We start from the raw sequence: 42,039 nt of genomic DNA, 5'->3' as shown, positions 1-42,039 counted from the left end.
GCCGGATGAGTTTTACTTTAAACACCTGCCCGCAACACCCAAGGCAGCTTAAACAGAATCGCAAGATATTTCACTTAAAACTTCAAAGATTCTGTCCAACTAAACGGGGCCACCTCTGTCAGCATAGGTTTGAAATGGTGATGTGACATACTCAATCTGACTATAAGCTTTTTCAAACAAGCCCCATGCCATTGGCAATAATTCGAACTCTTTTTTCTGCATCGTCAACGCCCCATTCAGCATTGAGTCAATTTCAACTCTAAGTCTAGTAACTTCTAGGTTATGTTGATGTTTTAAAGCAGCCAGTCTCTCAGCAAATTTTGTATCTAGCCAACTTTTACCTAAATACTGAAATAGTAAAAACGATATTACAGCACCGCCACCACCAGCTGCTATCAGTTGAAAAATCCATGACAAACCATCATTAACCATTCTATTCCCTTAGTTCTCCAGAAGTGGCAATTTCAAAAAAGGATACTATCAAAAACTTACTGCTCGAAAATAGGGCTTACGAGCTACATCTAATAGCAATTAATTCTTTTTTTGTTAATGCAATCTATATTTTGATTGTCTGTTTTTAAATGCTGGCTCTGTTCCTTCTAGTATTTCTACTACTTTATTTTTAATTTCTTCGCGCTCAATAGCACCAGATTCATATTCAAATTTACCCTCGAGCTTATTGCAAGACGCAAAAATTATTTGCTCAGCATCGCATACAACTGCTAGATTTGGATTGTGCGTCACCATGATAACTTGACGCCTATCCTTAGCTTCCTTAATGCATTTTACGAGTACTCTAAAGATAGTTTGGTTGTCGAGATTTTCCTCTGGTTGATCGATAACTATTGGAATATCTTCTTTATCTACAAGCAAATAGAAAACGAGTAATAGTAACCCACGCTCGCCTGGAGATAACTGTCCTATTTCTTGGCCGTCATAAGTTAAAGAGTAGCGAGGAGAAAGATAATCCAAGCCAAAAATATAATCCAACAACTCCTGCGGATCGCCTCCTTTCCTTAGTTGATCGATAAGCTTAGTTTCACGAACTGCAACTCCTTCGCGATAATCAACATGTAACATATCATCGATCATACTTACGAAATTCATCGTACTTTCAGCAGTATCAAATTGCGACTCATGTATCTTATTACGTAACAGTAAAGCGCTCTCCTCAATACCGGAAAATGACCCTCTAACTTGTCGGTTGATACGATTTAAAAACTGGTCTTGAAAGGTGGTTTCTTCAATCCGAACGAGAAATTCCAGAGGCAGTTGCATATCTTTCTTTTGAGCAGACTGAACAAACTCTTGCACAGCTCCATACAAGCGCTGATACTCATCAACCATTTGTTTAATGTGACCATGAATATCTCGGGTATGATTAGCACGCTCACTTTTCAGACTAGCAAGACGATTTGGCAACTCACCTAAGGAAACTATTTCAGCGTCAAGCCATTGGATAGTCCCGGGTCTATCTTTCGATCCAGTTATATCATTTTTCTGACGCTCCCAAGCCACCAAACTCTCTCTATAAACAACATACAAGCGTTGCCGTTCATCAAGTTTACTTTTAATACTTTCTACTTCAGCTATGACGCCAAGCCTACGATTAGTAATACTATCGGCTTCTTGACCTTGCAATTTATTATCAATATTTGTGATTTCATCATGCATCGCTAATAAAAGATTATTTGCAGGCTCTTGGTTAATTTTTAGCGAAATAAAATCATCTGCGGAAAACTCCTCCCCTAACTCTTGTATTAAGCCTTGTAACTCCCCTAAGAAAATCTCATGTTGTTTAAATTGGTTGGTTAATGCTTGAATTATTTTTCTAGCAACGGCTTGTTTCTTAAGTGCTAATGTTTTTCGATCTTTTAATTCTTCGGCCTCTGACTCAATTTCGTGAAGCTTCGCTTCTTGCCTAAGTATGTCTTGTCCTGCTTGGTGGGACTCCTCTTGTGCCTCTGCTGAAGTGTTTGGGTCTTCAACAGGGCCTGGCTTAGCAGCCTCGAGAGCTGCGAGTTCTGATACTTTTGTAAGGCGTTGAGCTTCTAAACCACGCTTGAACTGAGGGTCCATTCGTCTTTCAACGTCAAGAATTTCTGAATTGATTTTTGATAACTCTTTTTTCTTATCCAGTCTTGCTTGATTTATCTCTGCTACCTTGAAATCAAGCAATTCATCCATTGAGGTCTTTCCCAACTTATCTTCTTCAGAAACATGGGAGTAAATAATTTTTCTAAGTTCGGAGTCAAAAGTATCGGATCCTTTGTCTCCTAACTCATTGCATAAAGTCTCTAAATAGCTTTGAGGAAGATACTTAACTCTCTCTACATCACTCGAATCAGGATTCTGGTCTAAATCCCTACTTGATGACGTTCCATCGCTCCATATAAGAGATCCTGAGAAATATCTTGCAGGATTTGATTTTGGACTTCGAAAACGTTGTGGATTTAGAAATGAAAAACTTGAGTGATTCTTAGTTGAGCCTATTAAAGCAATAATGTCTGCTAAAGCACTTTTCCCGCTACCTTTATTGCCGATAATTGCCACGAGGTCTGGATTTAATGGGATATTTAAATCAAACCAACTTTCAGATAAAGGGGAACCAACTTTCTTTTTGACTGAAACAGAATTTATAAATTTTGTTTTATTTAAGTCAACTAAAGAAAGTTTTGGAGGTTTATCTCCGACGTAAACTCTGTCATCAAACTCTTCAATGGACTGTAATAGCCCTTCGAAAGTGCAATCCGCTTTAATCCAAGTAAAACAATTCCCAATGCGATCTTTATCTGCCGCTGAACTCAACCAATGAGCATCAGAACAATCGAGCAGTTTGGAGTTAACTGTAGATTTCTCGAGCGCTTTTTTTGCTTTTATATAATCATCTGGAGACTGTGCTGCAGTGAAAACTAGATTTGCGCTATTTATTAAAGTCTTCTTTTCAGCAATTGTATGATCATCCCACTTGAGATTTTCCCATTCAGTCTTTCCAATTGCTACAATATATTTCCCAGCAAGAACTTCGTTCTTTAATGCTTGCTGTAGCCCATCAGCACTCACATTTAAATTATTAAAACCCTCCATTAAAGCGCTGCCATATTGAGCTCTCTTATCTTCCGGAACTGACTGAATAATGGCATTACCAAGACCTTCAATACTTTGCCTAGATATGACGCTATTCCATTTACCAGTGCCGTTGGAACCAGGGAGTAGCTTATAGCTAGGAGAAATTGCAGAAAGAAATTGTTGTCTTATAAATTCTGGGGGAACTTGATCAAAAATCACGTGAATATTAATTCGGCTCCAGCTTGAACCTGGATGATCCTTGTCCCCATGAATTACTCCACCAAACTTATCCAACCTTAATTCAATAACAGGGAGAATTAAGTCAATATTTTTTAACCGATTCTGGTTGTTCTTAGCATTTAATACTTTTTCATAACCATCTACTAAAACATAATCATTTATACCAATAACTTTAAACTCACTGGGCAGTCTCTCTAAGTCACTAATGAATGCTTCCCATGCGTCATCATTTGTACCTGGATAATTGTGATAAAACGATTCAGGTGTATGAACATGTAAATCCCACTTTTTCCAAGTAGATCCCAACTCTGGCTTAGACATTGACTCTCCCCTTAATGCATTAAACAAACCCAACTTGATTTTAAAATTAATTAATATTCATATTTCTTGTTAACTGATCATCAATATAACCAAATTTCAACAAATTAAAAATCTTTCGAATTTTTTGTTAGGCAAAAATTTAGGTCACTTAGAACGTAGATCAGATGCGTTTTATGCAAAAACCCCTTTAAATTGTTGAATTAACTATAAAAAAATCATCTTTACAACCTATACATCCCTAAAGTTCTTTGATATGGTAGCGATATATGAATATAAATATGGTGTGCTTTTACACCAATAATCACCGGGGTGACATTGAATGATGAATCTTCCAGGAAAGTTTTTATACACGATACGCAGTGCTAACGGCGTGATTGTGGAAAATTTGCAGGTGTACGGTAAGACACGCAGCGAGGCTGACAAGAAGATCCAGCAAATGTATATGCGATGCGAGATCATCAGTTGCAACCCGATACAGGACATCAGGACACGTGTGCCACATTTAAAAATGCAATGGGTGCGCCCCTAAATGCAATCCAACACGGCTAGATACCAAGGCGCTTTATTAAACGCCTTTTTCCTTATGAATATATGAAACTACATATTCACTGGCAAAAAGTGTCAGCATTTTGTCAAAATAAGTGCCTAAAGCATTGAATTACATTGGAAAACATATTTTTATCTGACATGGCAGGCAGTGATATTGGTATGATAAATGCTAGGCATAGAGTATATAAATAAGCCAAAAACACTTAGGGTGGAGTTATTAAAATGGGACAAGCACCAGGAAAATATCTGTTTGTAATACGTAGTGCCAATGGCGTGATTGTGAAAAATTTGCAGGTTTATGGCAAAACGCGCCTTGAAGCGGACGAGAAAATTCGGCAGATGTATCGGCGTTGTGAGGTGATCAGTTGTGAACTGGTTGAAAATCCTAAAACAGCAAGTGCCAATTTTGAAGATGTGCTGGATGCGATTGTGGTCAGCAATGCATGAGGCATGGCTTACACAAGATTTAAAACCTGGTTGATTTAAAAAGGCGCCTGATTGAGGCGCCTTTATTATTTACGCTTGCCAACCTCTAAAACAACGAGAGATTGCTTGCCTGTATAGAGGTTTTGCCAACACGCCTTCTGGGCGTTTTTTTTACCGGCATATGCGCCGGGGCAAACAAAGCCTCATCAAACAGTGATTGCTGCGCCGGAAATAATTCGTCCTGCATCTGCGCGCTTTGTAACTCAAAGCGGAGTTCGCAATCGAGGCGGATGTCTGACTTTGGCACGCAGCAGCACGGCAGAATTTCATCGGCGGCGATAAAGGCCAGCGGCTGTTCGAGATATTCGACCTCGCCATCGAGCATGCGCACCCTGCATGCGCCACAATAGCCGCCCCGGCACTGATACTCCACTTCATGCCCGGTACGTTCCAGACCTTCGAGCAGGGTTTCATGCGGGAGCAAACTGAAGCGGCTGTGCTGACTGCGGATGCTGATCACTGGTTTAGATTATCTGGTTATAACTCAAAGTCATTCAAATCGTCGGCCGACATCTCCGAATCAATCTGACCAATCAGATAGGAACTGAGTTCTACTTCTTGCGGCGCCACTTGCACGGTGTCGGAGGCCAGCCAGGTGTTGATCCATGGAATCGGGTTGCTTTTGGCATTGGGGAAAGCGGCTGGCAGGCCGACTGACGCCATACGGCTATTGGTGATGTATTCAACATATTGGCACAGGATATCTTTATTGAGGCCTATCATGGAGCCATCTTTAAACAAGTACTCTGCCCATTTTTTTTCCTGCTCGGCGGCGGTTTTGAACATTTCGAAACATTCATTGTGCAGCTCGGCAGCAATCTCGGCAAACTCGGCATCATCCTGCCCGGAACGCATGATATTCAGCATGTGCTGGGTGCCGGTGAGGTGCAGGGCTTCATCGCGCGCAATCAGGCGGATGATCTTGGCGTTGCCTTCCATCACCTTGCGCTCGGCAAAGGCGAATGAGCAGGCAAAACTGACATAAAAGCGAATCGCTTCCAGAATATTCACACTCATCAGGCAGCGGTACAGCAATTTTTTGAGTGCACGCCTGTTGACCACCTTGGTTTCGCCATTGATGACGTGATTGCCCTCACCCAGTTGCGAATACAGCATGGTCTGCTGGATCAATTCATCGTAATAATGGGCGATATCCGAGGCGCGCGCGGTGATGTTTTCATTGCGCACAATGTCGTCAAACATGACGGAGGGATCATTGACGATGTTGCGGATGATGTGGGTGTATGAACGCGAGTGTATGGTCTCGGAAAACGCCCAGGTCTCAATCCATGTTTCCAGCTCAGGCAGCGACACCAGTGGCAACAAGGCCACATTAGGGCTGCGGCCCTGAATAGAATCCAGCAGCGTCTGGTATTTCAGGTTACTGATGAAAATATGCTTTTCATGCTCTGGCAGGTTCTGGTAATCGGCACGGTCTTGCGACACATCGACTTCTTCGGGACGCCAGAAGAAGGAGAGTTGTTTCTCGATCAGCTTCTCGAATACCGGATATTTCTGCTGGTCATAACGCGCCACATTGACGGGCTGACCGAAGAACATCGGTTCTTTCATTTGATCGTTGTCTGTTTTGGTAAAGATGCTGTAGGCCATCTGTGTTCCTAATGTTTAAGTATGAATTCTCAAACTGTTTTTAAATTGTACTGATTACCCCACTGCAATAAGCGTTAAATCAGTGAGCGAGCGGGATAAAGTGCAAGGCGTACGGAGCACAGAAACCGGAATGTACACGAGAGTACATGAGGATTTCGCGCACCGCACAACGCCGCGCAGCCACTGAGTCAATGCTTATTTAAATCTTGCAGGCTCCACTCGCACACCCATCATCTTCTGCTTCCATTCCACCTTCGGTCGCACCGTCACGGGTGTTGTGATAGTAGAGCGTTTTGATGCCCAGCTTGTACACTTGGAGCAAATCCTTCAACAACTGCTTCATGGGTACACGGCCCCCTTCAAAACGGGTGGGGTCGTAGTTGGTATTGGCAGAAATGGATTGATCGACAAACTTCTGCATCACACCGACCAGCTTCAGGTAGCCATCATTGTTCGGCATTTTCCACAGCAACTGATACTGGTCACGCAGACGCTCAATCTCTGGCACCACCTGACGCAAAATACCATCCTTAGACTGCTTGACCGACACCAGGCCACGCGGTGGCTCGATACCGTTGGTGGCGTTGGCGATCTGGCTGGAAGTCTCGGAAGGCATCAGCGCAGTCAGGGTGGAGTTACGCAGGCCATCTTTCTGGATCTCGGCGCGCAGGCTTTCCCAGTCGAGCAGCAATGGTTCGTTGCACACGGCGTCGAGGTCTTTTTTGTAACTATCAATTGGCAAAATGCCTTTGGCGTAAGTGGTTTCGTTAAACGCCTGGCATGGGCCAAACTCGCGGGATAACTGGACGGAGGCTTTGAGCAGGTAATACTGAATCGCTTCAAATGTCCGGTGGGTCAAGCCCAGCGCAGTGTCACTGGTGTAATTAGTGCCATTTTTTGCCAGGTAATAAGCATAATTGATCACGCCAACGCCCAGTGAGCGGCGCTTGTTGGTGGCATTGCGTGCGGCTTTCACCGGATAATCCTGATATTCCAGCAGCGCATCCAGTGCGCGCACCACCAGTTCGGCCAGGCCTTCGAGTTCGTCCAGCGACTCCAATGCCCCCAGGTTAAAGGCGGACAAGGTACACAGCGCAATTTCACCTTCAGCATCGTTGATGTCGTTCAGTGGTTTGGTCGGCAGCGCAATTTCCATGCACAGGTTGGACTGGCGCACCGGGGCGACAGCTGGGTCGAATGGGCTATGCGTGTTGCAGTGGTCCACGTTCTGAATGTAAATACGGCCAGTCCCGGCCCGTTCCTGCATCATGAGCGAGAACAAATCGACAGCAGATATCGTGCGTTTGCGGATGCTGTCATCCGCCTCATATTGGGTGTACAGGCGCTCAAAGGCATCCTGGTCGGCAAAGAAGGCGTCATACAAGCCGGGCACGTCATGGGGCGAGAACAAGGTGATGTTCTGGCCCTTGATCAGGCGTTGATACATCAGGCGGTTGATCTGCACGCCGTAATCGAGATGGCGCACACGGTTTTCTTCCACACCGCGGTTGTTTTTCAGCACCAGTAATGACTCGACTTCCAGATGCCACAGCGGATAGAACAAGGTGGCAGCTCCGCCGCGCACCCCGCCCTGCGAGCAGGATTTCACCGCAGACTGGAACAGTTTGTAGAACGGCAGGCAGCCGGTATGTTGCGCTTCGCCGCCACGGATCTCGCTGCCCAGTGCGCGGATGCGGCCGGCGTTGACGCCGATGCCGGCGCGTTGCGAGACGTACTTCACAATCGCGCTGGTGGTCGCATTGATGCTGTCCAGGCTGTCATCACATTCAATCAGCACGCAGGAGCTGAACTGGCGCGTCGGCGTACGCACACCCGCCATGATAGGCGTTGGCAGCGAGATCTTGAAGGTAGACACCGCATCGTAAAAACGCTTGATGTAATCGAGGCGCGCCTGGCCTTTATAGTTGGCAAACAGGCTCATGGCCACCAGAATGTACAAAAACTGCGGGCTCTCGTAGATTTTTTTGGTGACGCGGTTTTGTACCAGGTATTTACCCTCAAGCTGCTTGACCGCCGCGTATGAGAAGTTCATATCGCGCCAGTGATCAATATAGCCATTCAATACATCGAATTCTTCACGTGTGTAATCACGCAGCAGGTGCTGGTCATATTTACCGAGTTCAGTCAGGCCAGTGACATGGTCAAACAGATGCGGTGGCTCAAACTGGCCATACGCGATTTTGCGCAGGTGAAAAATAGACAGACGTGCCGCCAGATACTGGTAATCCGGGGTTTCTTCAGAAATCAGGTCAGCAGCAGATTTGATGATGGTTTCATGGATAGCATCGGTGCGGATGCCATCGTAAAACTGGATGTGCGAACGCAACTCCACCTGGGAGACGGACACATTATTGAGGCCTTGTGATGCCCAATCAATCACGCGATGGATTTTATCAAGATTGATGGGTTCCTTGCGGCCATCTCTTTTCGTGGCCTGCATGGATTCGTATTGTGACATGAGTGTCTCCCAGTACTGGAAGCGGTTCTGCATCGTGGGCAAAGCATATTCACTCAAGGCAATGCCAGCACATCCGGCCACTCTTCACCACAATGGTGGCGAAGCCCAGGACGTCAATCCATAGCGTCTTGAAAAATGCATCTGCCGAGGACACCCCGCCTCAAACGTTAACAAGAAAAAAGCACGGTAGGTCTCCTGGCTTTCAGGTCATGATCACTGGCGTTCGCCTTCCCGAATTTCTTCAGTGGCTTGTGCAGTCGCCAGCAACTCGCTGATCACAGTTGCGGGGGCAGCTCTGGCTTGATGACCCTTGAGAGGATGCACGCACCAGATTCCCTTTTAAATACCGGTTTTGGATAAAACCCGTATACCGTATGAGTGCGACTATAAAACAATATCTATGGTTTTTCAATTGAACAAAACACAATATATTGATTTATTTTGATTGACAACGGGCAACTGGTTGTTTTTATTGGGGAATATTTTTTAAGGATTTTGCAGCGGACAAACAGGCTTGCACACATGGCATTTTTAAAGCAAATACATGGAGCATATTTTTGAAAATGACTAGGTTGTATGGTGTTTAGTGCAGGCCCTCCCCACAAGGTCAGCCTGCACTCTCACATGCATTATCTTGTCACTTGATGATTAAGCGATCTATGGTTTCAGCCGACTAAAAAGTGGCAGCTACGCTGAACAGCACGCTACGTCCTGGCTGATAAAGTGGCGTAACGGTCCCAAAACCTTGATAGGTGGCACGGTCCGCGTAGGTATCATCAAACAAATTACGCACATCCACGCGCCACTTGGTTTTGACTGCCCACTGAGGTTGATATTCGGCATAGAGATTAAACACTTCATACGAAGGGAACGATAATGTCCCCGCACTGACTTTATTGTACTTTTGCGCAAACTCTGCATCGCCACCGACGGTCACGTTAACAGACGGAAAATGATGCCCCACGGTCACGTATAAAATCTCGCCAACCGGGGTTGCAAGGTAATTACCGGTATCGCTGTCGGTAGGCGTACCGTCAATGGTGACATCGATGTCTGCCAGTCTTGCACGGGCAAAGCTCTGTTCCCACTGGTAGGCCAGACCCAGTTCATATCCACGTGTGCGCACATCTCTGGCCAATACGCCACTGTTGGCAGCAAACCGGGCCGCACGGGCGTTGTCTATTTGCGTTTCAAACACCTTGGCATCGGCCGTAAATCCATAAAAACGGCTTTGCAAACCCAAGAAATAGTTATCTGCTTTGGTGGCTTTTGGACCACGCCCGTAGTTCCATGCCGTGTTCATGATAAAGTTTTCTGCCATCTGGCTACCGCTAAATACCTCCGAATACCCTGCTTTCACCGTAAGCAACTCAGGCACCACAGCCAACTCACCCGAGATATTGGAACTGAGCCCGGAATGTGACCAACTGCTGCCTTGAGTACCCGTGAGCTCATGGTGGTCGTTACGAATACCCGCGGAAAGGTGCAAAGCTTGCCAGGGATTGATTCTTGCCTGGACATAAACACCTCGGTTGTTTGCTTTCTCTTCAGCCTGGAAAGTGCGATCCTTGTAATCTGCTTTGTCACGATAGAAATCGACACCTGCCGTAATGCTACCTATATTGATGGGAAAACGGTTTTCAAACTTTCCGTTAAAGCTGCTGGTTTCTCCTGTGCCCGGATAAATCACGGTCCCTCCGGCAGTAAAAATAGGCACAGTGATTTCAGTCTTGCTATAGGCTAGCACTGCCGTTGGATTCCACCAGTGGTCAGGGTTCACTTGCGTATACCGCAGAACAGTATTGTCACGGGTCATCTCATAGTCACGCACACGTGGCTCCCATGCCGGGCGGCCTGAAATAAACCCGATATTGCCGCGGAAAGGACGTACTGCATCGTCACGCACCCGCTCATGACTTAATTGTAATCTGTGGCCATCTTCTGCTTCGGCGCCTAATTTAAAGAAACCGCTGACAAGGTCGGTGCCCGTCCCATCGACTTTGTCGCCATTGCCCGCTTCAAATCTGTTGCCATTGGCGACGGTTAAATAGGCTAATCCATCCAGTTGTTCAGAAGCAGCATATCCAGCCAGGGTTTGGCTGAAAACATCGCCATTGGTATTAAAACTGGAGCGGATATAAGCGCCCTTGCCAGGCGAAGTGAGAAAGTCACGCGCGTTTTTGGTTTCGTAGGCAATCGAACCTGCAATGGCACCAGCGCCTGCATCCGCGGGTGCCACGCCAGCATTGACTCTCACTGCCTTCATAAATAATGGATCGATCAATGTGGTTCCGTTATGATGAAAGACTTTATTGTTTTGACGACTGCCGTCGATGGTGACCGCCAGATTGGTTTCCTCAATCCCGTTCACATAGACTTTTTGCGACATGGGCGTAGAACCGCCAACTTTGACCGAGGGCTGCCCGTTAAATATACCGCGTACGTCACTCGGGTTATTACGCGCAAGGGCTGCTTCATCAATCAGTATGGTGACAGGCTCCTTAACAGGCACAGATTGATCAACCTTGGCAGATACCGCCACTTCAGGCAGTGTTTCTGCCTGTTGAGAGAGTGGCTGGGGAACTGGTTCTTTGCTTGCCAGTACCACCGTAAAATGTGTGTCACCGGTTCGCTTCAAGGCCAGGCCACTGTTAAGCAACAAGTTTTGCAAGGCCTGCTGTGCGCTGTAGCGGCCTTTGAGGGCTGTGGTTTTTTTATCGCCAATCAACGCGGCATTTGCGCTGAGGCTAATGCCGGTTTGTGCCGCGACCTGCGTCAAGGCAGTTGAAAGCGGCCCGGCAGCAATATCAAACATTTGCGTGGTTTCTACAGCTTGTGCCCATGCGACGGACGCAAATGGATTCAGCAGCGTGACAGGCAACAGCATTGCAGTGCGAACTGCCAGCGTGAGCAGGTGGGGGCGAAATGAAACAGGATACGGCATGAGATCGGGCTCCAAAGTTGAGTATTAAAAGCGTTTCAACTGGTATGCCGGATGAACTTCAAAAAAGGGAACTCTGCCAGGGAAATTGTTTATCGTGCGGCGATCGCCAGACCACCAGCCGCATCCTGATGGATGCGTACTGGCAATACGTTTTCGACGGCAGCCAGGATCAAGGGGATGTCTTGCTGGGGATAATTGAGAGGATACACCCCGACCAGCCGCAAGTTTGCCACCGCGGGCTGCACGCGGATAGTGACACTGGTATACCGATTCAACTCGGCAATAAAATTGGCTAACGGCAGATTGTCCGCGACGAGTTGCCCGCGTGACCAGGCTTCACGCGCGAGGTCAGCACGGCCATCGGCAATGACACCACTCTGCGTAAACCTCGCCTGCTGCCCTGCCAGGATCTCCACACTGGCAGCATCATGCGGGCTAATGCGAACGGCCCCTTCAAACACGGCCACGTGCCCGCCTTGCAGATCGCCGCGTACCGTAAAGCGTGTGCCGAGTGCGGTCAATCGGGCATGCAGCGTCTCGACGACCAATGGCCTGGACGGGCGCTGTGGATCATGCGCCGTGGTGACCAGGATTTCGCCTTGATGCAACACAATGCGTCGCAGATGCTGGTCATAGTACACATCGACGGCGGTGGCGGTATTCAATGCCAGCAACGTCCCTTCTGGCAGGCGCCACTGCTTGCGCTCACCAACCTGCGTGCGGTAACCGGCATGGGCAATCGCATAGGTATTGAGCCAGCCACGCCAAGGCAAGGCCTGGCGCATGAGCAAGCCACTGGCAAGGACAGTGACACCCAGACCCAAACGGCGCAAGGTGCGTCGACGCTCAATGGAATGCACCTGTTTCAAGGTAGCCCTCGCATTGGCTGCGGGCACCGCGGTTGCAAGCTGTTTAAAAGGCTGACTGATGGCTTCAACACGTTGCCAGACACGCGCATGTGCCGGATCTGCCGCCAGCCAGGCTTGCAAACCAGCGTAATCCTCTGGCTGCGCGGCCTGATCCTGCAAACGCGCAAACCATTCTGCGGCTTGGCTTAACACCCGCTGCTCTTCCATGTGGTCAGCGCGCATCTCATTTACCCTCATTGATGAGACAAGCCAGCATGGCCTGTGCCATGTATTTTTTCACCATGCGCTCGCCGACACCCAACCGCTCACCAATCTCGCGGTAACCGAGGCCATCCAGCTGAGACAACAGAAAAGCTTCGCGTACTTTGGGCTTCAAGCGATCCAGCAATTGATCAATGCGGATCAGCGCTTCCAGAATTAAAGAACGCTCTTCGGGAGAGGCAACGAAAGACTGGGGCGTTACAGCCAACGTCTCCTGCCACGCACGCTCAACTTCTTGGCGGCGCCAGTGATCTATCAGCAAGTGCTTGGCAATCTGTGTCAGGTAAGCGCGAGGTTGTTCCAGTGTATGCACATTACGCTTGCCATGCATCATACGCAAGAAAGTATCCTGCGCCAGATCGGCGGCCTGCTCACTGCAGCCAAGCTTGCCTCGCAGCCAGGTCTTTAACCACCGATGATGATCCATATAAATACTTTCAACGGTCTGCTGCCCTAAAAACTCTTTCGCCAACATGCTGATCACTGTAAATGATAATAATTCTCATTTTAACACGGGTGAGCATTTTTTTAATATGCTGTCTTCATAGTGTGAGAAAGGTACTGACAATGACGCATGCATCACCGCTGATGCTGAATGTATGGTGCGCCTCGCTTATCTTCCTTAAGAATAAATAGCACGCAACTTCCCCTTTATTATCACGACACAATGTGGCCAGACTGTGCGAAACTATGCGCTATAAATAATAGTTCATGCCGCAATGATTTCTACCCGCCTTTTCAGCATACACTTTGCCACCGCGCTCGCCTTAGCGGGCACCACGAGTGCTGTATACGCCACCAATGGCATCAACCTGATTGGTTTCGGTGCGGAATCAACGCTCATGGGTGGTGCCGACGTGGCGGTAGCGCGCGATACCAGCGCACTGAATACCAACCCGGCCGGGTTGGCACAAACCAAGGCACCACTACTCGATATATTTGGCTCAGTGTTGCGCACGACAGACTTGGTACACAAGGACCCACGGAACGAAGAACATGCATCAAACCGCTATACAGCGCTTGGCGGCGGCGGTTATGCGCGGCCACTGGAGAATACGGATTGTACAGTCGGTATCGGCCTGTTCGCACAAGGCGGCGCCGGTGGCGTATTCGAAAACTTGCGGACACCGTTTGGCAATCGTGATGACTTGTCTTCGCTGTTTGGCATCGCCAAGATTATTCCGGGTATCGGTTGCCAGGTGAACGAAAAGCTTTCATTAGGTGCCAGCCTGAATCTTGTGTATGGCAGTATAGAACAAGACTTTTTCTCCAACACATCTGTCAACTTGGGCGGTGGCGCAAGTTTTAATGGCTACAAACTTGAAGACGCCTCCGCAATACGTACCGGTTTCAAGCTCGGCATGCAATATCGGGTGACGCCGTCGCTGACACTGGCCGCCGCCTACACCGAAAAAACTGAGTTACCCATGACTGGCGGCACCCTGGTCGCTGATTACACCGAGCGTGGACTGGGCAAGGTGAAATATGCCGACGCCTCAGTGAAAGGCTTTGCCTTGCCACGTGAGGTGGCTGTAGGCTTGGCATTCAAACCCACAGATGCCTGGCTGCTCTCATTCAAGCTCAATTGGCTCAATTGGGATGATGCGATCAATGACGTAAAACTGCGTGCCACAAAACCTGACAATGCCGCCGCACCCGCTGTGTATGGCTCAACTAACCCTGCTGACTGGAAAAATCAGTGGGTAGTGGCGACCGGCGTTGCCTATAAGTGGAACGACATCACCACACTCTATGCGGGCCATAACTACGGCAAAAACCCGATTCCGCGCCAGAATTCCAGCCCACTACTGGCAGGCATACTCGAGCATCACCTGACTTTTGGTGCGGCGCGCAAGATAGACCAGCACTGGCTGGCGACCGGCGGCGTGGAGTGGATGCTGCCGGTAAAAGTCAACTACGACAACCAATTGTTTGGGGAATCAGAAATCCGCAATGAGGCATTTTTCCTACACTTTATGCTGAGCCGCCGCTGGTAAGTTACTTGGACCCCTGATGTACGGCTTTACGACTGATAGGCTTTAGCTGCATTTTTCCTGTACGTTTTCTGCTCCAGATCAGCACCCCTGTGACGGAAATGGCGACGAGTGACAGACCGGTCAAACAGATGAATATTCGATATGGCAAACCAAACACATGGCCCATGTGCAAGGCGCCCAGCCAGTTACTGAAAGTATTGCCGGCCTCACCCTGTGTAGGTAACCACCAGCCTTTGAGTTCCCCGCTGTGCGCATCAATCAAAATTGCCGTGTTGCCCTTGTCTTTACGCAAGTCAGCTGAACTATGCACGGAATACATGTAGAGGCCTCGCTGGCGATCAAGGCGTAGCCTGTCTTCGAAATCAATACGCAAGTGATGGCTTTTTGCAAAGTGCTGCATGGCCTGACGGGCCATCCGGTGGGCTTCTGGCCAAGGCTGGGGCAGTACACTGAGCGGCGCAGGCAGCCGGGGTGCACTGCGCCAGGACAAGTCAAAAGAGAATAGTTTGGACATCACCGGCAGATACACCTGGTCACGCAGGTTAAACATGACACTGGACCAGGCAAACACCAGCAATACCGAGCATACCCATAAACCGACTGCGCGATGCAGATCAAAATTGATGCGTGTTGCGCTGGCCCGCCATTTAACCAGCCACGCAGGCTGCCAGCGCTTGAAAAAGCCTGTGTTTGACTTGCCGCCAGCTCTGGGCAAGGTCAGCCAGAAGGCGACAAAGGTATCCAGGGTCCACAACAATGCCACGATGCCCATGATTAAATGCCCGGCAATACCGGGCAACGCCAGGGCGTAATGTAGCCTATAAATAAACCCAATCACGGTTTCGCGTTGCAAGAGGCTCTCCCCACGCAATCGCATGCCAAGCGCAGATCCAGTTTGTGGATCTACCAGCAGTTCGTCAACCTTGGGCGACTGACCAGAGGCGGGTATGAGTCTGAAAGCGAGAGCATGCCCCGGCTGCACCCTGAAGGCCAGCTCATCCATAAGCAAGCCTGCAGGCAGTTGTTGTTGTATTTTTTGCTGCAGGCGATAAGCATCCATGGCAGGCAGCCCGGATTGCCATGCTGGCCGAAGCAACCTGGGGTTTAGCCAGCCATCAATCTCATCTTCAAAGGCAATGACAGCGCCAGAAGCCCCGGCCAGAATCAGAAAAGCAGCCATCGCCAGCCCCACCCAGCGATGCCACAGTACCAGATAATGACGCATTACCAGCGATAAGTCAGGTTAGCCATGACGTTCCTGCGAAACCCCCAGCGGCAGCCGTCGCCATAGTAACCACAGGTCGCCACATACTCTTTATCAAACAGGTTGCTGGCATTGAGTGCCAATTGCCACCCTTTAAAGTGTTGCCCAAGGCCAACAAGCTGATAGCGCAAGGCCAGGTCAACGAGGGTGTAAGAGGGTAATTTGATGGTGTTGGCGTCATCACCATAACGGGTGCCAATGTAACGAACACCGCCGCCGATGGTCATGCCCTCGATCAGCGTTGAGGGCAAGTGGTAGTCTGCCCACAATGCTGCCGTGTTCCTTGCCACATGGTTGGGATCCTTACCCTGGAAACCCACGCCTTGCGCATTCCTGTTATTACTTTTGGTGATCTCGGGATCTGTATAGGCATAGCTGCCAATCAGTGACCATGCATCAAACTGCGTTTTCATTTCCAGCTCTACCCCACGAGAACGCACCTCCCCCTGCTGTATCTGGAAAGTTGGGTTTTGTACATCCAGGGTAGTGACATTTTGCCGACGCAAATCAAACAGCGCCAAGCTAAACAGGCTCTGGCTGTCTTTAGGCTGATAACGCAAGCCGAGTTCATACTGTTCGCCAGTTTCCGGTTTGAAAGCCGCGCCACCAAAACTGGTGCCAATCACGGGTAGAAAAGATTCGGTATAGCTCGCATAAGGTGCCAAGCCATTCTCGGCCAGGTAAACCAGTCCGGTACGCCAGGTCTCGGCTTCGTCCTTTTGCGATGAAGAAGCTGAAGGTGTGCGCAGATTATCGGTCTCCATGCGCGTCCAGTCTTTGCGCCCGCCGACTGTGGCCACCCACTTGCCATCATATTTGATCTGGTCTTGCAGGTATGCCCCCGTCTGACGCTGGTGCTGTTCAATATTGGCACTCTCCACAGGATTAATCGCGGTCACGCCATAGACAGGCGCATAAATATCCAGGGTACCAGCCAGCGCAAAAGTACGTCGCTGGTCATTGTTCAGGCGCTGGCTATCCATGCCAGCCAGCACGGTGTGCTCAAATGCGCCATGCGCCCACTTGGCCTGCAAATGACTATCCACCACCAGATTATCCACCGCATCCTCGTTGCCACCCGTCTCACGGGTAATTGTCCGCTGATCAGCTTGCAAAGCACGCAAATAGGTAGAAATGGCATCGGTCGTCATGCGCTGATAGCGCAAATTCTGTCGGAAAGTAAACGTATTATTGAAAATATGCTCAAACTGGTATCCCACTGCATAACGTTCCTGCTCGTATTTATCCAGCCCTGGCTCGCCCAGAAAGCGGCTGCTGGAGACCTTGCCAAACTGACTGTTCTCCAGGGTGCCTATACGCGGCCACGCCTGATACCCCTGACCCCGGTCATTTTTCTGGTAGTCTGTTAACAAGGTCAGTGTCGTAAACTCACTGGGCCGCCATGTCAGCGACGGGGCAATATAAATACGATCATCTTTGACATGGTCAATTTGTGTATCACTGTCCTGAATCAAGCCGACAACGCGATAAGACCAAGCTCCGTCATCCGAAAGTAAATCACTCATATCCAGATGGATCTGTTTACGGTCGTACTGTCCCAGCGTAATGCCCACTTCATGCAGCGGCGCATCGGTTGGCCGCTTGCTGACCAGGTTGACCAGGCCGCCCGGCGCACCCTGTCCGTACAGAATCGAGGATGGCCCGCGCAGCACTTCCACACGCTCCAGGCCGAAAGGCTCTACCACCGTGCCGCCCTGATTGTTAAAGGCATAGTTACGCAAACCATCCCTGAACTGGTCACGACCAATACTGAATCCACGCATGCCTATCGTGTCAGCGCGTGGATCCGGCCCATTGGCCTCGGCCACAATGCCGGCACTGTATCGCAGGGCTTCACCTACCGACTGCACTGCCTGCATGGTCATTTGATCACGGGTGATCACCGACACAGACTGTGGGGCCTCCAGAATGGCACTGTCAGTTTTGGTGGCCGTGCTATTCCGTCTCGCCACATACCCTTTTACGCGGCCATTAGCCCTTTCCTGCTCCACACTTCCTGAAACGCTCACTTCAGACAATTGTACCGGCTCACTTTCATGCGGTATCACAGCGTGTTTAACCAGGGTATAGCCACCACCCTGCATGGGCTTGAGTTCCAGCCCGCTGCCAGTGAGTAATTTTTCGAGCGCCTGGCGGAGGGTGTAATCGCCTTTGAGTGCAGACGCCTGTTTCTGCTCGGTGAGCGCAGTTGAGAAAATAATGCGTTCACCCGTTTGATGCGCCAGGCTGTTCAGCGCTTTATCCAGAGGCTGTGCGGGAATATTCAGTTCTACTGCGTGGGCAGTCACGACAAGGTTTGCCAGTAACAGGGCAAGTAAGGAGGGTTTGTGAAAGACAGACATTGTTGTTTCCAGTGCGTAATAAATGTTGTTAACACTGGGTTGTCGTTTGAGCGCTGGCAAATGTTGATGTCACGCCTGAAATAAATGTCAGGGCATGCATGGGTGATCGATAAAAAAGCGCCTGCACAGCCATGCAGGCGCTTTCGAAGGAGGAAAAATACAGATTAAATTTCCAGCTTCACCGCAACGCCAAACAATCGCGGTGCCCCCACATCCAGCACGTTACCCGTGGTGTTATTGGTGATGTATTCGCGGTCAAACAGGTTGCGCACAAATGCGTTGACCGTGGTACGCGGATTCAGGCGGTAGGCAGCATTCGCATTCACCAGCGTGACACTGTCATTGCGCCGGGTTTCGCTAAGCAGATATACCGAAGGGCTGCTGTCCTGGTAGACCGTATCCACATTGAACAGCCACTGGTTACCCAGGTGATAATTCAGCCCCAGATTAACCTTGGTCCGCGGCGCCATGATGAACTGCTTGCCACGCATATTAAGACCATCACTGTTGATATAGTCAAGATACTCGGTATGGTTGTAGGCGCCACCGGCAATCAACTGCCAGGCATCATTGATGGCATACTCGGCAGAGAGTTCCAGGCCACGCATCCGGCTGCTGGCCGCGTTGGACACATACAGGCTGTTGGTTGCGGTATCCAGCTGGCGCACTTGCTGGTCTTTCCAGTCGGTGTAATAGACATTGGCAAAGGTTTTAAACCCATACTCCGGCCAGCTGCCGCGATGAGAGAACTCGTAAGTGGTTGTATATTCAGCATCATAGGGGCGATGATCAGAGGGCACCCGCGTATTCACACCGCCTCCGCGATAGCCGCGTTGCACCACAAATCCGCTGCGTTGTGTCGGCGACCACAGATAACTCACCCCGGCCTTGGGTAAAAATGCACCAAACGTTTTCTGATTGGCGGCTTGTGTCACTGGCGAAAGGCCCAGTGCATCCTGCAAATAATGCACGTCAGCTTCATTTTTCTCATGGTCATACCGCATCCCTGCAATCAACTGCCAGTGCGTATCCAGATCCCAATTCACCTCGCCAAACACGGCCTGATTTCGGATCTGGCTTTTGCCTTCCGAAACCAGCACAGACCCTAGCCCCGCAATACGCAGCGCATCATTAAACTTGATTTGAGAGTACCCGTAATACACACCGGCATGGGCTTTGACTGCGTCATCCTGGTAGGTGACACGCAACTCCTGGCTGAACAGCCGCGTATCATGATGGCGGTCAGCCTCCTGACTGGCATTGGTGCGCTGGTCAAAATCCAGCAAACTCTGGTAATTGGCATCGGTGCCCGAGGTGATGCTGGTTACCCCCCAGGATTTGTTCAACTGATGCGTGAGTTTGAGTGTGGCCTCATTTTGCTGAATTGTATCGCTGGCATTGGTATTTTGTGCCAGCCGGTAATATTGCGGCTGGTTATTGATCTGCGTCACGCCGTTACTGCCTGCGCGATAGTCAGTATGTGCCAGGGTTAACAAGGCCTCGGTATCCTCCCCGGCCAATAGCAACAATTTACCCCGCGCATTCAATGAACGTCGGCGGTCTGCATCGTTATCCAGAAAGCTGTTTTTGATATAGCCATCTTCATTTTGCACATTCAGCGCAAAGCGCCCGGCCAGCACATCGGGCACCAGTACCGCATTGGCCGTTAATGCGCCACCTTGCTGCTGGTAATTGCCGGCATTGCCCTGCAGTGTCAGCGCATTCCTGAACTCCGGATCATTGGTTTGCATGATTACGGCACCTGCCAGCGCATTGCGGCCCTGCACGGTAGACTGCGCTCCCCGGTAAATTTCCACCTGCTTCATATCCCAGGTGGAAAGCGGGCTCAGGGTGGCCATGCGGCTGGTCTGCAAGGCACCATCGACAAATACCGACACCGCATTATTGAGCGTGAGGGGGCCCTGATCATCAAACCCGGTGACCGGCACCCCACGGATGCCCCAGGTTTCGTTGCGTGACTGCGTATACACGCCCGGCGTGCGCGCCATGATTTCTGTCAGTGACTGGTCGGCATGCGTACGGATATCCTCGGCAGTGGCCACGGCCACACTGGAGTAGGTTTCACTCAGCTTGCGCTCGATTTTCTCGCCTTTGACTATCACATCCGCCAGGGTGTCCACTGGCTCTGCTGTTTGAGCGGCAGGCATCGGCCGACTGTTTGTCTTGCTCATTTTCTTGAGTGAATATTGCTGACCGCCTTTGTCCTCCAGCACAAACTCAGTACCTTTAAGCAAATGATCAAACCCCTCGCTGGTGGTGTAGTTGCCTTGCAGGCCCTCGCTTTGCAGATGCACGACCAGTGCCGGATCAAAAGACAAATGGGTACCGGTCAGCGCAGCAAACTCAGCCAGCACATGCCCCAATGGACCTGGTGCCAATTGATAAGATTGCTTAGCTGCGATTGTGTTTGAAGTATCTGCCATGACCAGTGATGGACTGGCAGCCAGCATTAAACTGCAGCCGCAGAATGCAAGGCGCAATGCACGCTGAAGGGGCGTAAATTGAAAGTAAGAAGAGGTCATTGATTGGTATGTTCCTGTATAAATAACGAAATGGCGTTGTCAGCGCCTTCATCATCTACACCGGACAAACACTAAAAAGGTATCAGGGTAAGCAACATTTTCTTATCCCGCCGCCTCAACACCAGGTACAACACCAGATACAGCAGGTTCAACCATGATCCATAACTTGCTTGGCGCAATGATCTTGACCGGGAGTGTCTTCTGCAACAGATCCAGTGCGGCATCGGTATCCAGCAATGGAAAAGCCCCGGAAACCTTGAGCTGCCTGAGGTCAGGATGGCAGCGAATGACGCCACTGCGGTAACGTGCTAACTCAGCGAGCACATCCGCCAGAAACATGTCCTGGGCCAGCAGCATGCCCTGCTGCCAGTAACTAACACTTTCATCCACAGGACGGACCGGGCCTAAGGCTGATCGGCTAAAGGATTGTTGTTGCCCGGCCAGCACCACGTTGGTCTGCCCGTTTTCCAGACGGATGCGCACTGCGCCTTCAGTCACCGCCAGTGACGTGTGCGTGTTGCCGAGTTTGACGTTGAAACGGGTGCCCAAAGGTGTCAGCGTGCCATGCGGCGTTATCACTACCAGTGGGCGGGCATCCTGATGCCCGGTGTGCAGGCTCAGTTCACCTCGATAGAGCCGGATCTGACGCTGCGCCTCGTATTCCGCATCCAGCGCTGAATCCGTGTTGAGCACCAGCCGCGAGCCATCGGCTAACTGCAGATGCTTCTGCTCTCCCACTGCGGTCTGGTATCCGGCACGCCAGCGCTCCAGGGGCAATGTACGATACCCCAGCCATGCTGCAGGAGACAGTATCGCCAGTGTTGCCAATGATTTAAGGACTTTCCGGCGCGCAGTGCGCTCCACTTTTGCCAATACTGTTTTAGCGAGGTCCTTATGTGGCACCTGTGCAAAAGTCTGCTGTACCGCAAGCAGGCGTTGCCAGGCTGCGGCATGTTGCTGATGGCTGGCATACCAATGCTCAAAGGCCTGTTGTGCCTCTGCAGACAATTCTCCCGACTGCAGCTTGAGCATCCAGTCAACCGCTTGCGCCAGCACCTGCTGATCCGGTGTTTCCATGGCTGGGGGCTGTGGCTGGAACATCATGCGCTTAAACATGCCAAATAGGCTTTGCGCATATGCCGCTTCACTGTAATCAGCGAAATGGCGCATTGCTCTGCAATGTGCTGATAGGTCAAGCCATCCAGCTGTGCGAGTAGAAAGATCATCCTGGTTTGCGCGGACAGTTCCCTGAGCAGGCAATCAATCTGTTGCAGGGTCTCCAGGATAATGAGCTGATCTTCGACTGAAGGCCACTGGTCTGCCGGCAGCTGGGCCATGGTCTCCTGATAGGCTCGTTCGACTTGCTGGTGACGCCAGCGGTCAATCACCAGGCCTTTGGCAATATGCACCAGCAGGGCTCTGGGCTCAGCCCCCAGCTGGACCAGCTTGTCTTTGTGCATCACCCGCAGAAAGGTATCGTGTGCAATATCGGCAGCCTCCCAGGAATTGCCGGTTTTTTTGCGTAACCAGCCGTGCAACCACTCATGGTGCTGGCAATACGCCTCGTGTAACTCTTGCCAGTAAGTATTCAGCAAAGCCATGAGCGCGATTTTTTCAAAAAGTTGGAGACCATGGTATGCATGGTTAGCGGTGGCTAATCAACACGGTGCCATCGTCCTTTTTGGTAATGCTTACCGGCATGATGTCTGGCAGGGTATCCAGAAGCGTATCAATTCCACTGATATCAAACTCTCCCGACAGGCGATACTGCGCGGCCAGCCGATCAGCAATCTGGATACGTCCGTGCCGATAACGCTGCAGTTCATCCACCACACTCGCCAGGGCATGGCCATCAAACATCAACCGCCCTTGTTGCCATGCAATATTTGCCGAGCTACACCGGCTTTCAGTGATCCCGCCTGCTTGCGTGGTCACCGAAACATCTCTTGTCAGGATGCGCCTGGCTTGCGGGGTACGCACCTCGACACTCCCTTCCACTACGGTCACCACTGCACCTTGATCGGTATTACGTACATTAAAAATGGTCCCGATATCCCTGATTTGCGTCTGGTTGGCGTACACCGTGAACGGGCGCCAGCCGTGCTCTGCCGTGAACAAGGCTTCGCCCTGTTTTAAATACAGGCGCCGGGAATACAAGTGTTGTTCAACCACCAGCGCACTATTGGTATTGAGCGCGACATGGCTGCCATCTGTCAGGGTAAAGCTGGCCTGCTGACCAACCTTGGTGCGCATATTTTCACTGTGCCAGACCGGGTCAATGACCCAGCTGAGCGCCAATGCAAGTGACATGGCCATGCCGGAGCCGACTTTTTTCAATACGCGCTGCCGTTTTGTTTGCTGTTTGGCTTCCTGCAACAAGGCTTCACGGGTCGGGAAATGCTCGCGCAATGCTTCCTTGTATGGACTCAACGCATCTTGCGCAGACGCATTTGCAGTGGACGCCAACTCATGCGCCATCACTTTCATACCAGGGGCTTTCATGCTGTGGACCCCCAGCTTAGATTAATGGCCGTCATGGCTTTGCTAAAGTGTTGCGTCACCATATTGCGTGAAATGCCTAGTTCATCGGCAATTTCCTGCTGCGGCATCTCATGCAATTTATGCAAGAGAAACACTTGCCTTTGTCGTGAGGGCAAGGCTTCAATAATCTGCTTCAGCGCTTCCAGCCGCTGTACAAAATGCAATACACGCTCACCATCCATTTGATGTGAATGCACGGCTGTTTGCTGCAAGATCGTCAGGTGCGCCTGCTGTGTCTGATACTGCCGATAACGGTCAATCGCACGGTTTCTGGAAAGCTTGCGTAAAAAAGCCATGGGCGTGTGCACCTTGCTTAAAGGCGGCCGCTCCATCAGCTCCAGGCAGACATCATGTACCACATCCTGCGCGAAATGATGGTCGCCAAAGCGGCGCTTCACATAGCCAACTAATTCGTCATAGTGATAGACCAGGGTGATCACAAGTTGGGAATGTTCTGGATGTAGTAACACGAGAAATAGGCATGCATTAAATAAAATGGCTATCTTAGCGACCACATTGAAAAATTGCAAATGAAAATCATTCTCAATACATAAATAAACGTAAAAATACCCAATAGCGCGTATTGAGACGACAATAAGGCATCAGGGCATGCATCTGCCTTTCATCTGTTGTGCCTTTGGCAGTGAAGCGAAACGATGCACTGGCCCAGTCAGGGTCAATACGACGGCCTATTTGTTTTGGCAGTCAAAAATCCGCGAGGAGATGTTCTTTCAGCACTTGATGCGCCGCCGCTGGCAGTGATGCTGTCATTGCCTTACATGTGAACAAGACAAAGCGCATGAAGTTTTATCGGTGCGCGCGCCCTCGCGTGCTAGCAAAGTCATCGATATACCCTTACAATCTCGTCCTGATTGAAAAATCAACGCCTTGGGGTGGCTAACACCTGAGATCTCGCGCAAGTGAGGAACCCAATGAACCTGACCCAGATAATGCTGGCGTAGGGACAGGCAGAGCATCTACAACGCAACTGGTGGGTTTATCGTTTCATACCGACCTGTTCACGTCATTGTCACTCTCCCCTGTCCTTTTTATGTTTCTTAATAGAAAGGATTCTCTTGAAACCGATTACAAAGCCGCTGCCCCTGATTGGGCTTTTACTAACCACACAAGTGTTTTCTGCCGAAGAAAACGAGGCAGTGAAACTGCCGGATGTCGTGGTGAGCGCAGACTTTCGCCCAAGCACCGCACAAAAAACAGCTGTCAGCCTGACAGAAGTAAAAAGAGAAACCATTGAAGCACGCGGTGCTCAGCACCTTGAAGAGGTTTTGAATCTTGCGCCTAACGTAAATATATCAGCAGGGGCATCCCGGGGACGCTTTTTCCAGATTCGCGGGATGGGCATCCTCAGTCAATACGATAATCCAGTGAATCCATCCGTGGGATTGATCATTGATGGTATCGACTTTAGCCGCCTGGGAGGCGCAGCGACTTTGTTTGATATTGATTCAGTTGAAGTCTTGCAAGGGCCGCAAGGAACCAAGCTTGGCCCCAACGCCATCGCGGGTGCCATCACCATGCGCAGCGCCGAGCCCACCAAAGAATTTAAAATGCGTGCGCAAGCTGGCCTTGGTGAATATAACACGCGTAACTTGGGTGTCGCTGTCGGCGGGACTATTGTCGAAGACCAGTTACTCGGGCGCGCCTCGATTTATACACATAAATCTGATGGCTATATGCAAAACGACACATTAGGTCGTGATGACACACAAAAGCAGGATGAATTAACCTTCCGTAGTAAATTCAAATTATTTGCGACTGAAGATTTAACCCTGGATTTCACCTTGATGCATGTGAATGTGAATAACGGTTATGACGCATTCACCCTGGACAACTCGCGTCACAGCCAATCTAACCAGCCGGGGGTAGACACACAAAATACCAACGCTTTTGCTGTGAAAGCTAACTGGCAAGCTTCAGATGCCGTGATTATTCAGTCTGAAGCCAGCTATTTAAATTCTTCGTCCACCTATAGTTTTGATGGTGACTGGAGAACAGAAAATGACTTCGAGAAACATAATCGCGACCGCGACAATTACTCTTTTGAACTGCGTGCTTTATCCGATAAAGCTGGCCGTATTTTCAACGACTCAACCGATTGGACAATAGGTGTATATCGTTTTGTGCAAGATGAGAAGTTTAACTCACGAGTAGATTACAGAAGCTTCGGTCCTGACGAACTGACGCAGTTAACTGGCACATACAAAACAGAAAATACGGCTGTTTTTGGACAACTAGATAGCCATTTAACTGAAAAATTGATTTTGGTTTCGGGGCTGCGTGTTGAGGATTTTAACGCGAATTATGCTGATACTGGTTTTGTCAGAGCAACTCCAAGCAACGTCAAAAAGAACGTGAGTGAAGTGCTTTTGGGCGCTAAATTGGGTTTGAATTATCAGGCGCAGGCAAATCAGCTGATCTATACCTCGTTGACGCGTGGTTATAAGCCCGGAGGCATAAATAACAACGCCACTTTGCCGCAAAACCAGAGACAGTTTAATACCGAGTATATGTGGAATTTTGAAACGGGGTTTAAATCCAGCTGGCTGGATGGCACTCTAGTCACCAATCTGGCAGCTTTTTATGCAAAGCGCCTGGATGCGCAAACACAAAGTTCCGCTCAAATATCGGGCACTGGCAATTTTGTTGAGTTTTATGATAATGCTGCGCGGGCCACGCATCAAGGTGTGGAAGCCAGCATGGATTGGTTCGTGACTGATCAATTTCGCATGTTAGGTTCACTGGGGTTGCTGGATGCAAAATTTGATAGCTATCAAAATCCAGATTCCACCGCTTACAATCCGCAAGGTCGTCAAGTCGCCCATGCACCCCGTTATACCTTTAACTTGGGGACTGAGTACTATACGAATGAAAAGTGGACACTACGAGCCAATGTCGAAGGTAAAGATGCTTTTTACTTTTCTGACAGTAACAGTGCTAAATCAAATGGCTACGCTTTATTAAATGCGAGTGCGGATTATCAGTACGATAAACATTGGAAAGTCCGTGTATGGGCGAGAAACATTCTTGATAAAGATTACGCCACCCGTGGCTTTTTCTTCGCCAATAATCCTGCCAATGGATTTCTTGTAGATGAAAAATATATTCAGTATGGTGAGCCTCGCGTCGCCGGGGTTACCGTGACTTACGATTACTAAGCCAGGCGAATTCATTATTCTTTGATTGTCAAAATTCTGGAGTTTATATGCGTATTTCTGTCGATATCAGTTTGTACCCTTTAACCGAAGGGTATGTAGAACCTATTCTGGCATTTATCAACCGGCTGGAAGACAATAAAAACCTTGTCGTGAAGCGCAATAGCCTGGCAACGCAAGTGTTTGGTGAATACCGTGAAGTGATGAATTGCCTCGACGCGGAAATGGAGGCGGTGTTTGATGCGCTACCGCACAGTGTGTTTGTCATGAAGTTTATCGGCACAGACCGGGCGGATGTGGTGGATGTATAGCCTGCGCGCAGTCATCCGCGGATGTTCGCTGTGCCTGCCCTGGCACAGCGCATCGCCTTTCATCATCGTTAACTGCTACGGCATTTGCTCACCATGAACCAAGATCATACTCAGGCCATCCTGACTGCATTTCAGCAGATGTCCCCGTGGGAAATCGCCGCTGCCTTGATGGGCGTTGCCTACATTTTACTGGCTGCAAAAGAGTCCCAATGGTGCTGGCTGTTCGCCTTGTTCAGCACGCTGGTCTACACGGTGCTGTTCTGGCAGGACCAGTTGCCCATGCAGGCATTGCTGAATTTTTATTATATGGGCATGGCGATTTATGGTTTCTGGTTATGGCATCAACATGGCAAGCAAACCGATACATTGCAGATTAGCCGCCGGCCCTGGTTATGGCATCTCGGCTTTATCGCTGCGGGTCTGGTGGTGAGCGCCCTGGTGAGTAGCTATTTGCAAAAAACCGGACAATCGCAAAGCCCGGTATTAGACGCATACACGACGGTTTTTTCTGTCATGAATACCTGGTTGATTGCCAGAAAAGTATTAGAAAATTGGCTGTATTGGGCCGTGATTGATGGCGCGGCTACACTCCTGTATGTCCAAACAGGGTATTACGCAACCGCCGCCTTATTTGTGTTGAACACGATCTTGGCGATCGTGGGTTTTATCAGCTGGGTAAAGCTTTACCGGCAACAAACGGTTGAGTATTAAAACTGATAGCGCATGGAATGGCGCCTTTATACTCGCTGCATCCATTTTGCCAAATCAGTCTCCCCCAGCACGTTCATGAAGAACAATAGCAACTGATAGCAGGGTTTCTGGAAGCTGTGATCAGGCCAGCGATGCGTTTGAACATAACGCTGTTTAAATACGGCCAATTGCGCAGGGGGTAATACATATTGCATCAGCACTAGGTCCAGCGCACGCGGTGCGATCACAAATGCATCCAGATCAATCAGCGCCAGGCCATGGTTGCCTAGCTTATGGTTGCCTAGGCCATTGGTGCCTGACTGACCAAATTGACTGTAACGGAATTGATCCCAGCGTAAGTCCAGCATCACCGGTACAAATTCGGTTTCATGGATATTTTCTGCCTGCGCCAACACTTCAGCCAGTAACGGGTGGGCAACCCATGTATCGTTTTTATTGGCTAAAAAACTGAGCGTGTCGTGCAAACGGCTCGCCCATGCTTGGGCAGAAAACTGTGGGGCGTGCAGCTTGCCCCACCGGGTATCAGTCAATTGGTGCAATCTGGCGATATGGTCGGCTAACTGGTTCACCCATTGGTCGGTGATGTGCCGCGCTTCTATATCCTGCCCTGCTAAAAAACGGGTGAGCACAAAGCGGTGGGCGCCTGCTGCGACAAAGTCGGGCACTGCAAGCGCCCCATGTTTCTTCAGAAAATCATGTGTGAAATGGATATGCGCCAGACTGTTGGGAAAGTCAGCCGCAAATAAATGGTTTGCGGCTGACCAAAAAAGAGAGTTTGCAATCGCGCCCTCATTGCAAACCTTCAGCACCATTTCACCCTCTACCGTCTGGCAGTCAAAAAGATGATGCGTGCTATCTTCAAACTTATTCTGGATAGCGATTGGTTGGGCCACCAGTTCGGGTAAACCGGCTTGTTCAGAAGCTGTCAGGTGCGGATAAATAAACATGGAGGCTTATTCTAAGCCATCGGGCTGTTTAAATCACTGATCGTTAGCAGATATGTTGAGTTCCAATCTGGCAGACGTGTAACCACATAAAAATCCATCTGCCTGCACATGCATTGGGAAGTCTCTGCGTTCGATTAAAAACGAACAGATTTTAAAGGCGCCTATCGCGACCACACGCTGACCTCCGGCGATGGATGCCAGCGTAATAGATGCAGGAGAATAGGTTGGCTTACAGACTCGCATCAGGCATTTGCGCGTAATGCTTTTGCTGCCGCCACCATATTGCGCAAGGCCGGAATCACCTCGGACCACTGGCGGGTTTTCAGACCGCAATCCGGGTTAACCCACAAACGCTCGGCTGGCACACGCTCAGCAGCCTTTTGCATCAACTGCACGATATGCTGCTCAGTCGGGATATTCGGCGAATGAATGTCGTACACGCCAGGCCCTATCTCGTTCGGGTAGTTGAAGTCATCAAAGGCATCCAGTAATTCCATATCTGAGCGGGACGTTTCAATGGTAATCACATCGGCATCCATGTCGGCAATTGCAGCAATGATGTCATTGAATTCCGAATAGCACATATGGGTATGAATCTGCGTTTCATCGGCCACGCCGTTGGCGGTGATGCGGAACGCCTCTACCGCCCACTGCAGATATTGCTTCCATTCTGATTTGCGCAAAGGTAACCCTTCCCGCAAAGCTGCTTCGTCAATCTGGATAATGTGGATGCCGGCTTTTTCCAGATCCAGCACTTCTTCGCGAATAGCCAGTGCGAGCTGATAGCAACTCACTGCACGCGTCTGATCATCCCGCACAAATGACCAGTTCAATATCGTCACCGGGCCAGTCAGCATGCCTTTCATCGGCTTGCTGGTCAGTGATTGCGCATATTGGATCCACGCGACTGTCATGGCTTTGGGGCGGCTGATATCGCCAAACAAAATCGGCGGTTTGACGCAACGCGAGCCATAAGACTGCACCCAGCCAAACTGACTGAAAGCATAGCCCTCCAGTTGTTCACCAAAATATTCCACCATGTCGTTACGCTCGGCCTCGCCATGCACCAGCACATCGAGGTCCAATGACTCCTGCTCACGTACGCTACGTGTAATTTCAGCTTTCATCGCGGCCTGGTAGCCATCAATACTCAAGGTACCTGCTTTGAATTGGCTACGTGCCTGACGAATTTCAGCCGTTTGCGGGAAGGAGCCGATGGTCGTTGTTGGATACTTGGGCAACTGGAGCAATGCGGCTTGTTTGGCAGCGCGCGCGGCATAGCCATGTTGGCGTTCACCCAGTTGTGGCGTGATCTTCTCCAAGGCAGTCTTCACTGCAGGGTTATTTACCCGCGGTGAGTGGCGACGCGCAGTAATTGCTGCCTGGTTGCTTGCCAACTGGTCTTTAACTGCTTCGCGGCCCTGACTCAGCGCCACTGCCAGCGTTTGCAGTTCATCCAGCTTTTGTTTGGCAAACGCTAACCATGACTTTACTTCGCCATCCAGGGTTTGTTCGCTCTCCAGGTCCACCGGCACATGCAGCAAGGAGCAAGAAGGCGCCAGCCACAAGCGATCCCGCAGGCGCTCGGCAATCGGCGCCAGCCAGTCCAGTGTCGCGTTCAAATCGGTTTTCCAGATATTGCGACCATTAATTACGCCCAGTGACAGTACCTTGTGTGCAGGCAACATGGCCAGTAAAGGTACAATTTCATGACGCGCGTTAATGGCGTCTACATGCCAACCAGCCACTGGCAGGTTGGCCGCCAGATACTGGTTATCGACCAAGGGTCCAAAATATGTCGCCAGCAGAATCTTGACGCGACTGCTCTTGAGTTGCTGATACGCCAGGTTAAAGGCATGCTGCCAGGTGGCTTCCAATTCGGTCACCAGAATGGGCTCATCGATTTGCACCCACTCTACCCCTTGTGCCGCCAGCGCCTCAAGCAATTCGCTGTACACCTGCAATAACTGTGGCAACAGGGCAAGTTTATCCGAAGCATCCTTGGCCTTACCGATCGCCAGGTAAGTCACAGGCCCGATGATCACAGGCTTTGCCTGCACGCCGAGTGCCTTGGCCTCAGCCCATTGCGCCAGTAACCGCGAAGCATCCAGTGTAAAGCGTGTCTCCGCCGTAAACTCTGGCACGATGTAATGGTAGTTGGTATCAAACCACTTGGTCATTTCACCCGCCGCCACGCCGCCGCAACATTGCGCATGATCATCGGCAGAGGCTGCCGAGCGGCCCCGGGCCACGCGGAAATAATTATCCAATGGGTCACCATGAAAATCGTGTACGCGGGCTGGCAAATTGCCCAGTGTAAAGCTCATGTCGAGTACTTGGTCATAAAAGGCAAAATCCCCTACCGGCACCCAATCCAGTGCCGATTGCAATTGCCAGTGCTGCTGACGCAAGTCAGCGCCTACCTGCTTGAGGGTGTCTAACGACGACTGCCCTTTCCAATAGGCTTCTAATGCAAACTTTAATTCACGTTTTGCGCCTATGCGGGGAAAGCCGAGGCTGTGGGTAGTGATCATGGTCCATTCCTTAACAAATCAGAACCCGCATTCTAGAAAGCACAACTCATGAAGTAAAATGGTATTATTTCAACAATCCATTAATTATATTCATATATTAAGATGATAGAACGTAGCCATTTGGCGATTATTCGTGAGGTCGAACAGCAAGGCTCACTCACTGCTGCCGCTGAAAAGTTGTTCCTAACGCAATCGGCTCTCAGCCATTCGATGAAAAAACTGGAGCAGCAATTAGGCACCGACATCTGGCTGCGTGAAGGCCGCAGCTTGCGCCTGACCCAGGCCGGACATTATCTTTTGGCAGTCGCTAACCGCTTGCTGCCACAACTTTCACTGGCAGAAGAACGTCTGCGCCAGTTTGCCCAGGGCGAACGCGGCACTTTGCGCATCGGCATGGAGTGCCACCCGTGTTATCAATGGCTACTTAAGGTGGTGTCGCCCTACCTGGCCGACTGGCCGGATGTGGATGTAGACGTCAAACAGAAGTTCCAGTTTGGCGGCATCGGCGCGCTGTTTGGCTATGAGATTGATATGCTGGTCACACCCGACCCGCTGTATAAACCTGGCCTGCTGTTTCAACCCGTATTTGATTATGAACAGGTACTGGTGGTGAACAGCCAGCATGCGCTGGCAAGCTTAGAGTACGTGTTACCTGAGCAGTTGACGCAAGAGACGTTGATTACTTATCCGGTAGAACTCGACCGGCTGGATATTTACAACCAGTTTCTACAACCCGCTGGGATTAGTCCGCACGTGCACAAACCGATAGAAACCACCGACATCATGCTGCAAATGGTCGCCAGCGGCCGCGGTGTCGCCGCCTTGCCGCGCTGGCTGGTGGAAGAATCTCAACCCCGCTTTGCTGTGGTGCCAGTCAAGCTAGGCAAGCAAGGCATTGCCAAGCAGATTTACCTCGGCATACGAGAGGCGGATATTCAGATTGATTATGTGCAGGCGTTTATTGATTTGGCGCAGTCAAACGTATCTTAGCCAGAATTGCGCTGCTCTCAAATAAAAAGCTACCGGTGACATGTTTTTTTATGGCTTATTGTATAGCTGATTACCGCCTCAATCTTTTCTCCAATAATATCCCGTCACTATCAGTGGAAAAGCCATGCTAGCCCACGATAGCCAATGCCAGATGCCCGTTCCCAATAGCGCAGACAGCAGGCCGAAGATAGTGAGCAGCGAAAGCACAATAGGCCAGCCCCAGATATCGATAAACCGCTTATTCATAGCCCGTTCCCTTTCGCGATCGCGGCATGCTTATGCTCAAGCTCAGTCATACGCTGCTCGGTATGCTGCCGACGCTTGATCCAGAGATATAGCCCACTTGCTAATACCACGATCGTTACCAGGTCCAGCAAAGTCCAGATGACTTTTAAAGGCAATCCGCCATAATCCCCAAAATGTAGTGGTTGTGACAGCAATAGCGTTTTTACATACCAGGGCATTTCCCGTGTATCCGTTAACTGCGATGTCTGTGCATCAATCAGTGCCGGGCGCAACAAACGCGAGGTAACGGGTGTGTTCCCTTTCATGAATACCGTGTAATGATGGGGGCTGGAAAACATGCTGCCCGGATATGCGACAAAACTGACGTCCATATCCGGAACGGCGCGTTTGGCAACCTCAATTGCAGCCTGCAAAGAGCCAAGCCTGGCGGGAGGTGGCAACCCCTTGTAAGGCGCGACCATGTCGGCCATTTGGTCGCTTTGCCAAACCATAATCACAATCTGGCTCAAGGTATTGATCGTGCCGGTGACTCCCACCACCAGTGCCCATACTAAGGTAGCCACGCCCAGCAGGTTATGGACATCCAGCCATTTCAACCTGGCCTGTTTCTCACGACGTATTGTCCCGAAATCCAGCCGCCGCATAAACGGGTGATACAACACAATGCCCGAAATAATAGCCACTGCAAACAGCAAACCCATGAGGCCCAGAAACAGCATCCCCGGCAAGCCGGCAAACATGTCGACATGCAGTTTCAGCATGACGTACATAAACCCATGGTCTGGCGGTGGGGCATCTAGCACCTTGGCTGTCCGTGAATCTACCAGTACGAGATTTGAATCATCAGGCGAAGCATCCATGGATTTGGCCATGGATACCAGCGTGACATCAGGATGCTCGTCCTGCTGCCAGAACATGAAACGAATCACCTCGTGCGGCCGCTGTTCACGGGCAGCTTGCGCCACCGCATCCATGCTGGCATTGGGTGTTCCTTCCGGCATAGGAGGTGCTTCCACCACGCCGGTGAAATGTTCGATTTCTTCATGAAAGATGAGCGGAAGCCCAGTCAGGCACAGCATGAGCAAAAACGCTGTGCAGACCAGACTGGTCCATTTATGAATCAAATACCATTTGCGTATGCTCATGCTGTGGTGAGTCCTCGTTTATCCTTGATCTGGCTTAGAAATCAGCGGTCGCTGATAACAGCAAGGTTCGCGGCATTCCCAGATAAATATAGCCTTCATTAGAGGTATTCCAGTAATCCCGGTTAAACAGGTTTTCAATATTGGCACGCAAGGTCACCGGGGTCGTATTCAAAACGGTTTTGTAACGGGCACCCAGGTCAAAGCGGGTAATACTAGAAATGGAAAGCTGATTGGCTTGATCCACATATTGCTTGCTGGTGTAAATCACCCTGGAGGTAAGTGTCAGGCCGGGAACAGGCACCGGATCCCACTCACCGCCCAAACTCACTTGCCAGTCAGGGACACCCACCGCAGTATTCCCGTTAAACTCGCCATCATTACCGCTTTTTACCAGCTTGCCTTGTGTATAGGCACTGCCCCCAAGCAAGCGTACCCCCGAAGCCACCTCACCAAATACATTAAACTCCACACCACGGTTTCGCTGCTCGCCACTCACCCGGTAGGTCCCGTTCGTCGTTACTGCGCTAGGACGCTCGATTTCAAACACACTCACGGTGGTAGCAATATTGCCCCAATCCACTTTGACACCAGCTTCTTTCTGCTTGGTCTTATAAGGCGAAAAGATCTGTCCGGAGTTGCTTGTGCCAACTGGAGCCACCTGGCCCTGGCTTAAGCCTTCAATATAATTGGCATATAGAGAGACGTTTTCTTGTGGCTTGAAGACGACGCCCGCCACTGGCGTCAGGGCGCCTTTATCGTACCCCGGGCCGGATTTAGCACCGGTGACAAAGTTATAGGCTTGTTGCTCGACGCTCTGGTGCCTGGCCCCTAAGGTGACCTGTACTGTTTCATCCAGAAACATCAGGGTATCAGCCAGTGCATAACTGGTCAGTGTCATCGCACCGTACCTGACTTTATTGTCACTCAGACCAGATGTACTGGGCGTGTCAATATAGACTGGCGCAAAAATGTTGCCATTGATCGTACCCGACAGGGGAACGAAATGAATATTTGTATTCTGGATGACTTTGGTTGCCCCCACACTCACTTGGTGAGCGACCGAGCCAGTATTGAATTTAAGGCGACTACCCGCTTCAAAAGATTCTGACTTGACTTCAAACAATTGCCACATGGCAGTGGAGTTATAGTTGCCGTTCGCGCTGGTGAGCGTCGGGTTACCAGCCACCGCGTCCATCTGGCTATTACGGCTACCAACACCGGCGTATACCATCACAGCATCGGTCACGTCATACTCGCCCCGCAAGACCATAGAGCGGTCTTTCATTTGCGAGTAGCCATAGCCCGGGTAATTGAGCGCGTTGTCAGGGGCGCCAGGCATTTTGGTCAAAGCAGCACCCGCTGTAAATTGGCGGACCACTTTATCAATGGTCTCTTGCTGATTAATAAAGTCAGCGGTTACCCGTAAACGCTCACCACGATAATCCAGTGCCAGGCTCCCCATAAACTCTTCCAGCTGCTGTTGATCAATCGCAGTATCTCCCTTGCGATACATGCCATTCAAACGCACGCCAAACGCGTTATTTTCACCAAAGCGACGGCCCAAATCTGCCGTCCCGCCATAGACGGAATCACTCATGTAGGTGACACCAAACCGGCTCAAAGCCTGATCACCCGCGCGTTTGGGCACAATGTTGATGCTGCCGCCCACATTCCCGCTCGGCGGCATACCATTTAACAATGCGCTGGGGCCTTTGAGCACTTCGATACGTTCAGCCATTTCTACAGGCACCCGGAAATAAGGCATCAGGCCATACATGCCATTCAAGGCAATGTCCTGGCTGGCAACGGTAAACCCGCGAATGGAAAAGTCTTCGTTGATATTGGTACGGGCACTGACTTGCCGCACCGAAGGATCATTTTGCAAAACATCACCGATACTGCGTGCCTGTTGATTGGCGATGACCTCAGCCGTATAGTTAGTCACATTGAACGGGACATCCATAAAATTACGCTCACCAAGGATGCCGGCACGACCATCGCGCGCCACCTGTGCGCCGGCATAGATCGAATGCCTGTCTGCTACTCGGGTATCGGACACTGCCACTTCTGGCAGAGTATCCACCGCCTCTGATGTGGTGGAGAGCGGCTGCGAGGCTTTCTGCAATTTATAGCTGCCATTCCCCTGTACCACTGCCTGCAAACCACTGCCAGTCAAAATGGCATTCAGGCCCTGCAATACATCATACTGTCCATACAAACCACGGCTTTGCTTGCCCTGAGTCAAGCTGGCATCGATCACCAGCAGGATGCCAGCTTGTCTGGCATAAGCATTCAGGACCTGATCCATGGCTCCAGCAGCGATATTAAACGCCTGCAAAGAGGAACGGTTTTCCTGGACTGCTTCAGCATATGCGTGCGGCATGTAGGCCATGGAGACAAAACCGGAGAGTAAAAGCAAACCAGCGAGCTGGCTGATGCGGAATGCAGGCAACGCTGCCTGACGATGAGCGGGGTGAGTCATGATTATTATTTCCTCATTGAAAAGTAGTCTTCACTTCCTTTCCGAATAAAAAAACAAAAGTGCTACGCTGCAAGCTATTTTTTACTTAAGCTGACAATCGTTAAGCGGCATGCACGGTGACCCAATAACGTGAAAAATAATCAACACGTAAAGGCAAGGCTTGCAACAATGACTGCAATACCCGATCAGTATCCGGTAACGGAAATACTCCGGATACCCGCATATTGGCGACGGACTGGTCATATCGAATCACCCCCACGCGATAACGGCTTAACTCATCCAGAAAATCACCTAAGCGCAATTGCTCTGCCACCAGCTTGCCATCCAGCCAGGCGCTTTCATTGCCATTGGAGGTCGCTGTTGTCAGGGCGCCGGGCAATAGGCCTGCCTGCATGCCACTGGCAAGGGTAAGACTATGCAACCGATTGTATGACTGGAGTTTGGCTGCACCCTCATAAACGGAGACTCGGGTTTCGTGCTGCTTTAAACGGACATTGAATTGCGTCCCTAACGCAGTGGCTGTGCCATGTCGCGTTTGCACCAGCAACGGCCTTGCCTGTGTCACATCCGGCGCTGTAGTGATGTAAATCTCGCCTTCGTGTAGTACCAGTTTACGTTCACGCGCACTAAAGGCAATATCGACTGCCGTTGAGGTGTTCATCATCAACTGACTACCATCTGCCAATTGGATCTTTTCTTGCTGCCCGGTATACGTACGATAATCAGCAGCCAGTGTTTGCCATGCCTCGCTTTGGCGCAAAACGGGTACAGCGCCTCCGGTTACAGCGGCCAGACCCAGCATTTGCAATAATCGACGTCGCTTGGCAGAAGGCAGCTTGTCTCTCGCAAGCACGATGCTGGTCTGAGGGACCAATTGCAGCTTTTGTTGCACGGTTTTCATCTCAGACCATACCTGTTGATGCAGCGTGCTCCGACTTAACCACCCCTCGAATGCATGCTGCTGCTCGGTGGTCACTTCTCCTGACCACAACATCACTTGCCATTCCAGTGCCTCTTGCTGCAATGAGACATAGTCAACCGCGGTACTGATCGCTTGGGGCTGGTTCATAACATCTCCAGGCACGCTTGTGTTGCTTTGAGCATGTACTTGCGCACCGCCCCCACAGAAATACCTTGCCGCTTGGCTATTTGACTGTAAGTCAGTTGCTCAAAACGTGACAGGATAAATGTCTCGCGCACTTTGGCAGGTAGCTGATCAAGCACTTTGTCGAGTTGTATCAGGCTTTGCAATGCAACGGCCTGCTGCTCTGGCGAAGGCACCTCGACCGGTGATAAATGCAACAACCATTCGTGATATGCCAACTCCAGGCGTTGACGTCGATACAGATCAATCATCAAACCTTTGGCAATCTGGGTTAAATACGCGCGCGCCTGCTCAGGCAATGGCCTTCTGTCAGAAATGATGACCCGCAAGAAAGTATCTTGCGCCAAATCAGCTGCGGTGTGCTGACAGGATAATTTTTTACGAAGCCACGCATTTAACCAGCCATGATGATGGCTGTACAAATGGTGCAACTGCTGTTGGACTCCGTGGTGCATCCCGGGATCAGGCATAGACATAATTTACATGTTAATAAGAATCATTATCAATGATAACCAACACTTATCCACAAACGCAATACTAAGTCTTGCAAATGTTCAAATATTGTCTTGAGTGAACAACGGAGTCGGCACAAAGTGCCATGGATACAGTCTCAGTTTCTAGATCGCTGATTGAAGCAGCAAGACATGTTCACGCAGACTATTAATATCATTCAGCTCCCCACGGACAGTAAAGAAGGCGCCTTCGTCCTCTGAGCGTTCGCCCAATACCTGGCAGGTGCTGTAAATTTTGCCGCGGAGTTGCTGGGCTGACCAGGGCAGAAAAAGCTCGGTTTCTACCAAGTCCTGCTGAAAAAAGTCGACAATCTTCTGGCGCAGCATGGCGACTTCTTCCGGGCGTCGCGCACTCATGACGATACAATCGGGATATTTGAGGCGCAGCGCCGCTTCGCACTCGGCTTGCGCAGTTGCATCACCCACGAAGTCGATCTTGTTGAATACGCGAATCCGCGGCACGGTGTCGGCTTCAATCTCCTCCAGCACTTTATCTGTGACTTCAAGCTGACGCTCAAAACCAGGGTCGCTGGCATCAATCACATGCAAAAGCAGTGCGGCATCGAGTGCCTCATCCAGTGTGGATTTAAAAGATGCCACCAGGCCATGCGGCAGGTTTTTGATAAAACCAACGGTATCGCTCACCAGCACACGCGGCACGCTTTCCGGGTACAAGGCACGCACCGTGGTATCCAGCGTGGCAAACAGCTTGTTCGCCACCAGCACCTCGCTACCGGTGAGCGCGCGCATCAAGGTCGATTTACCGGCATTGGTATAGCCCACCAGCGCCACACTCGCCATCGTCTGTCGCTCCTGACGCCGCGCACGTTGCGTCCGCCGCTCACCATCCATGATCACAATCTCTTGTTGCAGCTCGGCAATGCGGTCGCGAATCTTGCGCCTATCCAGCTCGGTATGCGACTCGCCTGCGCCACGACCACCCGCCCCGCTACGCTGCCGCCCTTGTGGCCCAGCCAGTTTGGCCGCCTCGCGCAACCGTGGTGCCATATAGCCCAACCGCGCAATCTCCACCTGTGCACGCGCCGCACGCGAGCGGGCATTACGGTGGAAAATCTCCAATATGACCATTGTGCGGTCCATTACTTCGCAACCGACTTCAATTTCGAGGTTACGCGCCTGCGACGGCGAAATCTCATGGTCAACCAGCACCGCCTCAATATTCAGCGCCTCGGGATTAAACTCGAGTGCATCAGGGTCACCCGCCATACTGCGCACATAATCACGAATCTCTTCGCGCTTGCCCACGCCAAGATAGCCAGTGATATCAAAACCTGCGCGCTTTTGCACAAAGGTGTGCACAATCTTATAGCCCAATGTTTTGGCCAGTTCGCGTAACTCGGTCAGCGAAGCTTCAAACTCCATATCACTGACATTGGGCAGTTGCACGGCCGCCACAATGGCATGGAGGATGTGCTGTTTGACTTCATTTTGCATGAGGGGAACGACGTTTCTTGAATGGCAGAGGGCAGATAGTACCTGCAAATGCGGGAACTACCACTATGTGCGCTGAGATAAAGTGTGAATGGGTGAATATTTATTCTGATCGAATGGTCTAGACGGCTAAGGTACTAAAAATATAGCAATTCAAGACCTGACCGTTTAATCAATTGATCTGGGATTTCCCAAGCCCCCCTCACCATTTCGGAGCACTGCAGGTGTGTTAGCCCTACGCGGGCTCACTTGCAAAAGAAATCTGGCGTAGTAAAAGCTTACCTAAAAGGGTGATTTCATATCCTCGAATCCTCATGCGACCAGAAAACATATCAAAGACTGGTTGCTTAGTTTTCATATCCGTATCATAACGCGGCAATAGTACTCCAAGCTCCGTCATGTGTATCATGTAGCTCTGGCGAAGCGCCTCCTTGTCAAGTGTTGCTTGATCACAACCTATGTGAGCATGTACAGGCTCGAAAACTTCTTTATGCTTTTCAATAAAGCTACTGTCGCCACCAATGCCAGGGTTAAGGTAAAAACGTAGCCACAGAATCTCAATATCATTAAGCTCGCCAAGTATCCTCAAAAGATGCTTCGACTCGATAAAAGACACAGCCACATCATCAACCCCGTTTGCAAGAAGAGATGCGAGATATTGTCTACGTTCATCCGACACTGACTTAGCTGCCTGCCTCATACCCTCCTCCATAAGATCAGTGAAATTCTCATCAGACAGTTTCGAACGCACAAAATCTTTGTCCAACTTCGCTAACCGAGCTTCAAGTTCGGCGGAAAATTTTGAGAGCCGATCAATGCGCTGGTTAGGAATAACATTCCCCGCCAACTCGACTAAAAGAGAGCCTGCAAAAGGGACCATACCGAGTACCGCCTTTGCAGCAGACGTGACGTAATCTACTTGCTGATTTTGTATAGGAGGCAAAGCTTTATCTATGTTTTCGTTGTTCATGGATAAACTATCTTAATGTAATAAGTTCAGCAGGCTGGGCAACGCTTTGGCCTCGAGCAAAAATACCCAAATGCGCTATTTAATTACCTACAGACAATTATTTATTGTCTTTAAGCGAAGGTCATACGCGGATTATCAACTATCGCAGCCTCATAGTGGTGTGTCGATTTAGTCTAATCAGTTTAATACTTGGGCAAAAAACCCCACCTTACCTGGTTTGTCTTTTATAACTTTATCTACTTAATTGCCCCCAAATGTGTGCTAGATGCTCAGCCGTACGTGAGCAGCCAGCCTTTCTGAGATTTGTACAGTTGCTTCACTTTCAGTTGCGACCAGCCAACCTTGTTTTTCGTGACTGTAGTGACACACATAAAGCGATGGAGATGTGAGTGTTTCTGTGACTATTGCCAAACGGTAGAACCTATTATTTTCCGAGAAGGCCAAATACTCGTTTGGTGATAATTCAATATTCGGGACTTTGCCAGAAAGACCTTTAACCTCAATTTTCAGCTTCGTTTTGTTCTGGGATGCTTCGACATCCCAACCAACATTGTCTTTCTCTACGCTGCGAAGCTCATATCCCAAATTTTCGTAATATTTCCAGACCAATTCAACTGCTGATTTCTCTACTTTGGCTTTGTGTTCAGGGTCTGTTGATCGAGTACTCTTAATTTTAAGCCTCTTCGGTTTTCCATTGATTATGTCCTCTACCTCCATTACGAGAGCTTCCCCAAGGTCAGAATCACCGTACCAAACATTTGACTGCCCCATCCCTCCGTCAGTGCGCCTTGGGACTCGAATTGTGCGCTCGTCGATAGAAAGAAGATTTGCATTTTCAGAGTCAGTCTGAATACGATAACCTTCAAGACCATTTTTAGAATGCAACGCAGACTTGGTTTTGAAGTTTTGATAATCACGGTAGACGGTTGCGTTTTTGTACCAACCCACAACAACGCTACCGCCTTCAGGTCGTGTGGCGGTCCATATTACTAACACACCATCAACTTTATAGTCGTCCACAGATGCATCACTGCCAACTATCCTTTCAACCTTAATGCTGCCTTCACTGGCCGAACCTTGACCACGCGCTGGCTGCACATAGCCATAGACCTTACCACGATGGCGATGGAAATTGCACACCTCGTGCCCCATTCCTTCCTCTTTCACGTACGATCCCCCGCCAGAAATTTGGTCTGATTTACTATTCCCTTGATAGTGTTCCATCCAGCCGGTGTTACAGATTAAGTATTTCACTCGCCATGCCTCCGAAACGGATTTAAAGTTAAATTAGGCCACTTAAATTACGCAAAACTCTGCGCCATTGATGCGTTAAGAGTTTTTTAATATTTTAATAAACGTCAGCCCATCCTAGAATGCAACCATATCTTCGTCAACCAAAGCAACCATCCAAATTCTAACTACCACCCAACGCCTTATACAACCCCACCTGATTCTGCAATGCCTGCTGTTGGATCTGCACGGCCTGGGATTGCGCATCGAGCACACTACGCTGCGCATCCAGCAACTCGAGGTAAGTGACCAACCCTTGATCAAGCTTGCGCTTCACCAGTTGCAAACGGCTGCTTTCCAGTGCTTGCAGGCGGTCTCTGGCAGCGCTTTCTTCGGCGATGGCAGTGCGTGTGCTGAGCACGTCCATAACCTCTTTAAACGCGGTCTGAATGGTTTTTTCGTAATTGACGACCTCGATGTGCTGGCGGGTTTCGGCCAGATTGAGGTTAGCTTTATTGCGGCCATAGTTGAAGATGGGGACCAGCAGTTGCGGGCTGAAGGCCCAGTAGTTACTGCCTGTATCCGAGAACAGTTTGGAGAAGTCTGAATTGACCAAACCGACATTGGTGGTGAGTTGCAGGCGTGGGTAAAATGCGGCTCTGGCGGCACCGATATTGGCGTTGGCGGATTTAAG

The 42,039-nt window shown here is 50.1% G+C and carries 32 protein-coding genes and 2 riboswitches (1 of these 34 only partly in view); of the genes, 7 read left to right on the top strand and 25 right to left on the bottom strand.

Going from position 1 to position 42,039, the window contains the following annotated elements; all coding sequences use genetic code 11:
* Positions 1-99: 99 nt before the first annotated feature.
* Both Q9291_RS10900 and Q9291_RS10895 read right to left on the bottom strand, forming a co-directional pair.
* On the bottom strand, positions 100-432 hold the full coding sequence (locus tag Q9291_RS10900; protein WP_306390079.1) for a hypothetical protein: 333 nt from the start codon (positions 430-432) through the stop codon (positions 100-102).
* Between the two features lie 114 nt (positions 433-546).
* A complete protein-coding gene (locus Q9291_RS10895; protein ID WP_306390078.1) occupies positions 547-3,630 on the bottom strand; it encodes a TrlF family AAA-like ATPase in 3,084 nt (1,027 codons plus the stop codon).
* Between the two features lie 319 nt (positions 3,631-3,949).
* On the opposite strand from Q9291_RS10895, the gene Q9291_RS10890 reads away from it, so the two are divergent.
* The gene (locus Q9291_RS10890; RefSeq protein ID WP_306390077.1) at positions 3,950-4,159 is read left to right on the top strand and encodes a hypothetical protein; all 210 of its coding nucleotides are present in this window, start codon (positions 3,950-3,952) and stop codon (positions 4,157-4,159) included.
* Between the two features lie 242 nt (positions 4,160-4,401).
* Positions 4,402-4,626, top strand: a complete 225-nt coding sequence (locus Q9291_RS10885) for a hypothetical protein (RefSeq protein ID WP_306390076.1) — start codon at positions 4,402-4,404, stop codon at positions 4,624-4,626.
* A gap of 85 nt (positions 4,627-4,711) precedes the next feature.
* On the opposite strand, the gene yfaE is transcribed toward Q9291_RS10885, so the two are convergent.
* The 6 genes from yfaE to Q9291_RS10855 all read right to left on the bottom strand — a co-directional run bounded on the left by yfaE (position 4,712) and on the right by Q9291_RS10855 (position 13,304).
* A complete protein-coding gene (yfaE, locus tag Q9291_RS10880; protein WP_306390075.1) occupies positions 4,712-5,125 on the bottom strand; it encodes a class I ribonucleotide reductase maintenance protein YfaE in 414 nt (137 codons plus the stop codon).
* 17 nt (positions 5,126-5,142) lie between these two features.
* A complete protein-coding gene (gene nrdB / locus Q9291_RS10875; protein WP_306390074.1) occupies positions 5,143-6,276 on the bottom strand; it encodes a class Ia ribonucleoside-diphosphate reductase subunit beta in 1,134 nt (377 codons plus the stop codon).
* A 199-nt stretch (positions 6,277-6,475) separates the two neighbouring features.
* A complete protein-coding gene (gene nrdA / locus Q9291_RS10870; RefSeq protein WP_306390073.1) occupies positions 6,476-8,755 on the bottom strand; it encodes a class 1a ribonucleoside-diphosphate reductase subunit alpha in 2,280 nt (759 codons plus the stop codon).
* Positions 8,756-8,923: 168 nt separating this feature from the next.
* Positions 8,924-9,145: riboswitch (cobalamin riboswitch) on the bottom strand.
* Between the two features lie 283 nt (positions 9,146-9,428).
* Entirely contained in the window at positions 9,429-11,699 is a 2,271-nt protein-coding gene (locus Q9291_RS10865) for a TonB-dependent receptor (RefSeq protein WP_306390072.1), read from the bottom strand.
* An 89-nt stretch (positions 11,700-11,788) separates the two neighbouring features.
* Positions 11,789-12,790 carry a FecR domain-containing protein gene (locus tag Q9291_RS10860; RefSeq protein WP_306390071.1) on the bottom strand — a complete coding sequence of 334 codons (1,002 nt, stop codon included), beginning with the start codon at positions 12,788-12,790 and terminating at the stop codon, positions 11,789-11,791.
* 1 nt (position 12,791) lies between these two features.
* Positions 12,792-13,304: a sigma-70 family RNA polymerase sigma factor gene (locus Q9291_RS10855; protein ID WP_306390070.1), complete on the bottom strand. Its 513-nt coding sequence runs from the start codon at positions 13,302-13,304 to the stop codon at positions 12,792-12,794.
* Between the two features lie 244 nt (positions 13,305-13,548).
* Between Q9291_RS10855 and Q9291_RS10850 the strand changes: the two genes are divergently transcribed.
* Entirely contained in the window at positions 13,549-14,826 is a 1,278-nt protein-coding gene (locus Q9291_RS10850; protein ID WP_306390069.1) for an OmpP1/FadL family transporter, read from the top strand.
* 1 nt (position 14,827) lies between these two features.
* On the opposite strand, the gene Q9291_RS10845 is transcribed toward Q9291_RS10850, so the two are convergent.
* The 7 genes from Q9291_RS10845 to Q9291_RS10815 form a co-directional block, all read right to left on the bottom strand.
* A complete protein-coding gene (locus tag Q9291_RS10845) occupies positions 14,828-16,051 on the bottom strand; it encodes a PepSY-associated TM helix domain-containing protein (protein ID WP_306390068.1) in 1,224 nt (407 codons plus the stop codon).
* Entirely contained in the window at positions 16,051-18,453 is a 2,403-nt protein-coding gene (locus Q9291_RS10840) for a TonB-dependent siderophore receptor (protein WP_306390067.1), read from the bottom strand. The genes Q9291_RS10845 and Q9291_RS10840 overlap by 1 nt, the downstream gene beginning before the upstream one ends.
* Before the next feature lie 164 nt (positions 18,454-18,617).
* Complete coding sequence (locus Q9291_RS10835) at positions 18,618-20,996, bottom strand: TonB-dependent receptor (RefSeq protein ID WP_306390066.1); 2,379 nt, start codon at positions 20,994-20,996, stop codon at positions 18,618-18,620.
* Between the two features lie 102 nt (positions 20,997-21,098).
* On the bottom strand, positions 21,099-22,112 hold the full coding sequence (locus tag Q9291_RS10830; RefSeq protein WP_306390065.1) for a FecR domain-containing protein: 1,014 nt from the start codon (positions 22,110-22,112) through the stop codon (positions 21,099-21,101).
* Entirely contained in the window at positions 22,097-22,597 is a 501-nt protein-coding gene (locus Q9291_RS10825; protein WP_306390064.1) for a sigma-70 family RNA polymerase sigma factor, read from the bottom strand. The genes Q9291_RS10830 and Q9291_RS10825 overlap by 16 nt, the downstream gene beginning before the upstream one ends.
* Positions 22,598-22,640: 43 nt before the next feature.
* Positions 22,641-23,498 carry a FecR family protein gene (locus tag Q9291_RS10820; RefSeq protein ID WP_306390063.1) on the bottom strand — a complete coding sequence of 286 codons (858 nt, stop codon included), beginning with the start codon at positions 23,496-23,498 and terminating at the stop codon, positions 22,641-22,643.
* Complete coding sequence (locus tag Q9291_RS10815; RefSeq protein WP_306390062.1) at positions 23,495-24,007, bottom strand: RNA polymerase sigma factor; 513 nt, start codon at positions 24,005-24,007, stop codon at positions 23,495-23,497. The genes Q9291_RS10820 and Q9291_RS10815 overlap by 4 nt, the downstream gene beginning before the upstream one ends.
* A gap of 409 nt (positions 24,008-24,416) precedes the next feature.
* Positions 24,417-24,520, top strand: a riboswitch (TPP riboswitch).
* A gap of 174 nt (positions 24,521-24,694) precedes the next feature.
* Between Q9291_RS10815 and Q9291_RS10810 the strand changes: the two genes are divergently transcribed.
* The 3 genes from Q9291_RS10810 to pnuC all read left to right on the top strand — a co-directional run bounded on the left by Q9291_RS10810 (position 24,695) and on the right by pnuC (position 27,732).
* Entirely contained in the window at positions 24,695-26,713 is a 2,019-nt protein-coding gene (locus Q9291_RS10810) for a TonB-dependent receptor (RefSeq protein WP_306390061.1), read from the top strand.
* Between the two features lie 47 nt (positions 26,714-26,760).
* The gene (locus Q9291_RS10805) at positions 26,761-27,021 is read left to right on the top strand and encodes a YkoF family thiamine/hydroxymethylpyrimidine-binding protein (protein ID WP_306390060.1); all 261 of its coding nucleotides are present in this window, start codon (positions 26,761-26,763) and stop codon (positions 27,019-27,021) included.
* Between the two features lie 93 nt (positions 27,022-27,114).
* Positions 27,115-27,732, top strand: a complete 618-nt coding sequence (pnuC, locus tag Q9291_RS10800; protein ID WP_306390059.1) for a nicotinamide riboside transporter PnuC — start codon at positions 27,115-27,117, stop codon at positions 27,730-27,732.
* A 26-nt stretch (positions 27,733-27,758) separates the two neighbouring features.
* On the opposite strand, the gene Q9291_RS10795 is transcribed toward pnuC, so the two are convergent.
* Positions 27,759-28,679 carry a hypothetical protein gene (locus Q9291_RS10795; RefSeq protein ID WP_306390058.1) on the bottom strand — a complete coding sequence of 307 codons (921 nt, stop codon included), beginning with the start codon at positions 28,677-28,679 and terminating at the stop codon, positions 27,759-27,761.
* A 242-nt stretch (positions 28,680-28,921) separates the two neighbouring features.
* Positions 28,922-31,213 (bottom strand): 5-methyltetrahydropteroyltriglutamate--homocysteine S-methyltransferase, encoded by a 2,292-nt coding sequence (gene metE, locus Q9291_RS10790; protein WP_306390057.1) that lies wholly within the window; start codon positions 31,211-31,213, stop codon positions 28,922-28,924.
* Between the two features lie 102 nt (positions 31,214-31,315).
* Between metE and Q9291_RS10785 the strand changes: the two genes are divergently transcribed.
* A complete protein-coding gene (locus Q9291_RS10785; RefSeq protein WP_306390056.1) occupies positions 31,316-32,203 on the top strand; it encodes a LysR family transcriptional regulator in 888 nt (295 codons plus the stop codon).
* Positions 32,204-32,445: 242 nt separating this feature from the next.
* Here the strand turns inward: Q9291_RS10785 and Q9291_RS10780 are convergent, their stop codons facing one another.
* The 8 genes from Q9291_RS10780 to Q9291_RS10745 all read right to left on the bottom strand — a co-directional run.
* Entirely contained in the window at positions 32,446-33,594 is a 1,149-nt protein-coding gene (locus Q9291_RS10780; protein ID WP_306390055.1) for a PepSY-associated TM helix domain-containing protein, read from the bottom strand.
* A 34-nt stretch (positions 33,595-33,628) separates the two neighbouring features.
* Positions 33,629-36,076, bottom strand: coding sequence for a TonB-dependent receptor (locus Q9291_RS10775; protein WP_306390054.1), 2,448 nt, complete (start codon positions 36,074-36,076; stop codon positions 33,629-33,631).
* Positions 36,077-36,176: 100 nt separating this feature from the next.
* Positions 36,177-37,145: a FecR family protein gene (locus Q9291_RS10770; RefSeq protein ID WP_306390053.1), complete on the bottom strand. Its 969-nt coding sequence runs from the start codon at positions 37,143-37,145 to the stop codon at positions 36,177-36,179.
* Positions 37,142-37,657 (bottom strand): sigma-70 family RNA polymerase sigma factor, encoded by a 516-nt coding sequence (locus Q9291_RS10765; protein WP_306390052.1) that lies wholly within the window; start codon positions 37,655-37,657, stop codon positions 37,142-37,144. Before Q9291_RS10765 ends, Q9291_RS10770 begins: the two co-directional genes overlap by 4 nt.
* Positions 37,658-37,798: 141 nt before the next feature.
* Entirely contained in the window at positions 37,799-39,148 is a 1,350-nt protein-coding gene (gene hflX / locus Q9291_RS10760; RefSeq protein ID WP_306390051.1) for a GTPase HflX, read from the bottom strand.
* A 232-nt stretch (positions 39,149-39,380) separates the two neighbouring features.
* The gene (locus tag Q9291_RS10755) at positions 39,381-40,115 is read right to left on the bottom strand and encodes a hypothetical protein (protein ID WP_306390050.1); all 735 of its coding nucleotides are present in this window, start codon (positions 40,113-40,115) and stop codon (positions 39,381-39,383) included.
* A gap of 261 nt (positions 40,116-40,376) precedes the next feature.
* Positions 40,377-41,282 (bottom strand): protein NO VEIN domain-containing protein, encoded by a 906-nt coding sequence (locus tag Q9291_RS10750; RefSeq protein ID WP_306390049.1) that lies wholly within the window; start codon positions 41,280-41,282, stop codon positions 40,377-40,379.
* A 247-nt stretch (positions 41,283-41,529) separates the two neighbouring features.
* Positions 41,530-42,039 carry the end of an efflux transporter outer membrane subunit gene (locus Q9291_RS10745; protein WP_306390048.1) on the bottom strand. 885 nt of this gene lie beyond the right edge of the window, so only the last 510 of its 1,395 coding nucleotides appear in the window; its start codon lies beyond the right edge, outside the window — the gene reads right to left on this strand; the stop codon is at positions 41,530-41,532.

Origin of the sequence: Methylophilus aquaticus, from assembly GCF_030769565.1 — a bacterium.
Classification (GTDB): domain Bacteria; phylum Pseudomonadota; class Gammaproteobacteria; order Burkholderiales; family Methylophilaceae; genus Methylophilus; species Methylophilus aquaticus.
Note: the sequence above shows the minus strand (reverse complement) of the source record. Positions and strands in the feature narration are given on the sequence as shown.

What these genes read in the sequence shown, in the direction of transcription:
- Q9291_RS10795 (WP_306390058.1), bottom strand. Translation starts at nt 28,679, where the DNA reads ATGTTTATTTATCCGCACCTGACAGCTTCTGAACAAGCCGGTTTACCC.
- Q9291_RS10805 (WP_306390060.1), top strand. Translation starts at nt 26,761, where the DNA reads ATGCGTATTTCTGTCGATATCAGTTTGTACCCTTTAACCGAAGGGTAT.
- Q9291_RS10780 (WP_306390055.1), bottom strand. Translation starts at nt 33,594, where the DNA reads ATGAGCATACGCAAATGGTATTTGATTCATAAATGGACCAGTCTGGTC.
- metE (WP_306390057.1), bottom strand. Translation starts at nt 31,213, where the DNA reads ATGATCACTACCCACAGCCTCGGCTTTCCCCGCATAGGCGCAAAACGT.
- Q9291_RS10895 (WP_306390078.1), bottom strand. Translation starts at nt 3,630, where the DNA reads ATGTCTAAGCCAGAGTTGGGATCTACTTGGAAAAAGTGGGATTTACAT.
- Q9291_RS10865 (WP_306390072.1), bottom strand. Translation starts at nt 11,699, where the DNA reads ATGCCGTATCCTGTTTCATTTCGCCCCCACCTGCTCACGCTGGCAGTT.
- Q9291_RS10830 (WP_306390065.1), bottom strand. Translation starts at nt 22,112, where the DNA reads ATGTTTAAGCGCATGATGTTCCAGCCACAGCCCCCAGCCATGGAAACA.
- pnuC (WP_306390059.1), top strand. Translation starts at nt 27,115, where the DNA reads ATGAACCAAGATCATACTCAGGCCATCCTGACTGCATTTCAGCAGATG.
- Q9291_RS10890 (WP_306390077.1), top strand. Translation starts at nt 3,950, where the DNA reads ATGATGAATCTTCCAGGAAAGTTTTTATACACGATACGCAGTGCTAAC.
- Q9291_RS10900 (WP_306390079.1), bottom strand. Translation starts at nt 432, where the DNA reads ATGGTTAATGATGGTTTGTCATGGATTTTTCAACTGATAGCAGCTGGT.
- Q9291_RS10885 (WP_306390076.1), top strand. Translation starts at nt 4,402, where the DNA reads ATGGGACAAGCACCAGGAAAATATCTGTTTGTAATACGTAGTGCCAAT.
- Q9291_RS10845 (WP_306390068.1), bottom strand. Translation starts at nt 16,051, where the DNA reads ATGCGTCATTATCTGGTACTGTGGCATCGCTGGGTGGGGCTGGCGATG.
- Q9291_RS10755 (WP_306390050.1), bottom strand. Translation starts at nt 40,115, where the DNA reads ATGAACAACGAAAACATAGATAAAGCTTTGCCTCCTATACAAAATCAG.
- hflX (WP_306390051.1), bottom strand. Translation starts at nt 39,148, where the DNA reads ATGCAAAATGAAGTCAAACAGCACATCCTCCATGCCATTGTGGCGGCC.
- Q9291_RS10770 (WP_306390053.1), bottom strand. Translation starts at nt 37,145, where the DNA reads ATGAACCAGCCCCAAGCGATCAGTACCGCGGTTGACTATGTCTCATTG.
- nrdA (WP_306390073.1), bottom strand. Translation starts at nt 8,755, where the DNA reads ATGTCACAATACGAATCCATGCAGGCCACGAAAAGAGATGGCCGCAAG.
- Q9291_RS10855 (WP_306390070.1), bottom strand. Translation starts at nt 13,304, where the DNA reads ATGTTGGCGAAAGAGTTTTTAGGGCAGCAGACCGTTGAAAGTATTTAT.
- Q9291_RS10860 (WP_306390071.1), bottom strand. Translation starts at nt 12,790, where the DNA reads ATGCGCGCTGACCACATGGAAGAGCAGCGGGTGTTAAGCCAAGCCGCA.
- Q9291_RS10850 (WP_306390069.1), top strand. Translation starts at nt 13,549, where the DNA reads ATGATTTCTACCCGCCTTTTCAGCATACACTTTGCCACCGCGCTCGCC.
- Q9291_RS10840 (WP_306390067.1), bottom strand. Translation starts at nt 18,453, where the DNA reads ATGTCTGTCTTTCACAAACCCTCCTTACTTGCCCTGTTACTGGCAAAC.
- Q9291_RS10820 (WP_306390063.1), bottom strand. Translation starts at nt 23,498, where the DNA reads ATGAAAGCCCCTGGTATGAAAGTGATGGCGCATGAGTTGGCGTCCACT.
- Q9291_RS10785 (WP_306390056.1), top strand. Translation starts at nt 31,316, where the DNA reads ATGATAGAACGTAGCCATTTGGCGATTATTCGTGAGGTCGAACAGCAA.
- Q9291_RS10825 (WP_306390064.1), bottom strand. Translation starts at nt 22,597, where the DNA reads ATGGCTTTGCTGAATACTTACTGGCAAGAGTTACACGAGGCGTATTGC.
- nrdB (WP_306390074.1), bottom strand. Translation starts at nt 6,276, where the DNA reads ATGGCCTACAGCATCTTTACCAAAACAGACAACGATCAAATGAAAGAA.
- Q9291_RS10775 (WP_306390054.1), bottom strand. Translation starts at nt 36,076, where the DNA reads ATGACTCACCCCGCTCATCGTCAGGCAGCGTTGCCTGCATTCCGCATC.
- Q9291_RS10835 (WP_306390066.1), bottom strand. Translation starts at nt 20,996, where the DNA reads ATGACCTCTTCTTACTTTCAATTTACGCCCCTTCAGCGTGCATTGCGC.
- Q9291_RS10765 (WP_306390052.1), bottom strand. Translation starts at nt 37,657, where the DNA reads ATGTCTATGCCTGATCCCGGGATGCACCACGGAGTCCAACAGCAGTTG.